The organism is Citrobacter sp. HN-141, assembly GCF_033341895.1.
GTDB lineage: Bacteria > Pseudomonadota > Gammaproteobacteria > Enterobacterales > Enterobacteriaceae > Citrobacter.
Genome location: NZ_JAWPBF010000006.1, coordinates 173,014 through 230,684, shown reverse-complemented (window position 1 = coordinate 230,684; position 57,671 = coordinate 173,014). Strand labels below are relative to the sequence as shown.

Below are 57,671 nucleotides of genomic sequence, written 5' to 3'. Positions count from 1 at the left end.
CAGAGCAACACGTTCTTCTTCGAACTGTGCTTTCAGAACTTCAACGTCAGTGATTTTGCCAGCAACGGCAGCGTCCAGTACTTTGTCAGCAAATGCCTGGAAACCAGCATCTTTAGCAACGAAGTCAGTCTGGCAGTTAACTTCCAGAATGAAAGCGATATTGCCGTCGATTTTGGTTTTGATTACGCCGTCAGCAGCAACGTTGCCTGCTTTTTTCGCTGCTTTGATAGCACCGGACTTACGCATGTTTTCGATTGCCAGCTCGATGTCGCCATTAGCTTCAGTCAGTGCTTTTTTGCAATCCATCATGCCTGCGCCAGTACGCTCACGCAGCTCTTTTACCAGGGATGCGGTAATTTCAGCCATTCTAAAATCCTCGGAAGATTTGATCTGCCCGGCATGAAACCGCACAGATTTAAAAGTGAAAAAGGGGCCTGAAGGGCCCCTAACCAAACATGATACTACCTGGTTTATAAGGGCTCTTCCCCTTTATATTCCGAGCCGCAGGTGCGTTATCTTTGCTCGCTCATCCCGGTCACTTACTTGTGTAAGCTCCCGGGAATTCTCGAGCTTGCCGCCTTCCTGCAACTCGAACTACCTCGGGGAAGTTATCAAGCCTTATTATTCAGCTTCTACGAAGCTTTCTTCCGCCTGGGAAGCCAGATCCTGAGAACGGCCTTCACGAACGGTAGTAGCTACAGCGCCCAGGTACAGGGTCACAGCACGGATTGCGTCGTCGTTACCCGGGATAACGAAGTCAACACCGTCCGGATCAGAGTTGGTATCAACGATAGCAAATACCGGGATACCCAGGTTGTTTGCTTCTTTGATAGCAATGTGCTCGTGGTCAGCATCGATTACGAACAGAGCGTCCGGCAGGCCGCCCATGTCTTTGATACCGCCCAGGCTGTTTTCCAGTTTCTCAAGCTCACGAGTACGCATCAGCGCTTCTTTCTTGGTCAGCTTTTCGAAAGTACCGTCCTGAGACTGAGTTTCCAGATCTTTCAGACGTTTGATGGACTGACGAACGGTTTTCCAGTTAGTCAGCATACCGCCCAACCAGCGATGGTTCACGAAGAACTGGTCGCAGTTGTTAGCAGCTTCTTTCACCGCTTCGCTTGCAGCGCGTTTAGTACCAACGAAAAGGATTTTACCTTTACGAGCAGAGATCTTGTTCAGTTCAGCCAGAGCTTCGTTGAACATCGGTACAGTTTTCTCAAGGTTGATGATGTGAACTTTGTTACGCGCACCGAAGATGAACGGCTTCATTTTCGGGTTCCAGTAACGGGTCTGGTGACCAAAGTGAACACCAGCCTTGAGCATGTCGCGCATGGAAACAGTTGCCATGATTAAAACCTCTATATATAAAAGTTGGGGTTAAGCCTCCACGCATCCCATATTACCGACCCCAAAGGGCACCCCGGAATATGTGCCGATACGTGTGTGTTGTTACACAAAGTGAGATTTGTCGCTCCCGTCCATCGTGTGTAGTCTTCGAATGGATCGGAAGTCCGGCGCGCTTTATACCACAAATACGCCAGCGACACCAATAATTGTTGGCGGTCTGTGCTGGATTGAACGATGAATTTCGTGTTACAGGCAGGCGGCAAATTTTTGAATCCCCGGGAGCTTACGGCCGGTAAGTGACTGGGGTGAAAAAATGTAGCCAACGCACCTGTGGCACGAAAGGCGAAGTTCAGAATGATTCTCAATTTGGCAGGGTACACCCCAGACTGATACCATTGACGACACTTACACAATTATTGTCGAAATAATCGACACTGATGGACAGAATTCATGGCTATCTCAATTAAGACTCCTGAAGAAATCGAAAAAATGCGCGTCGCCGGCCGTCTGGCAGCCGAAGTGCTGGAGATGATCGAACCGTTTATCAAACCGGGCGTCAGCACCGGCGAGCTGGATCGCATCTGTAATGACTATATCGTGAATGAGCAGCAGGCGATTTCCGCATGCCTGGGTTATCACGGTTATCCGAAATCCGTGTGCATCTCTATTAATGAAGTCGTGTGCCACGGGATCCCGGATGACGCTAAGCACCTGAAAGACGGCGACATCGTCAACATCGACGTCACCGTGATTAAAGACGAGTACCACGGCGATACGTCCAAAATGTTTATCGTCGGTAAACCAACCATTCTTGGCGAGCGTCTGTGCCGCGTAACGCAGGAAAGCCTGTATCTGGCGCTACGTATGGTAAAACCGGGTATTCGCCTGCGTACCCTGGGTGCTGCAATTCAGAAATACGCAGAAGGCGAAGGCTTTTCTGTGGTACGTGAATACTGCGGCCACGGTATCGGTCGCGGCTTCCATGAAGAGCCTCAGGTTCTGCACTACGATGCAGACGACGGCGGCGTAGTACTGCAGCCGGGCATGACCTTCACCGTAGAACCGATGCTGAATGCTGGTGATTACCGTATCCGTACCATGAAAGACGGCTGGACGGTGAAAACGAAAGATCGCAGCTTGTCTGCTCAGTACGAGCATACTATTGTGGTAACGGAAAACGGCTGTGAAATTCTGACGTTACGCAAGGATGACACCATCCCAGCGATTATTACGCACGACGAATAACTTATTGCCTGATGGCGCTGTCGCTTATCAGGCCTACAAATGGCACTCTCCCGTAGGCCGGATAAGCGTAAGCGTCATCCGGCTTTTTAATGGGTGGTAACAATGAATACTCTTCCTGAACAGCACGCAAATACTGCCCTCCCTACCCTGCCTGGCCAACCGCAAAACCCAGGAACATGGCCACAGCACGACCTCAACTGTACCGGCATTAAAGCCCATATTGATAATTTCCAGCACTGGCTGGGGGAGGCTTTTGACAGCGGAATTTCCGCTGAACAGTTAATCGAAGCCCGCACCGAATTTATTGACCAGTTGCTGCAGCGCCTGTGGATTGAAGCAGGTTTCGGTCAGATTGCCGATCTGGCGCTGGTTGCCGTTGGCGGCTACGGGCGTGGTGAACTGCATCCACTGTCCGATATTGATCTGCTGATCCTTAGCCGTAAAAAACTGCCTGACGCGCAGGCGGAAAAAGTCGGCGAGTTATTAACGCTATTGTGGGATGTGCGGCTGGAGGTAGGACACAGCGTGCGTACGCTGGAAGAGTGTCTGCTGGAAGGACTGTCAGATTTAACCGTCGCTACCAACCTGATTGAAACACGACTGCTGATTGGCGATGTTGCGCTGTTCCTTGAGCTGCAAAAGCATATTTTCAGCGAGGGTTTCTGGCCATCCGATAAATTTTACGCGGCCAAAGTAGAAGAGCAAAATCAACGCCACCAGCGCTATCACGGCACCAGCTACAATCTGGAGCCGGATATCAAAAGCAGTCCAGGTGGGCTGCGCGACATCCACACCTTGCAATGGGTCGCCCGCCGTCATTTTGGTGCCACGTCGCTGGATGAGATGGTCGGCTTCGGCTTCCTGACGCTGGCGGAACGCGCCGAACTGAATGAATGTTTGCATATTCTGTGGCGGATACGCTTCGCATTGCATCTGATCGTGAACCGTTACGACAACCGCCTGCTGTTTGACCGCCAGCTCAGCGTGGCTCAACGCCTCAATTATGGCGGTGAAGGCAACGAGCCTATAGAGCGGATGATGAAAGACTATTTCCGCGTCACCCGCCGGGTCAGCGAACTGAATCACATGCTGTTGCAGCTATTCGACGAGGCGATCCTCGCCATGCCGGCCGATGAAAAACCGCGCCCGATTGATGACGACTTTCAGCTGCGTGGCACATTGATTGACCTGCGCAATGACGACCTGTTTATCCGCGAGCCCGAGGCCATTTTGCGGATGTTTTACATCATGGTACGCAATAGCGCGATCACCGGAATTTACTCCACCACACTGCGTCATTTGCGTCATGCCCGCCGTCATTTAACTCAACCGCTGTGCTACATTCCGGAAGCGCGCTCGCTATTTCTCAGCATGTTGCGCCATCCGGGCGCAGTGAGTCGCGGTCTGCTGCCAATGCATCGCCACAGCGTGTTATGGGCCTATATGCCGCAGTGGTCACATATTGTCGGTCAAATGCAGTTTGACCTGTTTCATGCTTATACGGTGGATGAGCACACTATCCGCGTGATGTTGAAACTGGAAAGTTTTGCCAGGGAAGAGACCCGCCAGCGCCATCCGCTGTGTGTGGATCTGTGGCCGCGCTTGCGTCAACCGGAACTCATTCTGATTGCTGCGCTGTTCCACGATATCGCCAAAGGTCGTGGCGGCGATCACTCTATTCTGGGGGCTCAGGACGTACTCAAGTTCGCCGAATTACACGGACTCAACTCCCGCGAAACGAATCTGGTCATGTGGCTGGTGCGCCAGCATCTGTTGATGTCGGTGACCGCTCAGCGCCGTGATATTCAGGACCCGGAGGTAATTAAGCAATTCGCCGAAGAAGTACAAACGGAGCACCGTTTGCGCTTCCTGGTCTGCCTGACCGTTGCCGATATTTGCGCCACCAACGAAACGCTATGGAATAGCTGGAAGCAAAGCCTGCTGCGCGAATTATACTTCGCCACGGAAAAACAGCTGCGTCGTGGAATGCAAAATACCCCGGATATGCGCGAGCGTGTGCGCCATCATCAGCTTCAGGCGCTGGCGTTGCTGCGAATGGACAACATTGACGAAGAAGCGCTGCACCATATCTGGTCACGCTGTCGCGCCAACTATTTCGTGCGCCACAGCCCAAATCAGCTGGCCTGGCATGCGCGCCATTTGCTGCAGCACGATCTGAGCAAACCGCTCATTTTACTCAGCCCGCAGGCAACGCGAGGCGGAACGGAGATTTTCATCTGGAGCCCAGACCGCCCTTACCTGTTTGCCGCCGTCTGCGCCGAGCTGGACAGACGTAATCTTAGCGTTCACGATGCACAGATTTTCACCACCCGTGATGGCATGGCGATGGATACGTTCATCGTTCTGGAGCCGGACGGCAGTCCGCTGTCGTCAGACAGGCACGAAGCGATCCGTTTTGGGCTGGAACAAGCCATTACTCAACGCAGTTGGCAGCCGCCGCAGCCGCGTCGTCAACCGGCAAAATTACGCCACTTTACCGTCGATACCGAGGTTACTTTTTTGCCGACCCATACCGACCGTAAATCATTCCTCGAACTTATCGCACTCGATCAACCAGGCCTGCTGGCGCGAGTCGGGCAGATTTTTGCCGATCTGGGAATTTCGCTGCATGGCGCCCGAATTACAACTATTGGCGAGCGAGTAGAAGATTTATTCATAATCGCCACCGCCGACCGGCGTGCCCTTAATAATGAGCTGCAGCAGGAAGTACATCAACGGTTGACAGAGGCCCTCAATCCAAACGATAAAGGGTAATGTTTTTATTTATTATGGAAAGAGTTTAACAATGCAGCAGTTACAGAACGTTATTGAGTCCGCTTTTGAGCATCGTGCCGACATCACTCCGGCAAATGTGGATACCGTAACCCGTGAAGCGGTTAATCAGGTTATTTCTTTACTGGATTCCGGTGCACTGCGTGTCGCAGAAAAGATTGACGGCCAGTGGGTCACCCATCAGTGGCTGAAAAAAGCGGTCCTGCTCTCTTTCCGTATTAACGATAATCAGGTTATCGATGGTGCGGAAAGCCGCTACTTCGATAAAGTGCCGATGAAATTCGCCGACTACGATGAAGCACGCTTCCAGAAAGAAGGCTTCCGCGTGGTTCCGCCAGCTGCCGTGCGTCAGGGTGCGTTTATCGCCCGTAACACCGTGCTGATGCCGTCTTACGTTAACATTGGTGCGTATGTCGATGAAGGTACGATGGTTGATACCTGGGCCACCGTAGGTTCTTGTGCGCAAATCGGTAAGAATGTTCACCTGTCCGGCGGCGTTGGCATCGGTGGTGTGCTGGAGCCATTACAGGCAAACCCGACCATCATCGAAGATAACTGCTTTATCGGTGCGCGTTCTGAAGTCGTGGAAGGCGTGATTGTCGAAGAAGGTTCCGTTATTTCCATGGGCGTGTATATCGGTCAGAGCACCCGTATTTACGATCGCGAAACCGGCGAAGTGCATTATGGCCGCGTACCGGCGGGTTCTGTTGTCGTTTCCGGCAACCTGCCGTCGAAAGATGGCAAATACAGTCTGTACTGCGCGGTGATCGTGAAGAAAGTCGACGCCAAAACGCGTGGCAAAGTGGGTATCAACGAACTGTTGCGTACCATCGACTAACAGCAATTTGAAAAAGCGGGCTTAGCCCGCTTTTTTTACATCTGCGAGTGGCATAAACAAGGCTTTTCGTTAATTATTCAATGGTTATAGTGAGCTTAAGGGTACCGCTATGTATGACAATCTGAAAAGTCTGGGCATTACTAATCCTGAAGAGATCGATCGTTACAGCCTGCGGCAAGAAGCCAACAACGATATCCTGAAAATCTATTTCCAAAAGGATAAAGGCGAGTTTTTTGCCAAGAGCGTGAAGTTCAAATATCCCCGTCAACGTAAAACAGTGGTCGCTGATGGCATCGGTCAGGGCTACAAAGAGGTGCAGGAGATCAGTCCAAACCTGCGCTATGTGATCGACGAGCTGGATCAGATCTGCCAGCGCGATCGCAGTGAAGTCGATCTTAAACGCAAGATCCTCGATGATTTACGTCATCTGGAAAGTGTCGTGACCAATAAGATCAGCGAAATTGAAGCCGATCTGGAAAAACTGACGCGCAAATAACGGCGAGTGAATGTATTCGTAGGCCGGGTTAAGGCGAAGCCGCCACCCGGCATTTTGCTTGATGGCGCAACGCTTATCAGGCAATTAATCAATGCTGCTCATCCAGTTGCAACGCCACATACAGCAGCAGTCTGTCATCGAAATTCCCCAAATCCAGCCCGGTAAGTTCTGAAATACGATTCAGACGATATTCAAGCGTATTGCGGTGGATAAATAGCGCCTTTGAGGTCGCCAGCGGCTGTACGTTGTGGCGAAACCATGCCGCTAATGTCCTCCGCAGCAAGCCATTGTTATCCATCGCTTTCAGTCGTACCAGCGGACGAGCCAGCTCATTAGCCTGCCAGCCACCACGCAGGCTGTCTAACAGCACTGGCAACATTAAATCCTGGTAAAAATAGCTGCGGCTTTCCGGCATGCGCTGCTTACCGACCATCATGGTCGTACGTGCGGTACGATACGAGCGGGCAATGCTGCCCGGCCCGGTAAAATAGTTGCCCAGCGATACGCGAAAGCGTAGCTGTCCGTTCTCTTTCATACGGGCGATCAGCTGTTCAACACGCTTGCGATGATCTTCTGCATCCCAGCGACCAAACTGATTCAGTGCGGGTTTCAGAACCACCATCTCAGTCAGTGAAACTATCGCAATCAGGTTATTTCGTTCTGGTGTCGTCAACGCATTTTGTAATTGCTGTAGTTCAGCCATAGCGCTGTCTACACCGAGCTGACCGCTGTCGACCTCCACCACTGCTACCACGCGTGGCTGGTTCAGATCTATACCTAGCCGCTGCGCCCATTCCACCAGCGCCGGGGTGTTCTCTTCAGCCTGAATCAGGTTCATCACCAGTTCTTCACGCAGACGACTGTCCTGCGCGAGCAGATGCATCAAACGCGACTGCTCCAGCATCATTTCGGCGGTCATACACACCAGTTCACCGTACTTACGCAAATGCTCCGGCTCACCGGTTAAACCAATAACACCAACAATTTCGCCTTCAAGCCGCAGCGGCAGGTTTATTCCCTGTCGCACGCCGTGCAGATGTCGCGCTACCGCATCATCAATATCGACTACCCGGCCCTGTGAGAGCACCAGCAGCGCACCTTCGTGCAATTCACCAATACGTTCGCGATCGCCGCTGCCGATGATCCGCCCACGGGCATCCATTACGTTGATATTGGTATCAATGATGCGCATCGTGCGCGCCACGATATCCTGCGCCATTTTGGTATCGAGATGCCAGCCAGCCATAAAGCCCTCCTGTGAGCAGTGCTCAAGCATAGGGAAGAAAACAGGCTGCGACATTGTGCAAATGCACAAAGCAGAAGAGAGAAGTATGGAGTTGTGGTAGGTATCACAAAAAGAAACCCCTTCCCTGATATGGGAAGGGGTTCAGAAGGATTACTGCATCAACAGGTAGATAGAGCTGTCGCCGCGCTGAATGTTCAGCGCCAGAACAGCCGGTTTACTGTCGAGAATTTTGCGCAGTTCCGCGATGTTTTTCACCGGTTGCTGGTTAGCACCAATGATGACATCCCCTTTCTTCAGGCCAATCTGTGCCGCCGGTGAATTCGGTTTCACATCGCTTACCACGACACCTTTGTCCTGGCCTTTGTTGCTCATATCCGCACCTTCAATGCCTTTGAAGATAGAGCTGGAATCAACCTGAGTCTGGCTGCTCTGCTGTAGTTCCAGGTTCACCGTTACCGGCTTACCGTCGCGCAGCAGGCCAAGGTTAATTTTGCTACCCACTGGCATGGTACCAACCTGCGCACGCAGGGCAGCGAAGCTGCTGATGGGTTTACCATTCAGTGATGTAATCACGTCCCCAGCTTTGATGCCGGCTTTCGCTGCGGAAGAGTTCGGCATTACCTGGCTGACGAATGCGCCGCGCTGGGCGTCAACTTTCATCGCTTTCGCCAGCTCAGAGCTCAGTTCGGTCCCCATAATACCCAGCTCACCGCGTTTAACCTGGCCGAACTCAACCATCTGCGAAGTCAGGTTTTTCACCATGTTGCTTGGGATAGCAAAACCGATCCCGATGTTGCCGCCGTCCGGCGCGAGGATCGCAGTGTTAATCCCGATCAACTCACCATTCAGGTTAACCAGCGCACCACCTGAGTTACCGCGGTTGATCGCTGCATCCGTCTGGATAAAGTTCTCGTAGTTTTCGGCATTCAGGCCACTACGCCCCAGTGCAGAAACGATACCCGAAGTCACCGTTTCACCAAGGCCAAACGGGTTACCAATCGCTACAGTGTAATCCCCCACACGCAGCGCATCAGAATCTGCCAGCTTAATTGCCGTCAGGTTTTTCGGGTCCTGGATCTGGATCAGCGCGATATCAGAGCGCGGATCTTTTCCGACGATCTTCGCGTCAAACTTACGTCCATCGCTCAGTTGAACCTTGATCACCGTGGCGTTATCGACCACGTGGTTGTTGGTCACAACATACCCTTTCGCGGCATCAATGATGACGCCAGACCCCAGCGCCATAAATTTCTGCTGCTGTCCGCCGCCGTTGTCAGCGCCCGGAGCACCACCCTGGCAGAACGGTGAACTCTGGAACGGAGAACCGTCCTGGCAGAACGGAGAGTTATCACCGAAGAACTGCTGGAAATTACGCGGCATACGCGGCGTATTGACCGTCGTGCTCCCCTCGACATTAATGCTCACCACCGATGGCATCACTTTTTCGAGCATCGGGGCCAGGCTTGGCATCTGTTGGGCAGTTGTTGCTGAAGACGCTGTCTCAGCCGCCGTTGCAGACAGGGGGGACAACGCCAAACCTAAACTCAGAGCCAGTGCACTCATTGCTAATGTGGTTTTTTTCATGTGTTTCGTTCTCGATTAACAGGTCACGCAAAATTGCTGTATACCTCAGAGTCGTTTTATAGCGCTAAGTTCCAGAATGAAGTTTAAGGAAAAAGTAAAATTTTATTGTCCGTCTTTACAAATGATTATTTATTGTTCTACCGCCATCAACCGTCTATATTCATCCCAGGCATACAAGTCAGTCATCCCGCTGATATAATCCTGAATTAAACGGCAGCGGTAATAATATTCCATAACCGGGAACTCGGCACTACCCGGCAATATTTTACTGACCGCCTCAACATAAGCAAGACGATGGCGGGTAGACAACTTTTGAAATAATCGTGATTCGATAGGGAACTGTTTTAATCTTTCGTGTTCAACCAGCCCGCTAAAGTCAGATAATGACATTTTTAACAGTGGTTGGTAGATTTCCAGAAGCCCACTGATAACCCGATAGCCTTGCAATTCCAGTTGCTCCACATCTGGATGGCTAAACACATGTTTTACCGCTACATTTTTATAAACCCCAAGCAACTGACTGAAGCTACTGGCATCTTCTAATAAAGCGTGATTAAAACTCCCCTCAAAAATTTGCGGCAAATTATCAATAAAACGCTGAGCGGCGTACGGTACCAGCTTATTCAGCGTGTTAACGCGTAAATACATAAAGAACTGATCTTCGGTACTCCGGCTTAATGTATTTGAACGTGATTTTTCCCAGGCATTCTCAACAACCTGGCTAAACAGGGAACCTTTTTCATGTTGCCCCCACGCCTCATACAGATGGTGGTAAAGCTGCTCGACGCTGAAGATTCTTTTCTCAACGGCATCCTCCAGATCAGCCACACAATAAGAGATATCGTCCGCTGCTTCCATAATCCAGGTTAATGGAAAACGACTGTAAGGCGCTAAGGATAATTCTTTACGTAACCGCTCAATATACGGTTCCTCGGAAAGGTAATATCCCGGTTTCTTCATTAAATAGTTATGCGTCGCCGGCGTACCTCCACGCCACCATGCCGGGCGCGTATATTTTAAAATACCCCCCACCTGCGACCAGGTCAGGTTCATACGCATCAGGGTATGCACCAGCCGAATGCCCTGTGCATTGCCTTCAAAATGGCACAGGTCCTGACGTACCTTGCGGCGAATATCATTGAGCGACTCTTCACCTTCACGTAAACGTAACGCCGGCACCAGGCAGCGATCGTCGCTTAAGGGCTGGCTTTCAGCATCAGCCGGATAGAGTCGCTGGCGAAACCAGTCATTAATTGCTGCCTCGCCAAAATGACCAAACGGCGGATTGCCGATGTCATGCATCAGGCAGGACATTTCGACGATGCTTTCAAAGGGACCGGTCAACTCATCCAGGCCGTACTGCTCCAACAGCTTTTGCTCTTTCAGTCGGCTGAGGATCTCTTTGGCGATATAACGCCCTACCTGCTGAACTTCCATCGAGTGCGTCAGGCGCGTGCGCACCGCCGCATTACGTTCCAGCGGAAAGACCTGGGTTTTTTGCTGCAGTCGGCGAATAGCCGGAGAATTGATAATGCGTCCGCGGTCGCTTTCGAAAATGCGCAGGATCTCATGCTCAGATTTCACGCCCTGCGGCGAACGGTAACGACGATGCCAGTTTATTTTTTTTCGGAAATCGATCTGTGCCATGTCCTCTCCCGCCTGAGAAATGCGCTACCCCTTAAGCGCATGATAGACTATGCCCTCAAATCTGGCTTATCGCGAGTAAATCTATGAAAATCGGCATCATTGGTGCAATGGAAGAAGAAGTTACGCTGCTGCGTGACAAAATCGAAAACCGTCAGACAATCGCTCTTGGCGGTTGTGAAATTTACACCGGCCAACTGAACGGTACTGAGGTTGCGCTACTGAAATCAGGCATCGGTAAAGTGGCTGCGGCGCTGGGCGCTACGCTGCTGCTTGAACACTGCAAGCCAGATGCCATCATCAATACCGGTTCAGCGGGTGGCCTGGCTTCTACGCTGAAAGTGGGTGATATCGTGGTTTCTGACGAAGCGCGCTATCACGACGCTGACGTCACCGCATTCGGCTATGAATTTGGCCAGCTACCGGGCTGCCCGGCCGGTTTTAAAGCCGACCCGGCACTGATTGCTGCAGCGGAATCCTGCATTGCCGAACTCAATCTGAACGCCGTCCGTGGACTGATCGTCAGCGGCGATGCCTTCATTAACGGTTCCGTTGGCCTGGCAAAAATTAAGCATAACTTCCCGCAGGCGATTGCCGTTGAGATGGAAGCAACCGCAATTGCGCACGTGTGTCACAACTTTAACATGCCGTTTGTTGTCGTTCGCGCTATCTCTGACGTCGCCGATCAGCAGTCCCATCTCAGCTTTGACGAGTTCCTGGTCGTTGCCGCGAAACAGTCAAGCCTGATGGTTGAAACGCTGGTGCAGAAACTGGCACATGGCTAAATACATCTTCAGGGCGCTAGTCGCCCTGCTTTTCACTCTTCCGGCGTGGCTTTACGCCGCGCCGCGCGTTATTTCGCTTTCCCCAGCCAACACTGAACTGGCCTTTGCCGCCGGTATTACCCCCGTTGGCGTCAGCAGCTATTCAAACTACCCGCCCGAGGCCAAAAATATTGAAGAGGTCTCAACCTGGCAAGGCATGAATCTGGAACGTATTGTCGCGCTCAAACCCGATTTGGTTATTGCCTGGCGTGGAGGGAATGCCGAGCGGCAGGTTAATCAACTGACCGCCCTGGGCATTAAGGTCATCTGGGTCGATGCCGTCACCATCGAGCAGGTCGCTGATGCATTGCGTCAACTTGCGCCATGGAGTCCCAAGCCTGAACAGGCAAAACAGGCAGCGCAAACCTTGCTTGATGAGTATGCTTTACTAAAATCTCAGTATGCCAACAAACCGAAAAAACGTGTGTTTCTCCAGTTTGGCGCAAATCCTCTGTTTACCAGTGGAAAAGGTTCCATTCAAAACCAGGTTCTTGAGGTATGTGGTGGAGAAAACATCTTTTCCGGCAGCCGGGTTCCATGGCCGCAGGTCAGCCGCGAACAGGTCCTGGCAAGAGCCCCTCAGGCAATTGTTGCTACCGGCGGTTCAGGCGAAATTCTTAAAATTGAGCAATACTGGGGAAATCAGCTTAAAATCCCGATTATTACTCTTGATAGTGACTGGTTTGAACGCGCGAGCCCGCGTATTATCCTCGCCGCAAAACAACTCTGTAATGCGCTTTCACAAGTAAATTAGCGCCTGCCCCCACCAGGTTTGTTGTGAGGATTTAAAAATGCTCGTCTATTGGCTGGATATTGTCGGTACCGCGGTATTTGCTATCTCTGGCGTATTGCTTGCCGGAAAACTGCGTATGGACCCCTTTGGCGTTCTGGTCTTAGGCGTGGTAACCGCCGTCGGTGGCGGTACGATCCGCGATATGGCGCTGGATCACGGCCCCGTATTCTGGGTTAAAGATCCCACCGATCTGGTGGTGGCGATGATCACCAGTATGTTGACGATCGTGCTGGTGCGTCAGCCTAGACGCATACCGAAATGGATACTTCCGGTGCTGGATGCCGTTGGTCTGGCGGTGTTCGTGGGTATTGGCGTGAATAAAGCGTTTCTCGCAGGAACCGGACCACTGGTGGCAATTTGTATGGGGGTCATTACCGGTGTAGGCGGCGGAATTATTCGCGACGTGTTAGCACGTGAAGTGCCGATGATCTTGCGTACCGAAATCTATGCTACGGCATGCATCATTGGCGGGATCGTCCACGCCACCGCGTTTTATACCTTTAATGTGTCGCTGGAAAACGCCAGTATGATGGGGATGGTCGTTACTCTGCTAATTCGGCTTGCCGCTATTCGTTGGCATTTGAAATTGCCGACGTTTGCGCTGGATGATAACGGACGTTGATGTGACGATGCAGAACATGTAGGCCGGATAAGGCGTTTACGCCGCCATCCGGCACATTGCCCGGTGGCGCTACGCTTACCGGGCCTACACCATCAGACCGTCGGTATTACAGACAGCAATCAGATGCTGAAAGAGGAACCACACCCGCAGGTGCTTTTGGCGTTCGGGTTAGTCACAACAAAGCGAGAACCTTCCAGACCTTCGGTGTAATCAACCGCACCGCCTACCAGATACTGCAGGCTCATCGGATCAACCACCAGACCAACACCTTGCTTCTCAATGGTCATATCACCATCGTTTACCTGATCATCAAAGGTAAAACCGTACTGGAAACCACTGCAACCACCGCCGGTGATATACACGCGTAATTTCAGATTTGGGTTATCTTCATCTGCGATCAGGCTTTTTACTTTATTGGCTGCTGCTTCAGTAAATTGCAGTGGCAGCGCTACGTCATCACTCATATTTTGCTCCAAACGACATTGGCAATTGGGCAAATTATAACCCAATGGTTGAGGCCATTATCTAATACCCTGGTATTTCGTTCAAGTATTCTCGCCCGTGGCGGTACTCTGGCTTTTTGCCGCCTGCTCCGCTTCCTGTTTTGCCAGTGTGCGGGCAAGGATAGTCGAGTATAGCGGTTTTCCACCCATAAACTGGGCTAATAGTGTTGCGCCAAGACAGGTAATAATCATTGGCAAAATGAGCTGATAGTTATCCGTCATTTCCAGCACCAGCACAATGCCCGTTAACGGCGCACGCACTGAAGCGGCCAGCAATGCCCCCATCCCGGCAATAGCAAACGTCCCCGCCTCCAGATGATACTGCGGAAAAGAGGCCGCTGCAGCCATACCAAATGCCGTTCCCAGCAATGTGCCTAATGCCAGCATCGGGGCAAATATCCCACCAGGCGCGCCGGAAGAGAAACACAGCAGCGTGGTGATAACCCTGGCGATAAAGATGAACAGCAGCAGGCCCACGCTGAAATTGCCCGCAGCGGCAATCGGGATCAGATTAAATCCACCGCCTGCCGCTTCAGGTTGAATCAAACCGAGGATCCCGCACAGGCCGCCGATCGCGCCGCCCATCAGCACCCATTTTTTAATTTCACCACCGTGGAAGCGTTGAAACATATCCTGGGTACGCAACACCATGGTATTGAACAACGGTCCAACGCAACCAAAAATAATCCCAAGGATGAGGTACAACCACAGCGTATTAACCGGCGCATTGGAGAGTTTCCCAACCTCAATAATCGGGGCCTCGCCGTTGAAAATACGAAACACAATGCTCGACATAATCACGCCAGTAAATACGGCTTTGATCGACACGAGGTTATAACGAAACTGTGGTCGCATCTCTTCAATAATGAACAGAATGCCGGCTAAAGGCGCATTAAACGCGGCCGACAGCCCCGCAGCCGCACCGGTTGCCAGTAAGGTGTGCCGCGCTTCGGCACTACGCATGCGGAAAATATCCAGCACCATGCGCCCGATATTGCCACCAATTTGCACCGTTGGCCCTTCCCGGCCAAGCACCATCCCGGCACCCAGCGTCCCCATACCACCGATAAATTTTACCGGCAGCACACGCCACCAGCGCACAGGTCGCAATTCTTCCAATGCGCCTTCAATCTCCGGGATCCCCGAACCGCCCGCTTCCGGCGCAAATTTACGCACCAGAAAATAGCCGACCATCGCCAGCAATGCAGAGAGGATAAACGCCAGCGGCCACAGCAGAATGGCATGGTCAGCAACCTGAGCCAGCGCGCCAATACGCTGATTCTGCACCCAGGTAACGGCTTTCTCAAACGCCACACCCACCAACCCCGTCACTGTCCCCACCACGGCGGCCATCAAGAGGATCGCCAACGGCGTTTTGTCACGATCGAGGAGTCGACGGATCTGATCCCTGCGCCGTAAACGCACAATTTGTTGTGCTTCAAAAGAAGGGGTGTCTGTTTTCATCAGATAATCATTAATTGGTAATACAAATACGGAAACGGCATTCTACTCGCACGTTTCGTGAAAATCCCCTGCAAATCGTATTGTTTCAAATACGCAAAACTTTCATAACCTTCTCTGAATAACTAGAATAGCGGGCATTTACTTTTTCTACGAACCAGGACCCCATCCATGAGTAAGTCTGAAAACCTCTACAGCGCAGCACGCGAACTTATCCCCGGCGGCGTTAACTCCCCAGTTCGCGCCTTTACTGGCGTGGGTGGTACTCCGCTGTTTATTGAAAAAGCGGACGGCGCATACCTGTATGATGTCGATGGTAAAGCCTATATCGATTATGTCGGCTCCTGGGGGCCGATGGTGCTGGGTCATAACCACCCGGCAATTCGCAATGCCGTGATTGAAGCCGCAGAGCGTGGTTTAAGCTTCGGCGCGCCAACCGAGATGGAAGTAAAAATGGCGGCGCTGGTCACTGAGCTCGTGCCGACCATGGACATGGTACGTATGGTGAACTCCGGTACCGAAGCCACAATGAGCGCAATCCGTCTGGCGCGTGGTTTCACCGGGCGCGATAAAATCATCAAATTTGAAGGCTGCTACCACGGTCATGCTGACTGCCTGCTGGTCAAAGCCGGTTCCGGCGCGTTAACGCTCGGTCAGCCTAACTCTCCGGGAGTTCCGGCAGATTTCGCGAAACATACCCTGACCTGCACCTATAACGATCTTGCCTCAGTACGTGCGGCATTCGAACAGTATCCGCAGGAAATCGCCTGTATTATCGTTGAACCGGTTGCGGGCAACATGAACTGCATCCCGCCACTGCCGGAATTCCTGCCGGGCCTGCGTGCGCTGTGTGATGAGTTTGGCGCGCTGTTGATCATCGATGAAGTCATGACCGGTTTCCGCGTCGCACTGGCGGGGGCGCAGGATTATTACGGCGTAGTACCGGATCTAACCTGCCTGGGTAAAATCATCGGTGGCGGCATGCCCGTTGGCGCATTCGGTGGCCGCCGCGATGTGATGGACGCGCTGGCGCCGACCGGTCCGGTTTACCAGGCGGGGACGCTGTCCGGTAACCCAATCGCGATGGCGGCAGGATTCGCCTGTCTGAATGAAGTCGCACAGCCTGGGATTCATGAAACGCTGAACGAACTGACCACGCGTCTGGCGGAAGGTCTGCTGGAAGCCGCTCAGGAAGCAAATATTCCGCTGGTGGTTAACCATGTCGGTGGGATGTTCGGGATTTTCTTCACTGACGCAGAAACCGTAACCTGCTATCAGGATGTGATGGCATGTGACGTTGAACGCTTCAAGCGTTTCTTCCACATGATGCTGGATGAAGGAATTTATCTGGCGCCGTCCGCGTTTGAAGCAGGCTTTATGTCCGTGGCGCACAGTGAAGAAGATATCAATAACACCATCGACGCCGCACGTCGGGTGTTTGCGAAATTGTAAAAAAGAGAACGTGCAGAAATGTAGGCCGGGTAAGGCGAAGCCGCCACCCGGCTTTTTTATTGCCGGATGTCGACGCAAAGCGTCTTATCCGGCCTACATGAAAGGGGTCAGCCTCAGCGGCTCTGCTTTCTCAGCAGATAGATAAAGTACGGCGCACCAATAAACGTCGACAGCAGTCCCGCCGGGATCTGATACGGAAACAGCACCATACGCCCACACCAGTCGGCAAACACCAGCAGCACGCCCCCCGCCAGCGCCGAAATCAGCATATGCGGCATCGCCCGCCGAAAACCTAACATCCGTGCGATATGCGGCGCCATCAGCCCGACAAAGCTCAACGGTCCAATGGTCATGGTGGCTGTCGCCGTCAGCCCTGCCGCCAGCAGCAGTAACCCTACGCGCGATGGCGTGATAGCCATACCGACAGCCCGCGCCGTATCGCCGCCGAGCGGTAGAATCGTCAGCCAGCGGCGGCACAACGGCGTTATCGCCAGCAGAATGATCATCACAATGCCGGTACGTAAAACCTGTTCGTTGGAGGCGTTATAAGTCGAGCCGGACATCCAGGTCAGAATGCCCGCCATGCGCGGATCGCCGCTGGCCTGCAGCATCATCAGCAGCATAGTAAACGCTGTGCTGAGCGCCATCCCCGCCAACAGCATCCTGTGCGGAGAGAAACCACCGCGCCCGGCGGCAATCATAATAATAAGCAAGGTGACCGCCGCACCGATACTCCCGGCGGGCAACAGCCAGCCAAAGGCATTGCCGGGGACCAGAAACAGCATGAGCACCACGCCGAAGGCCGCGCCGGAGCTAATGCCCAACACTTCCGGGCTGGCCATCGGGTTACCGGTCAGGCGCTGAATAATGCAGCCCGCCACAGCCAGCATTACGCCAGCCACCAGAGCAGCCAGGATACGCGGCCAGCGCCAGGGCATCAGCTCATCCAGCATTGCACCGCTGGCCCAGCTCCAGCTGTGGGCATCGCGACCCAACGACAGCGCAACCACAACCGCCAGCAACAATATCGCGCCCCCTGCCAGCGCGAACATCAGCACGTGCTGGCGCTCAGCGGCGACACGGTTGTTGGCATTCATATCCGGCGCACTTATGCTCTTCAGACGCGGCAGCAACCACAGCAGCAGCGGTGCACCAATCAGCGCCGTCACCGAACCGGTGGAGACTTCCATCCAGACGCGAGTGAGCCACAGAATAATTTGATCGGAGAGCCAGAGGATCAGTGCGCCAATCAGCGGAGCCAACAGCAGACGCGCCAGCAAACGCCGCGCGCCAAGCATTTTCGCCAGCAGCGGTGCAAACAGGCCAACAAAGCCGATAATCCCCACCGCGTTAACCAGCAAAGCACTGAGCACAATCGCCAGCGTTAACGACGCCAGACGCGCCAGCGACAGCGCCAGTCCGAGATTGCGCGCCACGCCGTCATCCAGTCCCATCAGCGTCATTGGGCGTAATAGCAGCAGCGTCAACATCACGCCACCCAGCAGTTGCGGCCACAGTCTTTGCACCCCGCTCCAGTCGGTTTGCGTTAGCGTGCCGCTGCTCCACAAAAACATGCTTTGTAGCTGATCATGATGGAAAATCACCATCAATTGATTAATCGCCCCGCAGTACAGGCTGACCACCAGGCCCGCGAGGATCAGCGTCACCGGAGAAAGCCGTTTGCCCCAGGCAACGCCAAACACCAGTGCCCCAACAATACAAGCCCCTGCCAGCGCTGCAAATTGTGTCGTCAGTGCGCCAGGAATAGCCCACAGCGTAGTCACCGTGATGCCCAGTTGTGCCCCGGTGGCAACACCCAGCGTAGTCGGCTCCGCCAGCGGGTTACGCAGTACCTGCTGAAACAGCACACCAACCAGTCCCAGCCCGGCGCCGACCAGCAGAGAAATCGCCAGCCTCGGCAGCAGGCTAAAATGGAATACCATCTGCTCAATAACATCGATATCCGGTGACCAGATAGCCTGTTGCCACTGGCTACGCGGCAGAGCAGCGGAAAAGTTAAACCAGGTCAGCCAGCAGGCAGCAACAAACAGAACCGCTAGCAGAAGAGTTGGGAACAGCGCAATACGTTTACTCACGCTTTGCCCCCCAGCGCATTATCCAGAATGCGCGCAAAATGCATCGCCGATAGCGTTGCACCATAGAACCAGACGGCGGGAACGCGTTGAAAACGTCCGGCGCGAACAAATGGCATCGCCTGCCACAACGGTGTGGACATCAGTGCCTGCATATCCTTGTTGTTACCGTGATCGAAGCACAGCACATCAACATCTTTGTAGGCGGCAAGCCTGTCAATCCCTACCGCAGTGCTGCCCCAAAAGTTGGTTTCACCCTGCCAGGCGTTGCGGATCCCGTACTCATCCAGCACCTCCTGGAACAAGCAGTTAGGCCCAAACACCAGCATATGGCGAGGATCGAGCAGAGTCATCAGCAGTAATGGCCGGGAGCCACGCTGAACAAAGCGCGGTTTCAGACTGGCAATCAGGTGTTCGTACTGCGCCAGATGACGTTCGGCAGCGGTCTGCAGATTCAGCAACTGCGCCAGTTCTTGCAACGACTGACGCGCAATCGCCAGCGGCTTTTTGCCATCGCTGAAGTTAAAGCCGCGACCCGGCGCAATACGTGCAAGCTTCTCAGGTGCAGGACCGTAACCTGCCGACCAGACCATAAATGAGGGTTTCATTTCGGTCAGCAGTTCGAGGTTAGGTTCAGTACGTAATCCGACATCGATGACGGAGTCCGGCAACGCGGGCTCGTTGACCCACAGTTTGTAGTTTGGAACATCCGCAACGCCGTATGGTGCAACACCCAGCGCCAACAGCAGCTCAACCGGAAGCCATTCCAGCGCCACTATACGCTGTGGATCAACCGCCGCCGCGCGGGCTGTATTCATTTGCCACAGTAGCGGCGACAGCGCCATTGCCGTTAGCAGCCGTCGACGGGAAAGATGAGGTAATCCAATCATTAATAGACAAAACTCACGGGTGCGGCACCGGCCGGATGCGGCAAAATGCCCATCGGGATACCGTAAATCAGTTCCAGGGTTTCACTACGCATCAGTTCAGCAGGTGTTCCCTGTGCAATCATTTCACCGCCGCGCAGCGCGACCAGGTAATCACAGTAGCGGGCCGCCATGTTGATGTCATGCAGTACGGCAACCACCGTCAATCCACGCTGCTGGCTCAAGCGATGCACCAGCGCCAGCACGTCAACCTGATGCGCGATATCCAGCGCCGAGGTCGGTTCGTCCAGCAGCAGGCAACGGCTGTCCTGTGCCACCAGCATGGCGATCCACGCACGCTGACGCTCGCCGCCAGACAAGCTATCCACCAGGCGATGCGCCAGCGGTTTGAGCCCAACAAGCGTAATTGCCTCTTCCACTTTCTCTCTGTCGGCCACGCCAAAACGTCCCAGCGCGCCATGCCAGGGATAACGACCAATCGCTACCAGCTCACGTACCGTCATCCCTTCCGCCTGCGGTAACTGCTGGGGTAAATAGGCAACCTTACGGGCAAACGCTTTGCTGCTCCAGCTCTCCAGTGGCTGCTCATCAAGCAGGATTTCACCTTCTGACGGCGGCTGATGGCGTCCCAGCATTTTCAATAAGGTGGATTTACCGGAGCCGTTGTGGCCGATAAGCCCCGTCACTTTACCCACGGGAAAGGTTAACGAGAGAGGATGCAAAAGCGTGCGGCCAGGCACACGGAAGGAGACATTCTTCAACGCAAACGTCGTGTCGGGATGGGATCTGTTTTCCTGCATAGTGGCCAACTTGTAAAACGGGCACGCAAAGCGTGCCCAAAGAGAAATTAGAAACGGAAGGTTGCTGTTGCAACGACCTGACGTTCTGCGCCCCAGAAACAGCCATAAGTGTCGAAGCAGCTGGCAACGTACTCACGGTCAAACAGGTTAGTAACGTTAACCGCAACGCTAGAACCCGCCATCCCCAAGCGTGCGAGATCGTATTTAACGACAGCATCCATCACCGTTGAGCTACCCACTTTGAAGGTATTTCCCGGATCACCATAGCTAGAACCAACATAACGACCACCTGTTCCCAACGTTAATCCAGACAGTGGGCCTTCATAGAAGGTGTAATCCCCCCACAGAGAGGCCATATTTTTGGGTACCTGGACAGGTGTTTTACCTTTAAGCGTCGTGTCTTCTGTATATTCCGCATCGGTATACGTATAAGACGCTGTCAGATTAATGTTCGCATTCACTGCGGCTTTTGCTTCTAATTCAACGCCACGAGAACGGATTTCACCCGCCGGAACCTGCGCATACGGGTTAAGCGGGTCGGTAGTCAGGTTATTCGTTTTCGTCAGCTCATAAACCGCTGCAGTCACAACAACGGGCAGATCTTTTGGAACATATTTCACGCCAGCTTCATATTGCTTACCTTTTGACGGCGCGTAAGCAACGTTGTCAGCCGGTGTTGCTGCCCATGCTTTAGATGGGTTCGGTTCGAAAGATTCGCTGTAGCTGAAGTATGGCGTAATACCATTGTCAAAGAGATAGTTAATCCCACCGCGCCAGGTGAACTGCTCATCGTTACGTTCAACTTTTTGATTGCTGGAGCGAATAGTGGTTGCCTGCTGAGACCAGTCATAGCGTCCACCCAGCGTCGCAACCCATTTATTCCATTCCAGTTGGTCCTGTACATACACACCGGTTTGGTGCTGCGTGTTAAGCTGGAACGGCTTCGCATCCGGGAAATCTACATCCTCATATACCGGATTATTCATATCTAACGGAGGCGCACTTCCGTAGGCGTTATCAATATCATTTCGTAGACGTGAATAGTCGACACCGGTAAGCAGAGTGTGTCCAACATCTCCCGTCGCAAACTTGCTTTCCAACTGAGTATCTACGCCAAAATCATTATAGCGTTCATCGGCGACGATAATCTGACGGGTCAATTGATTACCCACTGCGCCGAAGCCGTACACACTCTGTTGAGATGTTTTGATTTGGCTATAACGTAAATTCTGGCGCACAGTGAAGGTGTCATCAAAACTGTGTTCAAAACTGTAGCCAACCATTCGCTCGTAACGCGAATAGGTATTGTTCGGCGCATAGTCCGTAAAGCTCACCGGCAAACGGGAACCATCAGGTAACGGATCAACCGTACCTTCTTTCGGCAGCCAGCCGTAATAACCTGTTGAAGGCTCATTCTGAATGTTTGCTCGCAGAGTCAGGTTGGTTCTGTCATCAGGCTTCCAGCTAAACACGGGAGCAATGGCATAACGCTTCTGCTTCGCGAAATCCTGTTGTTCGTCATTAGAACGTGCCAACCCTGTCAGACGGTAAGAATAGACACCATCATCATCCAGGGAATCACTGAAATCAAAACCGGTTTGGAACAGATTATCCGAACCCATTTTGAATTGAATTTCTTTTAACGGCTCTGATGTAGGGCTTTTGCTGACCATGGAGATCAAGCCCCCCGGATTACTTTTCCCGTAAAGTACAGACGTTGGCCCGCGCATCAGCTCGACGCGTTCAAGCATGTAAGGATCAACAACGGCAGAACTGTAGTAATCACCCTGCAACTTGACGCCATCAAGGTAATTGTTTGGTGTGGGGCCAGGTGTATAGAAGCCACGAATAATAACGAAATCATAAGTGCTGGAAGCACCACGCGTAGAAACGGCAGCACCAGGGGTATAGGCTAAAGCCTCTTTTACCGACCCAGGCTGATGCATATCCATCTCTTCACGCGTCACGACCGAAACAGACTGCGGGGTCTTTTCGATAGGCGTATCCGTTTTGGTGGCAGTGGCGGAACGCTTCGCGGCAATCGTCGGCGAAGGCCCCCATGCACTTTCTTGTGCGGCAGGTGCTGCGGTTACGGTGATTGTTTCTTCTTTCGGTTGAACCGCCGCCTGTGCATACACAGACATGCCGCTAACCGCTGTGGCTACCACGACTGCAATTTTGCGCAGTGAGGCGTTTGGCTGAGCAGTTTTAAGACGCGCCATTGGTATTTCTCTGATGAAAGTGAATGATAACGTAAACGAGAATTATTATTATAACGAGAGCATAATATTCGAAACGCCGTTGCGATCGCAAGCAATACGCGCCCCTACTAAAACTAAGGGGTTAAGAAATAACCAGATGAAAAGAAAGGGTTAATAAATTAGGCTGAAATGTTTTAACGGAAGACGTGCCGGATAGCGGCATGGCTGCTCAAACTCCGTAGGCCTGATAAGCGCAGCGCCATCAGGCAAAACAAAGCCGAATGGCGCCAAAAGAAAAACCCGCCGGAGCGGGTTTTTAGGTAGGTATTAGTTGCTGCCAAACATATCCTTGATCCAACCTGCGACGCCGTCGCTGTCTTTCTTCTCCTGCTGCGGCGGTTGTTGTTGCTGCTGCTGTTGAGGCTGCGGCTGCGTTGATTGATCGAACGGATTACCTGACTGCTGCTGCATCTCACCTTGCTGGCACAACGAGTCCGGATCGGTAGTCCACACTGGCAGCGTACGCATACCGCCACTGCACACGAAGTTACCGTCGTAATCGACACCCATATCAACAATATCTTCCGGCGGCGTCAGCACCAGCGGGGTTGGTGTCTGGTTCGCCAGATAACGCTGATAAATCGACATCGCACCGCTGGCACCGTACAACTTGGTTGGCTGGTTGTTATCGCGGCCTACCCAGGTAATCGTCACCTGGCTGCCATCGATACCGGCAAACCAGGTATCCACGTTGTTGTTGGTGGTCCCGGTTTTCCCTGCCAGGTGCAGCCCTGGGTACTTCGCGCCCAGTTGACGACCCGTACCGCGTTGAACCACCTGTTGCATGGTCCACAGCGTCATATAGGCCGCCTGCGCCGGAACGGCGCGCTCTGCCTGCGGGAAGCTTTGATACAGCACGGTCCCATCTTCAGCAATGACCGAACGCAGTGCTGATAATGGCGCACGGTTACCCCCGCTGGCGATGGTCTGGAACGCCTGTGCTACTTCGATTGGCGTCAGGTTCAACGCCCCCAGCAGCATCGCCGGAACCGGATTGAGCTGATCTTTCGGTGCGCCCAGCTTCGTCCAGGTGTCGGTTACTGCAGGCAGGCCCAGCGCCATCCCCAGATTGACCGTCGGGACGTTCATTGAACGCGTTAACGCATCCACCAGCATCACTTTACCGCTTTCGCTATAGCGACGGTCATCGTTCTGCGGTGACCACACCTGGCCGTTCGGCTGGCGCAGCGCAATCGGCGCATCGGCGATCCAGGTATTCAGGCGATACAGCTTCGGCTGGCTTAGCGCCGTCAGATAGGTTGCCGGTTTTGCCAGCGAGCCGATGGAACGACGGGCCTGCATCGCGCGGTTATAGCCCGCAAACTGCGGCTCTGCGCCGCCTACCATAGCACGAACCTCGCCGCTAAAGCGGTCAACGACCACAATCGCGGTTTCCAGATCGCTCAGCTTGCGCTGTTTCTTCAGCACCGGAATGCCTTCCACCGCCGCTTTTTCTGCCGCATCCTGCGCCACGGAATCAAAGGTGGTGAAAATTTTCACACCGGAGAGATCTTTGACTTTATCGCCCAGCTTCGCCTGAAGCTCCTGACGCACCATCTGCATAAACGCTGGCTGTGGCGAAATCACCCCACCACGCGGCTGCACGCCTAACGGGCGCGCGCTCAGCATGTCATACAGATCCTGGTCGATAATCTGCTGCTGTTGCAGCAAACGCAGCACCAGGTTACGACGCTCCAGCGCCAGCTTCGGGTTACGCCATGGGTTGTAGATTGACGCGCCTTTCACCATCCCCACCAGCAGCGCCTGCTGGTCAAGACTCAACTCCTCTACCGGGCGCCCAAAATAGTACAGACTCGCCAGCGGGAAGCCACGGATCTCGTTGTCGCCGCTCTGACCGAGGTACACCTCGTTCATATACAGCTCAAGAATGCGGTCTTTGCTGTAGCGCGCATCCATGATCAGCGCCATGTAGGCTTCGTTGGCCTTACGCCAGTAGGAACGTTCACTGGACAAGAACAGGTTTTTCACCAGTTGCTGAGTCAGCGTACTGGCCCCCTGAACTGTACGACCAGCCGTCAGGTTGGCAAGCACCGCACGTCCAATGGAATAGAGGCTGATACCGTCGTGCTCATAGAAATGGCGGTCTTCGGTCGCCAGCAGCGTATCGACCAACAAATCCGGGAAGCCGCTGCGCGGAACGAACAGACGCTGCTCGCCGTTAGGCGAAGAGAGCATGGTTATCAAACGCGGATCGAGACGGAAGAAACCGAACTGGCGGTTGTTATCCATATTCTCAATGGTATCCAGATGATCGCCATCAAATGTCAGACGCGCACGCACCTGCCCTTCTTTACTGTCCGGGAAGTCAAACGGACGGCGGATCATCTCAATGCTCTTCGCCTGCACGGTAAATTCGCCAGGGCGCGTCATTTTCGTCACCTGACGGTACTGTGTCGCCTCCAGCAGTTTCACCATCTCGTTCTTGCCGATGGGCATTTCTGGCTCAAGGTTAACCATCCGACCATAAACAGCCGCAGGCAATTGCCAGACTTTGCCATCAATACGGCTGCGAATTTTTTGGTCCAGGTACACGCCATATATCGCGATCAGCACCAAAAAGACGATCGACAGTTTTACCAGCAACCAGAACCAGCCACGCTTACCACGAGGCTTACGCCCTTTGCCCTTACCCTTACGCGGCATCGGTTCTTCATCCTCATAGTCATCATCATCATAATCGTCGTCATACTCGTCATCTTTAAGTTGACGACGGCTCACCTTTTGTTTCACTGGACGCGATGGTTTCCCTTTACGTCCAATTGGCTCGCGGTCATTCCCCGCCATGCTTTTTCTCCGCAACATTCAGGCGCAAAGGCCCGATTCTCTGTTCTTCCGTCAGGCGACAGAAGAAGAAATCTCTCAATTTTCTGCTGTATTTATGCCGGATGGCGCCTCCCGTAGGCCGGATAAGCGCAGCGCCATCAGGTAACCACGCATACAGCTACGAATACTTTTTGGTCCGCCGCGTTGGCGCGGTATTCGCCGGATCGTCCGGCCAGACGTGTTTGGGATAACGCCCTTTCATCTCTTTTTGTACCTCACGGTACGACCCTTTCCAGAACGCGCTCAGATCGCTGGTGACCTGCAGCGGCCGCTGGGCCGGAGAAAGCAGTTCCAGCACCAACGGCACACGCCCCTCGGCGATGGTTGGCGTATTCGCTTCGCCAAACATTTCCTGCATCCTGACCGCCAACACCGGGGGATTATCCTCGTGATAGCGAATGGCTATCCGGCTTCCCGTCGGCACAGTGTAATGCGCAGGCAGCGAACTCTCCAGACGTTGCAGCATTGACCAGTCCAGTAAACCGCGCAATGCCTGAGCCACATTTAATGCTTTCAGCGCACGTAAAGAGTGCACACCGCTCATATGCGGCAATAGCCAGCTCTCCAGCGTCGACAGCAGCGAAGCATCATCAACAGCAGGCCAACCGTACTCCGGCAGCCAGTTTGCCGCGCATTGCAGACGCAACCGAAACTGTTCAGCCTCAGACGTCCAGTTGAGCACACTTAGGCCTTTATCGCGAATTCCGTTCAACATGGCCTGATGCAACTCGTCTTCCGAAGGTTTAGCCAGCGGCTGTACTTTAACTGTCAGTTGACCAATTCGCATTCGGCGCAGCGCTTTCAGCGTCCCCTGGGTTTCATCCCATTCAATGGTATCTGACTGTTGCAGCAGCTCAGGACACGTCTGTATTAATCTGTCGATATCCAGCGGCAAAGACAGCAAAATACGGGCATCCGGCGAGGCACTACCCTGTAGCAACAGCGGCGCGATGAGCCACTCATGACGCGCTGAAGCATCATCAGCATCCAGCATCGCCCCCATCCCGTTCGCCAGTTGATAGCGCCCTTCCTGACCACGGCGCCGGGCAATACGATCGGCAAACGCCTGCGCCAGTAAAGGGGCTAACCGTTCGCTATCGGGCTGGCCTCCCCGCACATTCAGGCGCTTCAATAGCTGCTGGCTACGCAGTTGCCAGGCGGGCTGGTGGCGTAAAAACGCTGTTGCCAGATCGGTACTCCCACCGCGCGGTGGTTCTTCCAGAATTGCCGCCAGCTTTGCTGCCGTTGCCGCTTCGTCATCATTGTTAGCACTGACTAGCATTGCGGCTAAGCGGGGATCGTTGCCCAGGGCCGCCATTTTCCGTCCGGTGGCACTGAGTCTGTCGCCCTCCAGCGCGCCCAGCATCTGTAACAAACGCGTTGCCGCTTGCATATTCACGACTGGCGGCCTATCCAGCCAGCTCAACTGTGCGGGATCGGTGCATCCCCATTGCAACAGTTCCATCAGCAGACCGGACAGATCGCTCTGTACGATTTCCGGCTCGCCTTGCGCCGCCGCCCTTTCTGCCTGCTCTTTGGCCAGCAGGTGCAGACAAATACCGAGTTCCAGACGGCCTGCTCGTCCTGCACGTTGGGTCATTGAGGCCTGGCTAATGCGTTGGGTAATCAGTCGCGTTAATCCCGTACGTGCATCAAAACGCGCCACACGTTCCTGGGCGCAGTCCACCACCAGCCGGATGCCTTCAATGGTTAAGCTGGTTTCAGCAATATTGGTTGCCAGTACGACTTTACGTCGCCCCGGTGGCGCGGGCAAAATGGCCTGCCGCTGCTCGGCAAGCGATAATGCGCCGTACAGCGGGCACAACAGGATATCGCTGCCCACGCGGCCTGCCAGTTGCTCCTGCACGCGTAGGATCTCTCCCACGCCGGGTAAAAATAGCAGCAACGACCCACTCTCATTGCGCAGCAACTCCGTGGTAGCAATGGCAACCGCTTCGTCAAAACGTAAATGCGTCGCCAGCGGCTGGTAGCGCCGTTCAACAGGAAACGCACGTCCTTCGGAAACAAGGGTAGGCGCTTCAGGCAACAGCTGCTGCAAACGCCCATTGTCCAGTGTAGCTGACATAATCAGCAGCTTTAAATCGTCCCGCAGGCCTTCCTGCACGTCCAAAAGCAGCGCCAGTGCCAGATCCGCCTGCAGGCTGCGCTCGTGAAATTCATCAAGGATCACCAGACCAACACCCTGCAATTCTGGATCGCGTTGGATCATGCGCGTGAGCACACCTTCCGTGACCACTTCGAGCCGGGTTTGCGGCCCCACGCAGCTTTGCGCGCGCATGCGATAGCCCACGGTTTCGCCGGGCTTTTCGTTCAGCGACTCCGCCAGTCGTTGTGCCACATTGCGAGCCGCCAGGCGACGCGGTTCCAACAGGATAATGCGCCCCGTAATCCCCTGATGCGCCAGAAGCTGTAGCGGCAGCCAGGTCGATTTCCCGGCCCCCGTCGGCGCGGTCAGCAGGACCTGCGGTGAGGCATCAAGGGCAGTAAGCAGTTCAGGCACTATGGCGGCAACGGGCAACGACGTCACAAATGACTCCAGAGGGTTAACATTCTTCGCGCTGCATTGTAGCATCGCGTTAATTCATAACCGAGTATCCATCATGTCTGAGCCAAAACGGCTGTTCTTTGCCATTGAATTGCCTGCTGAGGTTCGGGAGCAGCTCATCCACTGGCGAGCCGCACAATTTCCACCGGAAGCGGGCCGCCCGGTCGCCGCAGACAATCTGCACCTGACGCTGGCTTTTTTAGGGGATGTGAGTGCCGAGAAACAGCAGGCGCTATCACAACTGGCTGGACGCATTCGCCAGCCGCCGTTCACGCTCAGGCTGGACGATGCCGGGCAATGGCTGCGCTCGCGAGTCGTATGGCTGGGAATGCGCCAGCCGCCACGCGGGTTATTGCAACTGGCGAATATGCTGCGAGCACAGGCCGCACGCAGCGGATGCTACCAAAGCCCACAGCCCTTTCACCCGCATATCACGCTCTTGCGCGATGCCAGCCATGCCGTCGCCATCCCGCCCCCCGGTTTTTGCTGGTCATTTCCGGTTACGGAGTTTGCGCTTTATGCCTCGTCATTTGAGCGAGGACGCACTCGCTATTCAACCTTACAGCGCTGGGTGCTGGGCAAATAATCAAAGGTATTATTCATGCAATTTTCTCCCCCTTTACAACGCGCTACGCTAATTCAGCGCTATAAACGTTTTTTAGCGGATGTGATCACACCTGATGGCACAACCTTGACGCTACACTGCCCAAATACCGGAGCAATGACCGGATGCGCAACCCCTGGTGATACCGTCTGGTATTCAACATCAGGAAATATTAAGCGGAAATATCCACATACCTGGGAATTAACGCAAACCGCATCTGATGCTTTTATTTGTGTTAACACGCTATGGGCCAATCGCTTAACGAAAGAGGCGATTCAGAATGAACTCATTGCGGAGCTTTCTGGCTACAGCGTGTTGAAAAGTGAAGTAAAATACGGCGCAGAAGGCAGCCGTATTGATTTTTTGTTACAGGCAGATTCCCGGACTGACTGCTATATTGAAGTAAAATCAGTCACGTTGGCGGAAAAAGAGTATGGTTATTTTCCCGATGCCATCACTGAACGAGGTCAGAAACATCTTCGGGAATTGATGAGCGTAGCGGCTGAAGGTAAACGTGCCGTCATATTTTTCGCGGTACTACATTCAGCCATTACACGGTTTTCACCCGCGCGCCATATCGATGCAAAATATGCGCAGTTATTAGCCGAAGCACAGCTAAAGGGGGTCGAAATTCTGGTTTATAAAGCGGAACTTTCTGCCCATGGTATGACTCTTAAAGAGCCGTTGCCCATTACCTTGTAATGGTGTAAACAACGGGTTAATTAGTATTCTGGCCGCGTGCGCAAATACGCTTTTCCTCACAGGGTTGTCAAGTGTTACGTATAGATAATTGCTATCCGGAAAAGCATCTGCTATTTATAGCGACCTGATTTTTCCCCCGAACATGGGGATCGATAGTGCGTGTTAAGGAGAAGCAACATGCAAGAAGGGCAAAACCGTAAAACATCGTCCCTGAGTATTCTCGCCATCGCTGGGGTGGAGCCGTACCAGGAGAAACCGGGCGAAGAGTATATGAACGAAGCCCAGCTGTCGCACTTCAGGCGTATTCTTGAAGCATGGCGTAATCAACTCAGGGATGAAGTCGATCGCACTGTGACTCATATGCAGGACGAAGCGGCTAACTTCCCTGATCCGGTTGACCGTGCCGCACAGGAAGAAGAATTCAGCCTTGAGCTGCGTAACCGTGACCGTGAGCGCAAACTGATCAAAAAGATCGAGAAGACGCTGAAGAAAGTAGAGGACGAAGATTTCGGCTACTGCGAATCATGCGGCGTAGAAATTGGTATTCGTCGTCTGGAAGCCCGTCCAACAGCCGATCTGTGCATCGACTGCAAAACGCTGGCAGAAATTCGCGAAAAACAGATGGCGGGTTAATCCCGTAGACTGTTGCATGCCGGGTAGCATTACGCTAATCCGACAGTACCTGGGCGGGAGTTTCTCCCGCCTTATTCTTTTATTTTATCCATCGACATGACAGACAAACCCTATATTGGCCGTTTTGCCCCTTCACCTTCCGGTGAACTGCATTTTGGTTCCCTAGTAGCCGCCCTCGGCAGTTATCTGCAGGCCCGCGCACAGCGCGGAATCTGGCGGGTACGCATTGAAGATATCGATCCCCCTCGTGAAGTTCCCGGTGCTGCAGAGACGATTCTGCGTCAGCTGGAACATTACGGGCTGCACTGGGATGGCGAAATTATGTGGCAGTCGCAACGCCATGACGCCTACCGTGAGGCTCTGGCCTGGTTACAACAACAAGATTTAAGTTACTACTGTACCTGTACACGCGCCCGTGTTCAGAGTATTGGCGGGATTTACGACGGTCATTGCCGCACGTTACGCCACGGGCCGGAAAATGCAGCGGTACGCATCAAGCAACAGCATCCTGTTTTACACTTTAACGACCTGCTGCGTGGCAATATTCACACCAACCCAGAGCTTGCACGGGAAGACTTTATTATCCACCGACGCGACGGACTGTTTGCTTATAACCTTGCGGTAGTGATTGATGACCACTTCCAGGGGGTAACTGAGATTGTACGCGGCGCGGATCTCATCGAACCGACGGTACGCCAAATCTCGTTGTATCAACTGTTCGGCTGGCAAGTACCAGACTATATTCATCTGCCGTTGGCGCTCAACGAGCAAGGCGCTAAACTTTCTAAGCAGAATCATGCGCCTGCCCTGCCGCAAGGCGATCCACGCCCGGTTCTCATCAACGCGTTGCGCTTCCTCGGCCAGAACACTGTAATACCGTGGCAAGCGCTCAGTGTGGAAGAATTACTGCAAACTGCGGTGCAAAATTGGACGCTTACGACTGTACCGGATTCAGTGAATGTAAATCCGGCATTCTCAAATGACTCATGCTGAGCTATGATTAGCCGCGATTTTTACACAGCAACACTTGTTCTGACTGAAGTTTGACACTACCGAGGTGCACTATTTTTACCCGAGTCGCTAATTTTTGCCGCAAGGTGCTAAGCCGCGAGGAGCGCGAGGCCGAGCTTGCCGTCGCCCGTCCGCATATGACGGTAATCCCGCGTGAGCAGCACTCTATCTCCCGCAAAGATATCAGTGAAAATGCCCTGAAGGTAATGTACAGGCTTAATAAAGCTGGATACGAGGCATGGCTGGTTGGCGGTGGCGTGCGCGACCTTTTGCTGGGCAAAAAACCGAAAGACTTTGATGTCACCACTAACGCGACACCGGATCAGGTACGGAAGTTGTTTCGCAACTGCCGTCTGGTTGGGCGTCGTTTCCGTCTGGCTCACGTCATGTTTGGCCCGGAAATTATCGAAGTCGCTACGTTTCGTGGCCACCATGAAGGCAGCGAAGCCGATCGTGCAACGTCACAGCGTGGGCAAAACGGGATGCTGTTGCGCGACAACATCTTCGGTTCCATCGAAGAAGATGCCCAGCGCCGCGATTTCACCATCAACAGCCTTTACTATAGTGTGGCCGATTTCACCGTTCGTGATTACGTGGGTGGAATGCAGGATCTGGAAGACGGCATCATCCGTCTGATTGGCAATCCTGAAACGCGCTATCGTGAAGATCCCGTGCGTATGCTGCGCGCGGTACGCTTTGCAGCCAAGCTTGATATGCGTATCAGCCCGGAAACCGCAGAGCCAATCCCACGCCTGGCAACACTGCTGAACGATATTCCTCCTGCACGCCTGTTTGAAGAAGCGCTCAAGCTGTTACAGGCGGGCTACGGTTATGAAACCTATAAAAAACTGCGTGAGTACAGCCTGTTCCAGCCGCTGTTCCCAACCATCACCCGCTATTTTACCGAAGACGGTGACAGCGCGATGGAACGCATCATTGCCCAGGTACTAAAGAATACCGACACCCGTATCCACAATGATATGCGCGTGAACCCGGCATTCTTGTTTGCGGCGATGTTCTGGTACCCGTTACTGGAAACCGCGCAGAAAATTGCCCAGGAAAGCGGTCTGGCCTATTACGACGCCTTCGCGCTGGCCATGAACGACGTGCTGGATGAAGCCTGTCGTTCACTGGCTATCCCGAAACGCCTGACGTCGCTCACCCGTGATATCTGGCAGCTTCAATTACGCATGTCCCGTCGTCAGGGTAAGCGCGCCTGGAAGCTGATGGAGCATCCAAAATTCCGCGCAGCCTACGACTTGTTGGCGCTGCGTGCCGAAGTGGAAAATAACGCCGAACTGCAGCGTCTGGCGCAGTGGTGGGGCGAATTCCAGGTGTCGGCTCCGCCTGAGCAAAAAGGCATGCTGAACGAGCTTGATGAAGAACCAGAACGTCGTCGTCATCGTCGTCCACGTAAGCGGGCGCCGCGCCGCGAAGGTTCCGCATGACCCATCACGTATACCCTACAAATTTCGAGTCGCATCAAGGCGGTGACACAGATGCAGCTTGAAAGACGACGGGTATATATCGCTCTCGGCAGTAATTTAGCCTCTCCTCTGGAGCAGGTGAATGCTGCCGTGCAAGCGATCGGCGAAATACCTGACAGCCGTATCGTCGCGATTTCTTCGTTTTATCGTACCCCACCATTAGGTCCACAGGATCAGCCCGACTATCTGAACGCCGCTGTGGCGCTGGATACCGCTCTCGCCCCAGAAGAATTGCTGGATCACACCCAACGCATTGAGCTACAGCAGGGTCGCGTACGTAAAGCTGAACGCTGGGGCCCGCGTACGCTGGACCTCGACATCATGCTGTTTGGCGATGAAGTGATTAATACCGAACGTCTGACCGTACCGCACTACGATATGAAAAACCGCGGCTTTATGCTGTGGCCACTTTTTGAAATCGCACCTGAACTGACCTTCCCGGACGGAACCCGCCTGCATCAACACCTCTCCCAACTCGGTGCAGTAAAACCTGCACACTGGTAAAGTAATCCTTCCCCTTTATCGTTTACTGCTTTCGCGCCAAACGATTGCTTAAATCAATTGCCCCCCTGAATGTGACTGCTAGAATGCCGTTAAATATGACTTTCACCATCAGGAAATGTTATGAAACCGACAACCATCTCATTGCTGCAAAAATACAAGCAAGAGAAGAAACGCTTCGCGACGATTACGGCCTACGACTACAGCTTCGCGAAACTCTTTGCCGACGAAGGTATCAATGTGATGCTGGTAGGCGATTCACTGGGGATGACGATTCAGGGTCATGACTCTACCCTGCCGGTCACTGTTGACGATATTGCCTACCATACTCGCACTGTACGTCGTGGGGCACCCAACTGCCTGCTGCTTTCCGATCTCCCGTTTATGGCCTACGCTACGCCAGAACAAACCTTTGCAAACGCGGCGGTTGTGATGCGCGCAGGGGCCAATATGGTCAAGATTGAAGGCGGCGCATGGCTGGTCGATACGGTGAGAATGCTGACCGAACGCGCGGTTCCGGTGTGCGGTCATCTGGGGCTGACCCCGCAGTCCGTCAACATTTTTGGCGGCTATAAGGTGCAAGGCCGTGGTGATGCCGGGCAAACGCTACTTGACGACGCACTGGCACTGGAAGCGGCTGGCGCTCAATTGCTGGTACTGGAATGCGTTCCCGTTGAACTGGCAAAACGCATCACCGAAGCGCTATCTATTCCGGTGATCGGTATTGGCGCAGGTAATGTGACTGATGGCCAGATTTTAGTGATGCACGATGCGTTTGGCATTACCGGCGGACATATCCCGAAATTTGCGAAGAATTTCCTTGCCGAAGCAGGCGACATGCGTGCTGCGGTGCGGCAGTATATTGCTGAGGTGGAATCCGGCGTTTACCCGGGCGAAGAACATAGCTTCCACTAATTTTTCTGACGAGATGTCGGCCTGATAAGCGTAGCGCCATCAGACGGTTCGGTGCACGTTGCCGGATGGTGGCGCAAACGGCTTCTCTGGCCTACAGACCCTCAGGCAACTAAAGGAGTCAAGGTGTGCTAATTATTGAAACCCTGCCGCTGCTGCGCCAGCATATTCGCCGTCTGCGTCAGGAAGGTAAACGTGTGGCGCTGGTTCCCACCATGGGCAATCTACACGACGGTCACATGAAGCTGGTCGATGAAGCAAAAGCCCAGGCCGATGTGGTCATCGTCAGTATTTTCGTCAACCCGATGCAGTTTGACCGACCGGACGATCTGGTGCGCTACCCGCGAACGCTGCAGGAAGATTGTGAGAAGCTGAACAAGCGCAAAGTGGATTATGTCTTTGCGCCGGCAGCGCTTGAGATCTATCCGCAAGGGACAGATTCACAAACCTATGTCGAGGTTCCGGGACTGTCTACTATGCTGGAAGGCGCCAGCCGTCCAGGGCACTTCCGTGGTGTCGCAACCATCGTCAGCAAACTGTTCAATCTGATCCAGCCGGATGTTGCTTGCTTTGGCGAAAAAGATTTCCAGCAGTTAGCATTGATCCGCAAAATGGTTGCGGATATGGGTTATGACATTGAGATCGTCGGTGTGCCTATTATTCGCGCCAAAGACGGCTTGGCCCTTAGTTCACGTAACGGATATCTGACGGCAGAGCAGCGTAAAATCGCCCCTGGCTTGTACAAAGTAATGAGCCGCATTGGCGAAAAATTACAGGCCGGCGAGCGCGAGCTGGAAGAGATTATTGCTATTGCCGCACAGGAGCTGAATGAAAAAGGTTTCCGCGCCGACGATATTCAGATCCGCGATGCCGACACACTGCTGGAACTGACTGAAAACAGTAAGCGTGCAGTGATTCTGGTCGCCGCATGGCTGGGCCAGGCACGGCTGATCGATAATCAAAGCGTTACATTAGCCCAGTAGACAGGGGTTAAAAATAGGGCAATACTGCCTGAGAAATTTCTCAAAGCAGGCCTGTTGCGCCTGCTTAGCCAAGGTAAACGACAGGGTATAGACGTTATGATTCGCACCATGCTGCAAGGCAAGCTCCACCGCGTAAAAGTCACGCAGGCGGACCTGCATTACGAAGGCTCCTGCGCCATCGACCAGGATTTCCTTGATGCCTCCGGTATTCTGGAAAATGAAGCTATTGATATCTGGAACGTGACGAATGGGAAACGTTTCTCAACCTATGCGATTGCGGCTGAACGCGGCTCTAAAATCATCTCGGTGAACGGTGCGGCTGCACACAGTGCTGATGTGGGTGACATTGTGATTATCGCCAGCTTCGTCACCATGTCTGATGAAGAAGCCCGTACATGGCGCCCGAAAGTGGCCTACTTTGAAGGCGACAACGAAATGAAGCGCACCGCAAAAGCCATTCCGGTACAGGTTGCCTGATAGCCCTACCCCTGCGGCTGATTGCTGATCAGCCGCGACATCGTTTCCAGCGAATCCGTTCTTAAAATATAAAGTCGTTTCAATAAGTACGGATTATCCCCCGGCTTCACCTTCCCTCTCACCGTGGTGACCGCCATGTGGAACCCTGCCTCTTTTGCCGCATTGACGGCTATTGCGTTATAGCCACCAAACGGATACGAAAGATAAATAACATGGGGATTAAACTGAGCAAGCGCCCGCCGCGAACGCGCAAAATCAAACAGAATATTGTGAAAACTGCGACTCAGCAGGATTGGCCGGTGGTTGGCATCTACCCGGTGCAAAAAATGGGTATGTGACTGGAAGTCAAAAACATCCCTGATACCGTTCAATTCAGAGAGACTCATAAACTGCAGCGATTTCGGGTCCCACTTCTGGGGATGGCGCTTAATACGCGACGAAATAATAAACGCTGTCGCTTTCATCCCGTACTGCCTGAGGACAGGATAAGCATAACGGCTGACCGACTTCAGGCCATCGTCGAACGTCAGCACAACAGCCCGTGCAGGCAGATTCATTTTATTCTGCACGTAGCCTTCCAGTTGATACATCGTCAACGTGGTGTAACCGCGATCCCGTAGCCAGGCCATCTGGTTACTGAACGCACGCACAGAGGTCGTCGTGGAGGTGTGGCGAAAACGGGTATTCTCTTCATCACGCAGAATATGATGGTAAGTCAACACGGGAATACCGTGGTCTTCCTGCGCATCCAGCGCGCTGATATAAGCCAGCCTGCCACCAATGCGGATCTGAAACCAGGTCTGATTAAGCCGGTCTTTGAGCTTACTAATGATGGGATAGCGCAGGTTGTCCGCCAGTACGCCAAACGGAGCACTGCCGACATCCGGAGCATTATAAACAGGCGTGTCTTTCCAGGTTAGCAGGCTTTGATTGCTGAGCGGCTTGTTGAGGTCGCCTAAACCATCGTCAACCTTCTGCCGGCCCTGAACGGGCTCCAGATGCCCCTTATCGATAAACCCGGTACCAAAGCCAAAAGGAAATTCATAATAGTCAGCGGCCATCGGTTCTACTGAGAGGATTTGACCGGCGCGAATATTCCCCACCGTCACCATTTTATTACCGATCTGCGCCCAAACGGCAGCCGCTTCGGTCGTTTGCATATAACGAGCAGGCAACGCCGCAGCAACGCTACCGGAGAACAGGAGTAACAGAACCAACAGAACGCGCATCACCATATACGATAACCGAGGCGAGAAAACCCGGCTATTGTAGCAAAAGCGCCATCAATACCAATGATTAACACGCATACAAATCATGCTTCAACACGAAGGGGGGATTTTTTTGTTGTTGATGCCAGAGGCTAGAAACTTCGGGCCCGCCAAGCGCCACGATATGGTCACGAAACGCAGAACTGCTCAAAGATTCCCGCGACAAGAGCATTTGCTCCAGCAATGGATAGCTGATACCGGAAATCACTTCACACTGGGGATGTTTATGGCTCATTAACGAAGCCACGCGGTAAGGCGCGGCTCCGGCCATATCCGTCAGAAAGATAACGCCCTCACCGGAGTCTGTGGCATGCAGGGCATGGCACATCATGCGGCTTAGCATATTTGAACTGAGGCCACGCCAGAAGCTCACCGCCCGGCACTGCACCTGTGGACCGTACTTTTTTTCCAGACGCTGCAGCATATCCTGTGCCTTATCGTCATGACAGGTAATTACCCAACCTAACATTGCCTACCTCCTTAGCAGGCAAGTAGTTTATCAGGGTGATAAATATGTAAGGGTGATAAACATCAAAAGTTTCCTCTCCCGTTCGGGGAGAGGAAAAGGGGTTAGCTGCGCAGCCCGCGCCCGCGCTGAATCAGACACCAGCACAGTAAATAAAACGCGGCGATGAACACCACCAGCACACCGAAGGTCGTCACCAGCGGCACATCGTGAATGCCGAGGAAGCCGTAGCGGAACCCGCTAATCATGTAGACAATTGGGTTCAGATGCGACAGTCCCTGCCAGAACGGCGGCAGCAGCGTTAACGAATAGAACACGCCGCCCAGATAGGTCAGCGGTGTCAGCACGAAAGTTGGGATCAGGCTGATATCGTCAAAGGTTTTGGCAAAAACTGCGTTAAGCAGGCCAGCCAGCGAAAACAGCACCGCCGTTAACACCAGCGTGAGCGCCACAAAGACCCAGGAATGCACCTGGAACGGTACGAAGAACAGTGAAATAGCCGTGACCAGAATGCCCACACACAGACCGCGTGCCACACCGCCGCCGACAAAACCGGCGATGATTACGTGCGTCGGTACCGGTGCAACCAACAGTTCTTCAATGTTGCGCTGAAACTTGGCGCTAAAGAACGACGACGCCACATTGGCGTACGAGTTGGTAATCACCGCCATCATGATAAGCCCCGGCACGATAAACTGCATGTAGCTAAAGCCGTGCATTTCACCGATCCGTGAGCCAATCAAATTACCAAAGATAATAAAATAGAGCGTCATGGTGATGACGGGCGGCACCAGGGTTTGCACCCAGATACGCATAAAGCGGTGGATCTCTTTCGCCCAGATGCTTTTCAGCGCAACCCAGTAAAGCTGCATCATGCGCGATCTCCTTGTTTTTCATGAACCAGAGAAACAAACAGCTCTTCCAGCCGGTTCGCCTTGTTCCGCATACTCAATACCTGAATACCCTGAGCGCTCAGCTGCGAGAACACGCTGTTCACCCCCTGCTCGCGCAGAACTTCAACTTCCAGCGTTGAGGTATCAACCAGACGGTATTGATAGCCTTCCAGCTTAGGTAGTGGGCTTTTCGCCGCCAGATCGAGAATAAACGTCTCAGATTTGAGCTTGGAGAGCAGATTCTTCATCGAGGTATTTTCTACCAGCTCACCGTGCTGAATAATGCCGATGTTCCGGCACAGCATTTCCGCTTCTTCGAGGTAGTGGGTGGTTAGAATAATCGTCGTACCTTTATCGTTTAAATCCTTCAAAAAGCCCCACATTGAGCGGCGTAATTCAATATCAACACCGGCAGTAGGTTCATCGAGGATAAGCAACTTTGGCTCATGCATCAGCGCGCGGGCAATCATCAGGCGACGCTTCATCCCGCCGGACAGCATACGCGCACGCTCGTTGCGTTTTTCCCACAGGTCGAGCTGCTTTAGATAAATTTCACTGCGTTTAACCGCCTCTTTATACTCAACGCCGTAATATCCCGCCTGATTCACCACGATCTGCTGCACGGTTTCAAACGGGTTAAAGTTGAACTCCTGTGGCACCAGCCCAAGCTGACGCTTGGCGTTAACCGTATCTTTATCAAGATCAAACCCGAAGACGCTCACCCGCCCGGAGGTTTTATTCACCAGCGAGCTGATTATCCCAATGGTGGTGGATTTTCCTGCGCCATTCGGTCCCAAAAGCGCATAAAAATCACCCGCTTCGACTTGCAAATCTATGCCCCGTAACGCCTGAACGCCACCGGGATAGGTTTTTTTAAGTTGTTGAAGTTCCAGAGCAATGGTCATGGTTTTTTACTTACCTTACGTTCTGACATTTTATATATAGTTTAATTAATGCTGGAGTTACCCTATATTAGCCCATCGAATTTATCTGGCTTCGGGTCGTACAACTCCATGAAAGACATAGATACACTCATCAGCAACAATGCACTATGGTCAAAGATGCTGGTAGAAGAGGATCCCGGATTTTTTGAAACGCTGACACATGCCCAGAACCCGCGTTTTCTATGGATTGGATGTTCCGATAGCCGCGTTCCCGCTGAACGTTTAACCGGTCTTGAACCCGGTGAACTGTTTGTTCACCGTAATGTGGCTAATCTGGTTATTCACACCGACCTGAACTGTCTCTCAGTGGTTCAGTATGCGGTGGATGTGCTGGAAGTGGAACACATTATTATTTGTGGCCACTATGGATGCGGCGGCGTCCAGGCAGCTATTGAAAATAAAGAACAGGGGCTGATTGATAACTGGTTGCTGCATATCCGCGATATCTGGTTTAAACACAGCTCACTGCTGGGCGAAATGCCGCAGGAACGTCGCATGGACACCCTGTGCGAACTGAATGTTATGGAGCAGGTCTATAACCTGGGCCATTCGACAATCATGCGTTCAGCCTGGAAACGCGGTCAGAAAGTGACGATTCACGGATGGGCTTACGGTATTCATGATGGTCTGCTGCGCGATCTGGACGTCACGGCCACCAGCCGCGAAACGCTGGAACAACGCTACCGACAGGGGTTGTCGAACCTCAGCCAGAAGCACAGCAACCATAAGTAAGGTGATATTGCCGGGTGGCGGTTACGCCTTACCCGGCCTGCAAATCAGCGCCATAGGCCTGATAAGCGAAGCGCCATCAGGCGCTCCAGCCTATTACTCGTCCAGCAACACCACTTTGCCAACATATGGCAGATGGCGATAACGTTGCGCATAGTCAATGCCGTAGCCCACAACGAACTCATCTGGAATGGAGAAACCGATAAACTCGACCGGTACGTTCACTTCACGGCGAGAAGGTTTATCCAGCAACGTACAAATCGCCAGAGATTTAGGTTCACGCAGGCTCAGGATTTCACGCACTTTTGACAGCGTGTTGCCGGAGTCGATGATGTCTTCAACAATCAGCACGTCTTTGCCACGAATGTCTTCATCCAGGTCTTTGAGGATTTTAACATCACGGGTGGTGGACATTCCGCTGCCGTAGCTGGAGGCGGTCATGAAATCGACTTCGTGGGAGACATGCACTTCACGGCACAGGTCAGCCATAAACATAAATGAACCGCGTAACAGGCCTACCAGCACCATATCACTGCCGCTGTCCTTGTAACGCTCGTTAATCTGACGTCCCAGTTCGGCAATACGCGCTTTGATCTCCGCTTCCGGGATCATGACTTCTACAGTATGTTTCATAAAAGAAATAACTCACTGATTTTTATCAGTTAACACATCATGCAAATCGAAAGAAAGCGCTTACCTTGATACACCGACAGAGAGACGGTGGCTCGCACTAACCACAAAACTTGCGACAGCATACAAACAATTCAGTGGGTGAAGTATACCAGCAAAGAGACCGCATTCCTCTGATAGTTACTCAGAGAACCTGCGCACACATTCTAACGCGCGCTGAATGCACAAAAGCCGGGCAACGACCCCGGCTTTTAGCGTGAGCAAAATCGGGCTTTTTCAGGTCAGAACGTTTCCCAATGTTGATCCTGGGTAGTAGAGACAACGCGATCCTGGCGCGGAGCGTCCTGCGGTGATTTTCGTGCCCCACTCACCGCCTTCTCGCGGGTAATACGAAATACCGCAACGGCCTGCCGCAACTGTTCGGCCTGTTGCTCCAGTGAGGCCGCCGCCGCCGCAGACTCCTCTACCAGCGCGGCGTTTTGCTGGGTAACGCTGTCCATCTGCGAAACCGCGAGGCTAACCTGTTCAATCCCCCGACTCTGCTCTTCAGAAGCAGACGCAATTTCGCCCATGATATCGGTCACACGGGTCACCGCCGCGACAATTTCTGCCATGGTTTTACCAGCATCCGAAACCTGCTGCGATCCCATGCCGACACAGTGGGTTGAATTATCAATCAGCGCTTTGATCTCTTTTGCTGCCTGGGCACTACGGCTTGCCAGAGTCCGGACTTCACCTGCCACAACCGCAAAACCGCGCCCCTGTTCTCCGGCTCTGGCCGCTTCTACCGCGGCGTTCAGCGCCAGAATGTTGGTCTGGAATGCAATACTGTCGATAACGTTCGTGATCTGCGCGATTTGCTGCGAACTGTCCGCTATTTCACTCATCGTATGAACAACGGTATCAACAACACGACCGCCGCGAGCGGCAGTATCAGAGGCGTTTTTCGCCAATTGGGTTGCCTGTTTCGCATTGTCCGTATTCTGCTTCACTGTCGCAGTCAACTGCTCCATGCTGGCGGCAGTTTCCTCAAGCGAGGCCGCCTGCTGCTCGGTGCGCGAAGAAAGGTCATTGTTGCCCGAGGATATTTCAGCGGCCCCGGTATGAATTGACTCCGAGCTATTGCGTACGGCAGTGACTGTCGAAATCAGCGACTGTTGCATCTCTTCCAACCCCATTGCCAGTCGGCCCATTTCGTTGCGACCTTCAACATCAAGCTTATGGGTTAAGTCGCCACCGGTAATGACGCGAATATGCTCCATTATCTGCGCCAGCGGCTTCAGCAGGATGTGTTGCAGCCCGCTCCAGATCATGCCCAGAACGATCAGCACAACCAGAACGATGCCTCCCAGCGTCCACTGCATACGGGAAAAACTGAGCTGATTCTCCGCAGCAGCGTGCTGCAGCAGCGCATTATTCTCGTTTCGCCAGTGGTCATAGCTCGCTTCCATCTCATCCTGCGCTTTCTGGGCATCAAGATCGCCATAAGCCTGATAGTTATTCGCTCGCAGATACTCAATCGATAATTTCATCACTTCGTGCATCTGGCGATACTGCTTTTCCATTTCACTGGCGATCTGCGGATCTTGCCCTGTAACCTGCGGTAATCCCTGATACTGGGCGAAATAGCCTTCGGCCTTCTTCATTGAATCACTGGCGGTATTGAGCAGCGTGTTGATCGCGGCCAACGAGGCGGGATCGCGCTGATTTTTTAAAAAGCGGATGGCGACGCGCGTCACCGTAACACGGGTTTTAATCAACGTATTGACGCTGTCACTCAGATTTTCTTGCTGAGCATTGAGGGTGCCTGAGTTCTGGAAATTATGCCTGTCATTGTTTACCGCAGAATAAAACAGGCTTCCCGTAACGGCCTGCAGTAAACAGAAAATGGCGAGAACCAGCAGGATACCGGTAATAACACGAATATTTTTAATCACGTTTTTTCATCCATTGAACTCACATTGGGTACATGATGATTATCGGCCCCAAAGGCGATTACTTTATGTTCAATGGCAGAATATGCAGGGGATGTGCCTTACCCGACCGACAAGAAATATCCTGCTGGCCGGGCAAGCGTAGAGATGTCGTTGTTTAAACCGTAAAACCGAGCATCATGCCGGTGTCTTCATGCTCCAGCAGATGGCAGTGCGCCATATAGGCATGTTCTTTCGGCGCATCGTGGTCAAACTTCACCAGCACCTCGCTGACGCCACCTTCGACACGCACGGTGTCCTTCCAGCCTGCGCGATGCGCGGCTGGCGCTTTGCCATTCTCAGACAAGATGCGGAACTGCGTGCCGTGAATATGGAACGGATGCAGCATCATGTCACCCTGACCGGAAATGACCCAGCGTTCATGCTGGCCTTTCGTCGCGGCAAACATCGGTTTATTCATATCAAAGGGCAGGCCGTTAATCCGATTGGCGTTATGGAAATCAAACGACCCGCCATGTTTCATATTGCTCATATCACCCTGCTTCATGCTGCCCATATTGCCGTGATTCATATTGCCGTGGCCCATGTTGCCGTGACTCATGTTGCTGCTGTTCATATGGCCCATCATTTGCCCGTGATCCATCCCGGCCATCGCCTGATCACCATACTTTTGCATCAGCATCTGCATGCCCATCATGTCGAGCATCGGGTCCATCGACAGTTGCAGTTTACGCACCGTCAGGCCATCCAGAGAAGGCAGCGCTGGCAGGGCGGTCAGCGTATCCGGCAGCGTCCCGGAAGCGGTAATAAGCAGCGGCTGAATGCTCATCACCGGATGCGGCTTATCAAATGGCGCGATCGCCATCCCCATCTGGCTCACCGGCAGAGTGACCAAATCAAAGGCTTTTCCGTCGCTCACATCCACCAATACTTCAAAACGCTCCCCCATCAGCATCGGCAGTTCGGTCACTTTAACCGGCTCGGCTAACAATCCACCATCACTGGCAATCACGTACAGGGGACGGTTATCGCTGGCCGCGATATTAAGCGAGCGTGCGTTACAGCCATTCAGCAGACGCAGGCGCAACCAGCCGCGTGGTGCGGCATGTTGCGGATAAATCGCCCCATTGGTTAGCAGTGTATCGCCAAACCAACCGACGGCGGCGGTCATCATATCCAACTGATAATTAATTTGTCCGTCAGCGGAAAACTGTTTGTCCTGCATAATCACCGGCACATCGTCGATACCCCACTGCTTCGGTAGCAATAGTTTGCGGATCTCATCATCTTCAATCAGCACCAGTCCGGCCAGGCCCATCGCAACCTGACGTCCGGTTTTCCCGTGTTGATGTGGATGGAACCAACAGGTTGCTGCCCGTTGCGCAGGGGTAAAGGTCACTGAGCGCTTCCCGCCCGCCGGAATAACGCCTTGCGGCCCGCCATCAACCTCTCCAGGGATTTCCAGCCCATGCCAGTGCAGCGTCGTCTCTTCGGCCAGCTGATTATGGATATCCACACTCACCGCCTGACCTTTATTCAGTTTTACCGCGGGTCCGAGCACGTTACCGTTATATCCCCAGGTGGTAGCGGTTTTCCCGGCAAACGTCGACTGCCCGGCTTTCACAATCAGTTGTATGCGATTAGAAGCATCCGCAGTTAGCAGGTCAGGAATGGGTAACGCAGGACGGTCAGCCGCAAAAACGGTGCGGCTCCACAAAGGTAAAGCTGACGCGACGCCCAGCGCCACGGAGTACTTTAAAAAGTCACGACGTTGCATATTCATTTCCTTATATTCAGCAGCTTAAGCAGGCTATCTTTTAAGCATAAGCCCTCCCCCTACGGGAAGGTCAAGTGAACGGCTGATAATAAAGGTCGTCGCTTCGCTCGCAGTATGCTAACGTTTAATTTCCGTGATGCAGTGGTAGAAGCAATGAAGACGTTTTTCAGAACAGTTTTGTTCGGCAGCCTGATGGCAGTATGCGCAAATAGCTACGCGCTTAGTGAATCCGAAGCCGAAGATATGGCCGATTTAACGGCAGTTTTTGTTTTTCTGAAAAATGACTGTGGCTACCAGAATTTGCCCAACGGGCAGATACGTCGCGCACTGGTCTTTTTTGCTCAACAGAACCAGTGGGACCTCAGTAATTACGATACCTTCGATATGAAAGCACTCGGTGAAGACAGCTATCGCGATTTGAGCGGTATTGGGATTCCGGTCGCGAAAAAATGCAAAGCGCTGGCGCGCGACTCCTTAAGCCTGTTGGCTTACGTCAAATAAGGCACCGTGCCCGATGGCGCTACGCTTGTCGGGCCTACGAACGGAGAATGACATCGTTGTGCCAGGCCGGGTAAGCACAGCGCCCCCGGAAGAGGCGAGTGCGAATCAACGCTGTTGCACAAATTCACGATACGCGGCAACCACCTGCAAGAAATCTTCAACGCCGCACAAAGATAAACTCTCTTCGTCGTAGTAATTCATTCCTTCTTCCATTTCATCGCCCGTGAACTCCAGTTGATTGGCGCGAACCATAACCTCTTCGCCATCCAGCCAGAGCGTGTATTCATGCCCTGCTCGCTGCCAGGAACGTTCACTGCCTTTTACCGCACGCGCCGCCTGTTCCACTTCATCAAGCAAGGCCAGGTTATCTTTCACTTCTTCATTAAACCAGTGCCCCACGACTTCATGGCCCATGGACATACGCACTAAAACCCGCCCGGTAACATCGCGCAGAAATTCGTAATCCATAATGTCTTCCTCTGCTCCCGGCAATGCGCCAATACCGCATTGCACCTTGCTGTAATTATCGCAGCAGCGCGGCAGAAAAAAAGTGTAGCGGGTATAAGGAATGGAAATAAAAATGCCCGGAGAAGTCAGCTTCTTCGGGCATTGATGCGTTTTTACGCTAAATGTGGTCGCGAATTAAACCGCAGTCTGGAAAATCACGCTGTCTGCTTTCTCGGTGTACTGAGAGAGCTGATCAAAGTTCAGATACCGGTAAGTATCCACGGCCGTTTTATCTACCTGCGCCACATAGGTCTGATACTCTTCCGCCGTCGGCAGTTTACCAATCAGCGCAGCAACCGCCGCCAGCTCTGCAGAAGCCAGGTAGACGTTCGCCCCCGTACCTAAACGGTTCGGGAAGTTACGGGTCGAGGTAGAAACGACTGTCGCACCGTCTGCCACACGCGCCTGGTTACCCATGCACAGTGAACAGCCCGGGATCTCAATACGCGCCCCGCTCTTACCAAAGACGCTGTAATAGCCTTCCTCGGTGAGCTGTGCCGCATCCATACGCGTTGGTGGAGCAACCCACAGACGCGTCGGCAACTGGCCTTTATGCGCATCCAGCAGTTTACCCGCGGCACGGAAGTGACCAATGTTTGTCATGCAGGAACCGATGAACACTTCGTCGATCTTCTCGCCCTGCACGTCAGACAGCAGACGCGCGTCGTCCGGATCGTTCGGTGCACACAGGATCGGCTCTTTGATATCCGCCAGATCGATGTCGATCACTGCCGCGTATTCGGCGTCAGCATCGGCTTCCAGCAGTTGCGGGTCCGCCAGCCATTTTTCCATACCCTGAATGCGACGCTCCAGCGTACGACGATCGCCGTAACCTTCTGCGATCATCCATTTCAGCAGAACGATGTTAGAGCTGAGGTATTCAACGATCGGCTCTTTGTTCAGCTTGATGGTACAACCGGCAGCGGAACGCTCAGCGGACGCATCGGTCAGTTCGAATGCCTGCTCAACTTTCAGATCCGGCAGACCTTCAATTTCCAGAATGCGGCCAGAGAAGATGTTTTTCTTACCTTTCTTCTCAACGGTCAGCAGACCTTGTTTGATCGCGTACAGCGGGATGGCATGAACCAGGTCACGCAGGGTGATACCCGGCTGCATTTTGCCTTTGAAACGCACCAGAACAGATTCCGGCATATCCAGCGGCATCACGCCAGTCGCAGCCGCAAACGCCACCAGACCAGAACCCGCCGGGAAGGAGATACCGATCGGGAAACGGGTATGGGAGTCACCACCGGTACCGACGGTATCCGGCAGCAGCATACGGTTCAGCCAGGAGTGGATTACGCCATCGCCCGGACGCAGCGACACGCCGCCACGGTTCATGATGAAGTCAGGCAGAGTATGGTGGGTGGTCACGTCAACAGGTTTCGGATACGCAGCGGTATGACAGAACGACTGCATCACCAGGTCAGAAGAGAAGCCCAGGCACGCCAGGTCTTTCAGTTCATCACGGGTCATTGGGCCAGTAGTATCCTGAGAGCCGACGGAAGTCATCTTCGGTTCGCAGTAGGCACCCGGACGGACGCCGGTTACGCCACAGGCGCGGCCAACCATTTTCTGTGCCAGAGAGAAACCACGGCTGCTTTCCGCCACATCTTTCGCCTGACGGAATACATCACTGTGCGGCAGACCCAGCGCTTCACGCGCTTTGGTGGTCAGGCCACGACCGATAATCAGCGGAATACGGCCACCGGCGCGCACTTCGTCAACCAGTACATCGGTTTTCAGTTCGAAGGTAGCCAGCAGTTCGTTGGTTTCGTGGTTACGCACTTCGCCCTTGAACGGGTAAACGTCAATCACGTCGCCCATGTTCAGGTTGCTTACGTCCACTTCAATTGGCAGCGCGCCCGCATCTTCCATGGTGTTGAAGAAGATCGGTGCAATTTTGCCACCCAGACACAAGCCACCACCGCGCTTGTTCGGTACATGAGGGATATCATCACCCATAAACCACAGTACGGAGTTGGTCGCAGATTTACGCGAAGAACCGGTACCAACAACGTCACCCACGTAGGCCAGCGGGTAACCTTTTTTCTGTAATGCTTCGATCTGTTTGATCGGGCCAACGACACCCGGCTGATCCGGCTCGATACCTTCACGGGCGTTTTTCAGCATCGCCAGGGCGTGCAGCGGAATATCAGGGCGAGACCACGCGTCCGGGGCCGGAGACAGGTCATCAGTGTTGGTTTCCCCCGTCACTTTGAAGACGGTAACGGTGATTTTATCAGCCAGGGCAGGACGGTTCAGGAACCATTCGGCATCAGCCCAGGACTGCATCACCTGCTTAGCATATTCATTGCCCGCTTTGGCTTTTTCTTCTACATCGTAGAAGTTATCAAACATCAGCAGCGTTGAAGAGAGCGCTTTGGCGGCAATCGGCGCCAGTTTTGCATCGTCCAGCGCATCAATCAGCGGATGAATGTTATAACCGCCCTGCATGGTACCCAGCAGTTCGATGGCTTTTTCTGGCGTGATCAGCGGAGAGGTAGTGTCACCTTTAGCGACAGCGGCGAGAAAACCGGCTTTAACGTAAGCGGCTTCATCTACACCAGGGGGAACGCGGTTAATCAACAGGTCTAACAGGAATTCTTCTTCGCCCACAGGCGGGGTCTTCAGCAGCTCGACAAGTGCAGCCATTTGGGTTGCGTCTAAGGGTTTCGGCACAATCCCCTGGGCAGCACGCTCAGCTACGTGCTTACGGTATTCTTCTAGCACGACGATATCTCCTCGCTCTCATTGTCATAATGCGGCGCTTTTGTAGATGGGCGATTCTCTTCACGCTCCTGTGAGACAGCAGTTAGTAGGGTAAATGCCCGGTACCGCAAAAGGCACAATAACAGGATTTTCGTTGGGTGTTAATCTGTTTACAAAAAAGCAACATAAAAAATTGGCTGAATCGTTAAGGATGGTCTAATGCTCTTCGCAATGGCAAAGGGGAATGACAATTTCGCCCGCAATGTTTAGTCACAATATTTAGCTTCCTGATAATAAACTTGCGTTAACGATCCCAAGATTCGTCAAAAATTAAACTATTGTCTCTTTATACTCACGGAACACTGCACCCACTGGCGGCAGGCATAATGACTATGACGATTCTTAATGAGTCGGGAGAGATAAAATGACGTTGCCCTTTAAGCCCCATATCATTGCTCTGGCGTGCAGTGCAGGGTTATTTGTCGGTGCGGGCGTGCTGTTTGTAAACAGCCGCACACCAGAAGCCCCCTCGCAGCCTGCCCCGGCAGTAGCGCCTCAACCGCCCGTTGCGGCGGCTCCCGCAGTCGCCCCGGTGGCGCCAACCACGTATACCACCGCTCAACTCGATCAGTGGGTTGCCCCTGTTGCGCTCTACCCTGACCCGTTACTGTCTCAGGTGCTGATGGCCTCAACGTATCCGTCAAACGTGGTGCAAGCGGTTCAGTGGTCGCGTGATAATCCGACACTGCAAGGTGACGCCGCTATTCAGGCAGTGTCCGGCCAGTCATGGGACCCCAGCGTGAAGTCGCTGGTGGCATTTCCGCAACTGATGGCCCTGATGGGCGAAAACCCTGACTGGGTACAAAACCTGGGGAATGCGTTTCTGGCACAGCCACAGGACGTGATGGATGCCGTACAGCGCCTGCGTTTGCTGGCTCAGCAAACAGGCTCGCTAAAATCCACACCGCAGCAAACGGTCACGAACACCCAGAAAACAACCGTGGTTCAGACGCCGTCATCATCAACGACGAAAGTGACCAGCAGCGCGCCCACCTCGACGGTTATCAAAATTGAGCCGACCGATCCACAGGTGGTATATGTGCCGAACTACAATCCAACCGTTGTTTACGGCAGTTGGCCTAATACCGCCTACCCACCGGTCTATCTGCCGCCCCCTCCGGGCGAGCAGTTTGCCGATAGCTTCGTCAAAGGTTTCGGCTATAGCCTGGGCGTTGCGACGACCTATGCGCTGTTCAGTAACATCGACTGGGATGACGACGACCATCACCATGATGATGACTATCATGACCATGACGGCCCTCACGGCGGTAATGGCTACCAGCACAACGGAGATAACATCAATATTGATGTTAACAATTTCAACCATATCTCCGGACAAAACCTGAAAGGGCAAAATATTGCCTGGCAGCACAACCCTGCGTACCGTAACGGCGTGCCTTACCAGAACGACGCGGTCGCACAACGTTTTCATCAGACCAACGTTAGCGGGGGTTTAAGCGCCACTCAACATACACCGACCACCGCAGCCACACGAGACAGCCAGCGTCAGGCCGCAATGACGCAGTTCCAGCAGCGTAGTCAGACCTCCCCGGCAAACCTGTCGGGTCAGACATCGCGGGATGCTCAACGCAAAGCCGCCTCTTCACAGCTAAATCAAATAGCCCAGCGCAATAACTATCGTGGCTATGACGAAACACAAAACAACAGCCGTCGTGAAGCAGCACAGAAGACGCTGAATAAATCAACGACGCAACAGCAGCACCGCTCTGAGCTGAAGTCAAAAGCTCAGCAGCATCCGGTTTCACAGCAGCAAAGGGAAACCGCTCGCCAACGCGTTGAATCATCCAACTCGCAACAACGTCTGGCCTCCCGCCAGAATACGCATTCAAACGTCTTCAGCGGGAATGACAGTCGCTCACCGTCGTGGCAGTCCCAGCAACTGCGTGGGCAGGAAAGCCGTCGCGCGGGCAACCTCAACAGCGGGCAGCGCGCTGCGGCACGTGAGAATTTTTCTGAGCACCACGAATTTCGCCGTCGTTAACCGGAGCCGATGATGAAAAAAATTATGTTAAGCGCCCTGTTGCTCACCTTGCCGCTGGTGAGCTATGCGCAACAGGCGTTCACCTCCCCCGAAGAAGCGGCCAGTGCATTTGCCGCTGCAGTGGCGCAGCAAAATGAAAAGCAGCTCACGGTGCTACTGGGTGAAAACTGGCGACATTTTTTGCCACCAGAAGGGGCCGATCCGGAAGCGGTGGCACGTTTTAATCGCGACTGGAAGGTGAGCCATCACATTGTGCAGCAGGACAATATGGCGCATCTCAACGTGGGGCAAGATGACTGGCAGTTACCCATACCGATGGTGAAAACCAGCAAAGGCTGGGCGTTCGATATGACCGAAGCCCAGGAGGAGATCCTCACTCGAACGATCGGTCGCAACGAGCTTTCAGCCATCGAAGCACTGCACGCCTACGTTGACGCGCAGCAAAGCTATTACGCGCTGAACAAATCGTATGCGCAAAAAATTGTCAGTAGCGAAGGTAAAAAAGATGGGCTTTACTGGCCCGTCGCACCAGGCGAAGCGCCAAGCCCTCTGGGACCCGCCTTCAGCCCACAAGAACCCGGTACGGGCTATCACGGTTATCGTTTCCGCATACTGCCGGACAAAGCCAGTGGTTTTGCCATGATTGCGTGGCCGATTAGCTACGGTCGCACTGGGGTGATGAGCTTTATGATTAGCGGCGATGACAATGTTTATCAGGCCAACCTTGGCGAAGCATCGCAACAGAAAGCGCAGGCGATGACTGAGTACAGCCCTGAAAAAACCTGGCAGCCTGTAGCACCGTAAAGCGAGGTTAAGCCGTAGGCCGGGTTAGCGCTAGCGCCACCCGGCATGTTGCCTGAAATAACGGGTAGCTTTAGGCAAAAAAAAACGCCTCCAAAGAGGCGTTTTCACAAAAGCGGGAAGATTACTTCTTCTTCGCTTTCGGGTTTGGCAGGTCAGTAATGCTACCTTCAAAGATTTCTGCCGCCAGACCCACTGACTCGTGCAGAGTCGGGTGCGCGTGGATAGTCAGCGCGATATCTTCAGCGTCACAACCCATTTCGATTGCCAGACCGATTTCGCCCAGCAGCTCGCCGCCGTTGGTACCGACAATCGCACCACCGATAACACGGTGAGATTCTTTGTCGAAAATCAGTTTGGTCATACCGTCTGCGCAATCGGAAGCGATAGCACGGCCAGAAGCAGCCCACGGGAAGGTGGCGGTTTCGTAGCTGATGCCTTTTTCTTTCGCTTCTTTCTCGGTCAGACCAACCCATGCAACTTCTGGTTCAGTGTATGCAATGGATGGGATAACTTTCGGATCGAAGTAGTGTTTCTTACCGGCGATAACTTCAGCGGCAACGTGACCTTCATGAACACCTTTGTGTGCCAGCATCGGCTGACCGACGATATCGCCGATAGCAAAGATGTGCGGCACGTTGGTGCGCAGCTGTTTGTCGACACGGATGAAGCCACGGTCGTCAACTTCCACGCCAGCTTTGCCCGCGTCGAGGTTTTTACCGTTCGGTACACGACCGATAGCGACCAGCACAGCATCGTAACGCTGAGCTTCGGCAGGGGCTTTTTTGCCTTCCATGGAAACGTAGATACCGTCTTCTTTCGCTTCAACGGCGGTCACTTTGGTTTCCAGCATCAGGTTGAATTTCTTGCTGATGCGCTTGGTGAAGACTTTAACCACGTCTTTATCGGCAGCCGGGATAACCTGGTCGAACATTTCAACCACGTCGATCTCTGAACCCAGCGCATGGTACACAGTACCCATTTCCAGACCGATGATACCGCCGCCCATTACCAGCAGGCGCTTAGGAACAGTTTTCAGTTCCAGTGCATCGGTGGAATCCCACACGCGCGGATCTTCATGCGGAATAAACGGCAGTTCGATCGGACGGGAACCCGCCGCGATGATTGCGTTGTCGAAGTTGATTACGGTTTTGCCGTTTTCGCCTTCAACTTCCAGGGTGTTTGCCCCGGTAAATTTACCCAGACCGTTAACCACTTTCACTTTACGGCCTTTGGCCATACCCGCCAGACCGCCGGTCAGCTGAGTGATAACTTTTTCTTTCCAGGTACGAATCTTGTCGATATCGGTTTTCGGCTCGCCAAAAACGATACCGTGTTCAGCCAGTGCTTTGGCTTCTTCGATAACTTTTGCTACGTGCAGCAGCGCTTTAGAAGGGATACAGCCGACGTTCAGACAAACACCGCCAAGGGTGCTGTAACGTTCTACGATGACGGTCTCCAGACCTAAATCTGCGCAACGGAAGGCAGCAGAGTAACCTGCAGGGCCTGCCCCAAGTACCACGACCTGAGTTTTGATTTCAGTGCTCATCATGACCTCTTAATTTATACCCGTCGTCCAGCGGGTCGTTCTATCCGCCCGTATTTTACAAAATTGTTAACAATTTTGAAACAACAAACGGCAACCGATTTGTCTTTCGCACAATAACCTCACTGACTTCATGAGATTACCAGAAAAAAGCCGGCCGTCGGGCCGGCTTTTTCGCTTACATCACCAGGCGGCGAATGTCAGACAGCATGTTGTTGATGATGGTGATAAAGCGCGCACCATCCGCACCGTCAATTACACGGTGGTCGAAGGAGAGCGAAATCGGCATCATCAGACGCGGCATAAACTCTTTACCGTTCCACACTGGCTCCATAGAGGACTTGGAGACACCGAGGATAGCCACTTCCGGCGCGTTCACAATCGGCGCGAAGTGGGTAGTACCCAGGCCACCGATGCTGGAGATGGTGAAGCAACCGCCCTGCATTTCGCCAGCGGTCAGCTTGCCATCACGCGCTTTCTTGGAGATCACGGTCAGTTCACGAGACAGCTCGGTAATGCTCTTCTTGTTCACGTCTTTGAAGACCGGAACAACCAGACCATTAGGAGTATCAACCGCTACACCGATGTTGATGTATTTCTTCAGGGTCAGGCGCTGACCGTCTTCAGACAGGGAGCTGTTGAAGCGCGGCATCTGTTCCAGAGCTGCGGCAACGGCTTTCATGATGAAGACTACTGGGGTGAATTTCACGTCCAGTTTACGTTTTTCAGCTTCGGCGTTCTGCTGTTTACGGAACGCTTCCAGATCGGTGATATCGGTCTTATCGAAGTGGGTAACGTGCGGGATCATCACCCAGTTACGGCTCAGGTTAGCACCAGAGATTTTCTGGATACGGCCCAGTTCCACTTCTTCGATTTCACCAAACTTGCTGAAGTCCACTTTCGGCCAAGGCAGCATGCCCGGGATACCGCCACCTGCTGCTGCAGCCGGAGCCGCTTCAGCACGCTTGATAGCGTCTTTCACGTAAGCCTGAACGTCTTCACGCAGGATACGACCTTTACGGCCAGAACCTTTCACTTTCGCCAGGTTCACACCGAATTCGCGCGCCAGGCGACGAATCAGCGGCGTTGCATGAACGTAAGCGTCGTTCTCAGCAAACTCAGATTTGCCTTCCGCTTTCGCTGCCGGAGCTGCGGCTTGCGCAGGTGCTGGTGCAGCGGCCGGAGTCGGAGCAACTGCTTGCGCAGGAGCGGCTGCAGGTGCTGCGCCTTCGACTTCGAAGACCATAATCAGAGAACCGGTTTTAACTTTGTCGCCGGTGCTGATTTTGATTTCTTTCACGGTACCCGCGAACGGTGCCGGAACTTCCATCGACGCTTTATCGCCTTCAACGGTGATCAGTGACTGTTCAGCGGCAATTTTATCGCCCACTTTAACCATCACTTCAGTGACTTCAACTTCGTCACCACCGATATCCGGTACGTTAACTTCTTTCGAGCCGGAAGCAGCCGGAGCCGCCGCTGCTGCTGGAGCCGCCGCCTGAGCCGGTGCTGCAGCAGGCGCTGCGCCCGCTACTTCGAAGACCATTATCAGGGAACCGGTAGACACTTTGTCACCCGTGTTGATTTTGATCTCTTTAACGGTACCCGCGAACGGTGCCGGAACTTCCATTGACGCTTTGTCACCTTCAACGGTGATCAGAGACTGTTCAGCGGCAATTTTATCGCCCACTTTAACCATCACTTCAGTGACTTCAACTTCGTCGCCGCCGATGTCCGGTACGTGTACGTCTTTCGCCGCAGAGGCAGCAGGTGCTGCTGCCGGAGCTGCTTCTTTCTTCTCTTCTGCCTGAGCAGGTGCAGCTGCTGCTGCACCGTCGGCGGAATCGAAAATCATGATCAGTTTGCCGGTCTCAGTTTTGTCGCCAACAGAGACTTTGATCTCTTTAACGATACCCGCCTGAGGGGACGGAACTTCCATAGAGGCTTTGTCGCCTTCTACGGTGATCAGCGACTGTTCAGCTTCAACTTTGTCGCCTACTTTGACCAGGATCTCGGTGATTTCAACTTCATCAGCCCCGATGTCCGGTACATTGATTTCGATAGCCATTATTCTTTTACCTCTTACGCCAGACGCGGGTTAACTTTATCTGCATCGATGTTGAATTTGATGATTGCGTCAGCAACCACTTTCTTATCGATTTCGCCACGTTTAGCCAGTTCGCCCAGGGCCGCTACAACCACGTAGGAAGCATCAACTTCGAAGTGGTGACGCAGGTTTTCACGGCTGTCAGAGCGACCGAAACCGTCAGTACCCAGTACGCGATAGTCATCAGCCGGTACATAAGTACGAACCTGTTCGGCAAACAGTTTCATATAGTCAGTAGATGCTACTGCCGGAGCGTCGTTCATCACCTGAGCGATGTACGGAACGCGCGGAGTTTCCATCGGGTGCAGCATGTTCCAGCGCTCACAATCCTGGCCATCACGCGCCAGTTCAGTGAAGGAGGTTACGCTGTAAACGTCAGAACCTACACCGTAGTCGTTCGCCAGGATCTGTGCTGCTTCACGCACGTGACGCAGGATAGAACCGGAGCCCAGCAGCTGAACTTTACCTTTCTTACCTTCGAGGGTTTCGAGTTTGTAGATACCTTTACGGATACCTTCCTCGGCACCTGCTGGCATTGCCGGCATGTGGTAGTTTTCGTTCAGCGTAGTGATGTAGTAGTAAACGTTCTCTTGTTTCTCACCGTACATACGCTCCAGACCATCGTGCATGATGACCGCAACTTCGTACGCGTAAGACGGATCGTAAGAGATACAGTTCGGGATAGTCAGAGACTGAATATGGCTGTGACCATCTTCGTGCTGCAGACCTTCACCGTTCAGCGTCGTACGACCGGAAGTACCACCAATCAGGAAGCCACGAGCCTGTTGGTCGCCTGCCTGCCAGCACAGGTCGCCGATACGCTGGAACCCGAACATGGAGTAGTAGATGTAGAACGGGATCATCGGCAGATCGTTGGTGCTGTAAGAGGTCGCAGCAGCCAGCCAGGATGCGCCAGCACCCAGTTCGTTGATACCTTCCTGCAGGATCTGACCTTTCTCGTCTTCTTTATAGTAAGCAACCTGCTCACGGTCCTGCGGGGTGTACTGCTGACCGTTCGGGCTGTAGATACCGATCTGACGGAACAGACCTTCCATACCGAAAGTACGCGCTTCGTCAGCGATGATCGGCACCAGACGATCTTTGATCGACTTGTTCTTCAGCATCACGTTCAGGGCACGAACGAAAGCAATAGTGGTGGAGATTTCTTTGTTCTGCTCTTCCAGCAGCGCACCGAAGTCTTCCAGAGCCGGCAGTTCCAACTTCTCGGTGAAGTTCGGTTGACGAGCTGGCAGGTAGCCATGCAGTTTCTGACGCTGAGCGTGCAGATAAGTGTGCTCTTCAGAACCTTCCGGGAAGGTGATGTAAGACAGGTTTTCAACCTGCTCATCGGTCACAGGAACGTTGAAACGGTCGCGGATATAACGCACGCCGTCCATGTTCATTTTCTTAACCTGGTGAGCGATGTTTTTACCTTCAGCGGTGTCACCCATGCCGTAACCTTTGATGGTATGGGCCAGGATTACAGTTGCTCTGCCTTTAGTTTCCTGCGCTTTTTTCAGTGCAGCGTAGACTTTCTTCGGATCGTGACCACCACGGTTCAGAGCCCAAATCTGCTCGTCAGTCCAGTCAGCAACCAGGGCTGCGGTTTCCGGGTATTTACCGAAGAAGTGCTCACGTACGTATGCGCCATCTTTGGATTTGAAGGTCTGGTAGTCGCCGTCAACGGTTTCGTTCATCAGCTGGATCAGTTTACCGCTGGTGTCTTTACGCAGCAGCTCATCCCAACGACCGCCCCACATGACTTTGATAACGTTCCAGCCAGCGCCCGCGAAGATGCCTTCCAGTTCGTTAACAATCTTGCCGTTACCGGTTACCGGACCGTCAAGACGCTGCAGGTTACAGTTGATAACAAAGACCAGGTTGTCCAGTTTTTCACGAGTCGCGATGGTGATCGCACCTTTTGATTCTGGCTCATCCATCTCGCCGTCGCCCAGGAAGGCGTAAACGGTTTGTTTAGAGGTATCTTTCAGGCCACGGTGTTCCAGATATTTCAGGAATTTAGCCTGGTAGATAGCACCGATTGGGCCCAGACCCATAGATACGGTCGGGAACTGCCAGAATTCCGGCATCAGTTTCGGGTGCGGGTAGGAAGACAGGCCTTTGCCATGGACTTCCTGACGGAAGTTGTTCATCTGCTCTTCAGTCAGACGACCTTCCAGGAATGCGCGTGCGTAGATGCCCGGAGAGATGTGGCCCTGGAAGTACACCAGATCGCCGCCATCTTGCTCATTGCGTGCACGGAAGAAGTGGTTGAAGCAAACATCATATACCGTTGCGGAGGACTGGAAGGATGCCATATGGCCACCCAGCTCAAGATCCTTTTTAGACGCACGCAGTACGGTCATGATGGCGTTCCAGCGGATAGCAGAACGAATACGACGTTCCAGCTCCAGATTGCCCGGGTATTCCGGTTCATCTTCAACGGCAATAGTGTTTACATAATTGCTGGCCCCTGCACCTGCCGCTACTTTCACGCCGCCTTTGCGGGCTTCTGAAAGCAGTTGGTCGATCAGATACTGAGCACGCTCAACACCTTCTTCACGGATGACCGATTCGATCGCCTGTAGCCAGTCGCGAGTTTCGATCGGATCCACGTCATTTGGGAAACGTTCTGACATGGGGGTATTCCTTATCTATCTAATACGTTGAGTTATCTGGAACCTGTCCCATTGTGTTCTCGCTCGCGAGAGCACAATAAGACAGGTTCTGCGTTTAGTTGCCGCGCACTTTATATGGCGCTTGATTTACAACATCTTCTGGTTAACGTTCTGCCAGAAAAATCACTAATTCTTTCGTTGCTCCAGACGGCGTAAGGCGCGTTCACGACGGCTTTCCTCACGGCTTCTGTCCAGCAGGATCTCTTCGATAAACGCCAGGTGGCGGTGGGACGCTTCACGCGCCTCTTCCGGCTTCCCGGCGATAATCGCTTCAAAAATACGCGTACGGTGACTGCTAACCAGTGGCAGCATTTCACGACGCGCATACAGCAATTCGAAGTTTTGCCGAACGTTCTGGGCCAGCATCGGCTCCATACACCTTAGCAAATGGAGCAGTACCACATTATGTGCCGCTTCGGTGACAGCAATTTGATACTGAAGTACGGCATCAGATTCACCGTCAAGATCGCCGGACTGTTGAGCAAGCTCGATCGCATGGTGGAGTTC

47 protein-coding genes and 1 pseudogene (2 of these 48 only partly in view) are annotated in these 57,671 nt (G+C 53.3%); 21 read left to right on the top strand and 27 right to left on the bottom strand.

Translation table 11 applies throughout. From position 1 onward, the window contains the following. Both tsf and rpsB read right to left on the bottom strand, forming a co-directional pair. Window positions 1–366, bottom strand: partial view of a translation elongation factor Ts gene (tsf, locus tag RYZ59_RS09915; RefSeq protein ID WP_005132116.1) — the start only. The gene continues 486 nt to the left of window position 1, outside the view; 366 of the gene's 852 nt are visible here — the first part of the coding sequence; it begins with the start codon at window positions 364–366; the stop codon falls past the left edge of the window. Window positions 367–621: 255 nt separating this feature from the next. Continuing rightward, window positions 622–1,347, bottom strand: a complete 726-nt coding sequence (rpsB, locus tag RYZ59_RS09910; protein WP_016151758.1) for a 30S ribosomal protein S2 — start codon at window positions 1,345–1,347, stop codon at window positions 622–624. Window positions 1,348–1,797: 450 nt separating this feature from the next. On the opposite strand from rpsB, the gene map reads away from it, so the two are divergent. From map to RYZ59_RS09890, 4 genes are all read left to right on the top strand, one after another. Beyond that, window positions 1,798–2,592, top strand: a complete 795-nt coding sequence (map, locus tag RYZ59_RS09905; protein WP_137383244.1) for a type I methionyl aminopeptidase — start codon at window positions 1,798–1,800, stop codon at window positions 2,590–2,592. A gap of 102 nt (window positions 2,593–2,694) precedes the next feature. Then, window positions 2,695–5,367: a bifunctional uridylyltransferase/uridylyl-removing protein GlnD gene (gene glnD / locus RYZ59_RS09900; RefSeq protein ID WP_318046226.1), complete on the top strand. Its 2,673-nt coding sequence runs from the start codon at window positions 2,695–2,697 to the stop codon at window positions 5,365–5,367. 31 nt (window positions 5,368–5,398) lie between these two features. Continuing rightward, on the top strand, window positions 5,399–6,223 hold the full coding sequence (gene dapD, locus RYZ59_RS09895) for a 2,3,4,5-tetrahydropyridine-2,6-dicarboxylate N-succinyltransferase (protein WP_318046228.1): 825 nt from the start codon (window positions 5,399–5,401) through the stop codon (window positions 6,221–6,223). Between the two features lie 109 nt (window positions 6,224–6,332). Further along, entirely contained in the window at window positions 6,333–6,719 is a 387-nt protein-coding gene (locus tag RYZ59_RS09890) for a DUF3461 family protein (protein WP_005132126.1), read from the top strand. Window positions 6,720–6,807: 88 nt separating this feature from the next. On the opposite strand, the gene cdaR is transcribed toward RYZ59_RS09890, so the two are convergent. From cdaR to dgt, 3 genes are all read right to left on the bottom strand, one after another. Then, window positions 6,808–7,965, bottom strand: coding sequence for a DNA-binding transcriptional regulator CdaR (gene cdaR, locus RYZ59_RS09885; RefSeq protein WP_005132128.1), 1,158 nt, complete (start codon window positions 7,963–7,965; stop codon window positions 6,808–6,810). 150 nt (window positions 7,966–8,115) lie between these two features. Continuing rightward, on the bottom strand, window positions 8,116–9,549 hold the full coding sequence (degP, locus tag RYZ59_RS09880; RefSeq protein ID WP_005132129.1) for a serine endoprotease DegP: 1,434 nt from the start codon (window positions 9,547–9,549) through the stop codon (window positions 8,116–8,118). Window positions 9,550–9,678: 129 nt separating this feature from the next. Then, on the bottom strand, window positions 9,679–11,196 hold the full coding sequence (dgt, locus tag RYZ59_RS09875) for a dGTPase (protein ID WP_318046231.1): 1,518 nt from the start codon (window positions 11,194–11,196) through the stop codon (window positions 9,679–9,681). Between the two features lie 83 nt (window positions 11,197–11,279). Here dgt and mtnN point away from each other — a divergent pair, with 83 nt between their 5' ends. From mtnN to RYZ59_RS09860, 3 genes are read left to right on the top strand one after another with little or no spacing between them, the layout of a single operon-like run. After that, window positions 11,280–11,978 (top strand): 5'-methylthioadenosine/S-adenosylhomocysteine nucleosidase, encoded by a 699-nt coding sequence (gene mtnN, locus RYZ59_RS09870; protein ID WP_318046233.1) that lies wholly within the window; start codon window positions 11,280–11,282, stop codon window positions 11,976–11,978. Beyond that, entirely contained in the window at window positions 11,971–12,771 is an 801-nt protein-coding gene (gene btuF, locus RYZ59_RS09865) for a vitamin B12 ABC transporter substrate-binding protein BtuF (RefSeq protein ID WP_318046235.1), read from the top strand. The genes mtnN and btuF overlap by 8 nt, the downstream gene beginning before the upstream one ends. A 37-nt stretch (window positions 12,772–12,808) precedes the next feature. Continuing rightward, a complete protein-coding gene (locus tag RYZ59_RS09860; RefSeq protein WP_202039461.1) occupies window positions 12,809–13,432 on the top strand; it encodes a TRIC cation channel family protein in 624 nt (207 codons plus the stop codon). Between the two features lie 119 nt (window positions 13,433–13,551). Here the strand turns inward: RYZ59_RS09860 and erpA are convergent, their stop codons facing one another. The 3 genes and pseudogenes from erpA to clcA form a co-directional block, all read right to left on the bottom strand. Beyond that, window positions 13,552–13,896 carry an iron-sulfur cluster insertion protein ErpA gene (gene erpA / locus RYZ59_RS09855; RefSeq protein WP_003018581.1) on the bottom strand — a complete coding sequence of 115 codons (345 nt, stop codon included), beginning with the start codon at window positions 13,894–13,896 and terminating at the stop codon, window positions 13,552–13,554. Beyond that, window positions 13,889–13,954, bottom strand: a pseudogene (gene yadW, locus RYZ59_RS09850) (small protein YadW). The gene erpA and the pseudogene yadW overlap by 8 nt, the downstream one beginning before the upstream one ends. 23 nt (window positions 13,955–13,977) lie before the next feature. Then, window positions 13,978–15,399 (bottom strand): H(+)/Cl(-) exchange transporter ClcA, encoded by a 1,422-nt coding sequence (gene clcA / locus RYZ59_RS09845; RefSeq protein WP_202039462.1) that lies wholly within the window; start codon window positions 15,397–15,399, stop codon window positions 13,978–13,980. A 168-nt stretch (window positions 15,400–15,567) separates the two neighbouring features. On the opposite strand from clcA, the gene hemL reads away from it, so the two are divergent. Next, window positions 15,568–16,848: a glutamate-1-semialdehyde 2,1-aminomutase gene (gene hemL / locus RYZ59_RS09840; RefSeq protein ID WP_318046237.1), complete on the top strand. Its 1,281-nt coding sequence runs from the start codon at window positions 15,568–15,570 to the stop codon at window positions 16,846–16,848. A gap of 113 nt (window positions 16,849–16,961) precedes the next feature. Here hemL and fhuB read toward each other — a convergent pair whose 3' ends face one another. The 6 genes from fhuB to hrpB form a co-directional block, all read right to left on the bottom strand. Next, window positions 16,962–18,944, bottom strand: coding sequence for a Fe(3+)-hydroxamate ABC transporter permease FhuB (gene fhuB / locus RYZ59_RS09835; RefSeq protein WP_318046238.1), 1,983 nt, complete (start codon window positions 18,942–18,944; stop codon window positions 16,962–16,964). Further along, window positions 18,941–19,831 (bottom strand): Fe(3+)-hydroxamate ABC transporter substrate-binding protein FhuD, encoded by an 891-nt coding sequence (fhuD, locus tag RYZ59_RS09830; RefSeq protein WP_318046240.1) that lies wholly within the window; start codon window positions 19,829–19,831, stop codon window positions 18,941–18,943. The genes fhuB and fhuD overlap by 4 nt, the downstream gene beginning before the upstream one ends. Further along, a complete protein-coding gene (fhuC, locus tag RYZ59_RS09825; RefSeq protein ID WP_271450066.1) occupies window positions 19,831–20,628 on the bottom strand; it encodes a Fe3+-hydroxamate ABC transporter ATP-binding protein FhuC in 798 nt (265 codons plus the stop codon). Before fhuC ends, fhuD begins: the two co-directional genes overlap by 1 nt. Window positions 20,629–20,675: 47 nt before the next feature. Further along, a complete protein-coding gene (gene fhuA, locus RYZ59_RS09820) occupies window positions 20,676–22,850 on the bottom strand; it encodes a ferrichrome porin FhuA (protein WP_318046243.1) in 2,175 nt (724 codons plus the stop codon). 306 nt (window positions 22,851–23,156) lie between these two features. Then, a complete protein-coding gene (gene mrcB / locus RYZ59_RS09815) occupies window positions 23,157–25,694 on the bottom strand; it encodes a bifunctional glycosyl transferase/transpeptidase (RefSeq protein ID WP_318046245.1) in 2,538 nt (845 codons plus the stop codon). Between the two features lie 157 nt (window positions 25,695–25,851). Continuing rightward, window positions 25,852–28,281, bottom strand: coding sequence for an ATP-dependent helicase HrpB (hrpB, locus tag RYZ59_RS09810; RefSeq protein WP_318046248.1), 2,430 nt, complete (start codon window positions 28,279–28,281; stop codon window positions 25,852–25,854). Between the two features lie 73 nt (window positions 28,282–28,354). Between hrpB and thpR the strand changes: the two genes are divergently transcribed. From thpR to panD, 9 genes are all read left to right on the top strand, one after another. Beyond that, complete coding sequence (thpR, locus tag RYZ59_RS09805) at window positions 28,355–28,885, top strand: RNA 2',3'-cyclic phosphodiesterase (protein WP_318046250.1); 531 nt, start codon at window positions 28,355–28,357, stop codon at window positions 28,883–28,885. 15 nt (window positions 28,886–28,900) lie between these two features. Beyond that, entirely contained in the window at window positions 28,901–29,605 is a 705-nt protein-coding gene (gene sfsA, locus RYZ59_RS09800; protein ID WP_318046252.1) for a DNA/RNA nuclease SfsA, read from the top strand. Between the two features lie 177 nt (window positions 29,606–29,782). Continuing rightward, entirely contained in the window at window positions 29,783–30,238 is a 456-nt protein-coding gene (gene dksA / locus RYZ59_RS09795) for an RNA polymerase-binding protein DksA (RefSeq protein ID WP_003829221.1), read from the top strand. A gap of 96 nt (window positions 30,239–30,334) precedes the next feature. Then, entirely contained in the window at window positions 30,335–31,231 is an 897-nt protein-coding gene (gluQRS, locus tag RYZ59_RS09790) for a tRNA glutamyl-Q(34) synthetase GluQRS (protein WP_318046254.1), read from the top strand. A gap of 71 nt (window positions 31,232–31,302) precedes the next feature. After that, entirely contained in the window at window positions 31,303–32,697 is a 1,395-nt protein-coding gene (gene pcnB, locus RYZ59_RS09785; RefSeq protein ID WP_212734722.1) for a polynucleotide adenylyltransferase PcnB, read from the top strand. A 51-nt stretch (window positions 32,698–32,748) separates the two neighbouring features. Continuing rightward, window positions 32,749–33,240 (top strand): 2-amino-4-hydroxy-6-hydroxymethyldihydropteridine diphosphokinase, encoded by a 492-nt coding sequence (gene folK / locus RYZ59_RS09780; protein WP_318046256.1) that lies wholly within the window; start codon window positions 32,749–32,751, stop codon window positions 33,238–33,240. A gap of 120 nt (window positions 33,241–33,360) precedes the next feature. Further along, a complete protein-coding gene (gene panB / locus RYZ59_RS09775; RefSeq protein WP_137383692.1) occupies window positions 33,361–34,152 on the top strand; it encodes a 3-methyl-2-oxobutanoate hydroxymethyltransferase in 792 nt (263 codons plus the stop codon). A gap of 125 nt (window positions 34,153–34,277) precedes the next feature. After that, on the top strand, window positions 34,278–35,132 hold the full coding sequence (gene panC / locus RYZ59_RS09770; RefSeq protein ID WP_137383693.1) for a pantoate--beta-alanine ligase: 855 nt from the start codon (window positions 34,278–34,280) through the stop codon (window positions 35,130–35,132). Between the two features lie 96 nt (window positions 35,133–35,228). Beyond that, window positions 35,229–35,609, top strand: a complete 381-nt coding sequence (gene panD, locus RYZ59_RS09765) for an aspartate 1-decarboxylase (RefSeq protein WP_318046260.1) — start codon at window positions 35,229–35,231, stop codon at window positions 35,607–35,609. Window positions 35,610–35,614: 5 nt separating this feature from the next. Here panD and RYZ59_RS09760 read toward each other — a convergent pair whose 3' ends face one another. The 4 genes from RYZ59_RS09760 to RYZ59_RS09745 form a co-directional block, all read right to left on the bottom strand. Beyond that, window positions 35,615–36,844: a polysaccharide deacetylase family protein gene (locus tag RYZ59_RS09760; protein WP_318046262.1), complete on the bottom strand. Its 1,230-nt coding sequence runs from the start codon at window positions 36,842–36,844 to the stop codon at window positions 35,615–35,617. 61 nt (window positions 36,845–36,905) lie between these two features. Then, entirely contained in the window at window positions 36,906–37,346 is a 441-nt protein-coding gene (locus RYZ59_RS09755) for a PTS sugar transporter subunit IIA (protein WP_318046264.1), read from the bottom strand. Window positions 37,347–37,447: 101 nt separating this feature from the next. Then, window positions 37,448–38,218, bottom strand: coding sequence for an ABC transporter permease (locus RYZ59_RS09750; protein WP_318046266.1), 771 nt, complete (start codon window positions 38,216–38,218; stop codon window positions 37,448–37,450). Beyond that, window positions 38,215–39,141: an ABC transporter ATP-binding protein gene (locus tag RYZ59_RS09745; protein WP_202039476.1), complete on the bottom strand. Its 927-nt coding sequence runs from the start codon at window positions 39,139–39,141 to the stop codon at window positions 38,215–38,217. The genes RYZ59_RS09750 and RYZ59_RS09745 overlap by 4 nt, the downstream gene beginning before the upstream one ends. 108 nt (window positions 39,142–39,249) lie before the next feature. Here RYZ59_RS09745 and can point away from each other — a divergent pair, with 108 nt between their 5' ends. After that, a complete protein-coding gene (gene can / locus RYZ59_RS09740) occupies window positions 39,250–39,912 on the top strand; it encodes a carbonate dehydratase (protein WP_003018654.1) in 663 nt (220 codons plus the stop codon). Between the two features lie 93 nt (window positions 39,913–40,005). On the opposite strand, the gene hpt is transcribed toward can, so the two are convergent. The 3 genes from hpt to cueO form a co-directional block, all read right to left on the bottom strand. After that, window positions 40,006–40,542 carry a hypoxanthine phosphoribosyltransferase gene (hpt, locus tag RYZ59_RS09735; RefSeq protein WP_003018658.1) on the bottom strand — a complete coding sequence of 179 codons (537 nt, stop codon included), beginning with the start codon at window positions 40,540–40,542 and terminating at the stop codon, window positions 40,006–40,008. Between the two features lie 278 nt (window positions 40,543–40,820). Further along, window positions 40,821–42,476, bottom strand: a complete 1,656-nt coding sequence (gene tcp, locus RYZ59_RS09730; RefSeq protein WP_318046268.1) for a methyl-accepting chemotaxis citrate transducer — start codon at window positions 42,474–42,476, stop codon at window positions 40,821–40,823. A 154-nt stretch (window positions 42,477–42,630) separates the two neighbouring features. After that, window positions 42,631–44,250, bottom strand: coding sequence for a multicopper oxidase CueO (cueO, locus tag RYZ59_RS09725; protein ID WP_318046269.1), 1,620 nt, complete (start codon window positions 44,248–44,250; stop codon window positions 42,631–42,633). Between the two features lie 153 nt (window positions 44,251–44,403). Between cueO and RYZ59_RS09720 the strand changes: the two genes are divergently transcribed. Next, window positions 44,404–44,751, top strand: coding sequence for a YacC family pilotin-like protein (locus RYZ59_RS09720; protein ID WP_001295568.1), 348 nt, complete (start codon window positions 44,404–44,406; stop codon window positions 44,749–44,751). A 105-nt stretch (window positions 44,752–44,856) separates the two neighbouring features. Here RYZ59_RS09720 and yacL read toward each other — a convergent pair whose 3' ends face one another. Both yacL and acnB read right to left on the bottom strand, forming a co-directional pair. Then, on the bottom strand, window positions 44,857–45,219 hold the full coding sequence (gene yacL, locus RYZ59_RS09715) for a protein YacL (protein ID WP_137383699.1): 363 nt from the start codon (window positions 45,217–45,219) through the stop codon (window positions 44,857–44,859). Window positions 45,220–45,393: 174 nt separating this feature from the next. Beyond that, the gene (gene acnB, locus RYZ59_RS09710; RefSeq protein ID WP_202039479.1) at window positions 45,394–47,991 is read right to left on the bottom strand and encodes a bifunctional aconitate hydratase 2/2-methylisocitrate dehydratase; all 2,598 of its coding nucleotides are present in this window, start codon (window positions 47,989–47,991) and stop codon (window positions 45,394–45,396) included. A gap of 403 nt (window positions 47,992–48,394) precedes the next feature. Between acnB and RYZ59_RS09705 the strand changes: the two genes are divergently transcribed. After that, complete coding sequence (locus RYZ59_RS09705) at window positions 48,395–50,032, top strand: DUF3300 domain-containing protein (RefSeq protein ID WP_137383701.1); 1,638 nt, start codon at window positions 48,395–48,397, stop codon at window positions 50,030–50,032. 9 nt (window positions 50,033–50,041) lie between these two features. Then, complete coding sequence (locus RYZ59_RS09700; protein WP_318047464.1) at window positions 50,042–50,836, top strand: DUF2950 family protein; 795 nt, start codon at window positions 50,042–50,044, stop codon at window positions 50,834–50,836. Between the two features lie 121 nt (window positions 50,837–50,957). Here the strand turns inward: RYZ59_RS09700 and lpdA are convergent, their stop codons facing one another. From lpdA to pdhR, 4 genes are all read right to left on the bottom strand, one after another. Continuing rightward, a complete protein-coding gene (gene lpdA / locus RYZ59_RS09695; protein ID WP_003829486.1) occupies window positions 50,958–52,382 on the bottom strand; it encodes a dihydrolipoyl dehydrogenase in 1,425 nt (474 codons plus the stop codon). 175 nt (window positions 52,383–52,557) lie between these two features. After that, entirely contained in the window at window positions 52,558–54,447 is a 1,890-nt protein-coding gene (gene aceF / locus RYZ59_RS09690) for a pyruvate dehydrogenase complex dihydrolipoyllysine-residue acetyltransferase (protein ID WP_318047466.1), read from the bottom strand. Window positions 54,448–54,461: 14 nt separating this feature from the next. After that, window positions 54,462–57,125 (bottom strand): pyruvate dehydrogenase (acetyl-transferring), homodimeric type, encoded by a 2,664-nt coding sequence (aceE, locus tag RYZ59_RS09685; protein WP_048214932.1) that lies wholly within the window; start codon window positions 57,123–57,125, stop codon window positions 54,462–54,464. A 165-nt stretch (window positions 57,126–57,290) separates the two neighbouring features. After that, on the bottom strand, window positions 57,291–57,671 hold the 3' portion of the coding sequence (gene pdhR / locus RYZ59_RS09680; RefSeq protein WP_003018699.1) for a pyruvate dehydrogenase complex transcriptional repressor PdhR. Its footprint extends 384 nt past the window's final position; the window shows 381 of its 765 coding nt (coding positions 385–765); the start codon falls outside the window, past its right edge — the gene reads right to left on this strand; the stop codon is at window positions 57,291–57,293.

Bases quoted from the DNA above. Each gene is read 5' to 3' on its own strand.
- rpsB (WP_016151758.1), bottom strand. From the start codon at position 1,347: ATGGCAACTGTTTCCATGCGCGACATGCTCAAGGCTGGTGTTCACTTT.
- map (WP_137383244.1), top strand. From the start codon at position 1,798: ATGGCTATCTCAATTAAGACTCCTGAAGAAATCGAAAAAATGCGCGTC.
- glnD (WP_318046226.1), top strand. From the start codon at position 2,695: ATGAATACTCTTCCTGAACAGCACGCAAATACTGCCCTCCCTACCCTG.
- dapD (WP_318046228.1), top strand. From the start codon at position 5,399: ATGCAGCAGTTACAGAACGTTATTGAGTCCGCTTTTGAGCATCGTGCC.
- RYZ59_RS09890 (WP_005132126.1), top strand. From the start codon at position 6,333: ATGTATGACAATCTGAAAAGTCTGGGCATTACTAATCCTGAAGAGATC.
- cdaR (WP_005132128.1), bottom strand. From the start codon at position 7,965: ATGGCTGGCTGGCATCTCGATACCAAAATGGCGCAGGATATCGTGGCG.
- degP (WP_005132129.1), bottom strand. From the start codon at position 9,549: ATGAAAAAAACCACATTAGCAATGAGTGCACTGGCTCTGAGTTTAGGT.
- dgt (WP_318046231.1), bottom strand. From the start codon at position 11,196: ATGGCACAGATCGATTTCCGAAAAAAAATAAACTGGCATCGTCGTTAC.
- mtnN (WP_318046233.1), top strand. From the start codon at position 11,280: ATGAAAATCGGCATCATTGGTGCAATGGAAGAAGAAGTTACGCTGCTG.
- btuF (WP_318046235.1), top strand. From the start codon at position 11,971: ATGGCTAAATACATCTTCAGGGCGCTAGTCGCCCTGCTTTTCACTCTT.
- RYZ59_RS09860 (WP_202039461.1), top strand. From the start codon at position 12,809: ATGCTCGTCTATTGGCTGGATATTGTCGGTACCGCGGTATTTGCTATC.
- erpA (WP_003018581.1), bottom strand. From the start codon at position 13,896: ATGAGTGATGACGTAGCGCTGCCACTGCAATTTACTGAAGCAGCAGCC.
- clcA (WP_202039462.1), bottom strand. From the start codon at position 15,399: ATGAAAACAGACACCCCTTCTTTTGAAGCACAACAAATTGTGCGTTTA.
- hemL (WP_318046237.1), top strand. From the start codon at position 15,568: ATGAGTAAGTCTGAAAACCTCTACAGCGCAGCACGCGAACTTATCCCC.
- fhuD (WP_318046240.1), bottom strand. From the start codon at position 19,831: ATGATTGGATTACCTCATCTTTCCCGTCGACGGCTGCTAACGGCAATG.
- fhuC (WP_271450066.1), bottom strand. From the start codon at position 20,628: ATGCAGGAAAACAGATCCCATCCCGACACGACGTTTGCGTTGAAGAAT.
- fhuA (WP_318046243.1), bottom strand. From the start codon at position 22,850: ATGGCGCGTCTTAAAACTGCTCAGCCAAACGCCTCACTGCGCAAAATT.
- mrcB (WP_318046245.1), bottom strand. From the start codon at position 25,694: ATGGCGGGGAATGACCGCGAGCCAATTGGACGTAAAGGGAAACCATCG.
- thpR (WP_318046250.1), top strand. From the start codon at position 28,355: ATGTCTGAGCCAAAACGGCTGTTCTTTGCCATTGAATTGCCTGCTGAG.
- sfsA (WP_318046252.1), top strand. From the start codon at position 28,901: ATGCAATTTTCTCCCCCTTTACAACGCGCTACGCTAATTCAGCGCTAT.
- dksA (WP_003829221.1), top strand. From the start codon at position 29,783: ATGCAAGAAGGGCAAAACCGTAAAACATCGTCCCTGAGTATTCTCGCC.
- gluQRS (WP_318046254.1), top strand. From the start codon at position 30,335: ATGACAGACAAACCCTATATTGGCCGTTTTGCCCCTTCACCTTCCGGT.
- folK (WP_318046256.1), top strand. From the start codon at position 32,749: ATGCAGCTTGAAAGACGACGGGTATATATCGCTCTCGGCAGTAATTTA.
- panB (WP_137383692.1), top strand. From the start codon at position 33,361: ATGAAACCGACAACCATCTCATTGCTGCAAAAATACAAGCAAGAGAAG.
- panD (WP_318046260.1), top strand. From the start codon at position 35,229: ATGATTCGCACCATGCTGCAAGGCAAGCTCCACCGCGTAAAAGTCACG.
- RYZ59_RS09760 (WP_318046262.1), bottom strand. From the start codon at position 36,844: ATGGTGATGCGCGTTCTGTTGGTTCTGTTACTCCTGTTCTCCGGTAGC.
- RYZ59_RS09755 (WP_318046264.1), bottom strand. From the start codon at position 37,346: ATGTTAGGTTGGGTAATTACCTGTCATGACGATAAGGCACAGGATATG.
- RYZ59_RS09750 (WP_318046266.1), bottom strand. From the start codon at position 38,218: ATGATGCAGCTTTACTGGGTTGCGCTGAAAAGCATCTGGGCGAAAGAG.
- RYZ59_RS09745 (WP_202039476.1), bottom strand. From the start codon at position 39,141: ATGACCATTGCTCTGGAACTTCAACAACTTAAAAAAACCTATCCCGGT.
- can (WP_003018654.1), top strand. From the start codon at position 39,250: ATGAAAGACATAGATACACTCATCAGCAACAATGCACTATGGTCAAAG.
- hpt (WP_003018658.1), bottom strand. From the start codon at position 40,542: ATGAAACATACTGTAGAAGTCATGATCCCGGAAGCGGAGATCAAAGCG.
- cueO (WP_318046269.1), bottom strand. From the start codon at position 44,250: ATGCAACGTCGTGACTTTTTAAAGTACTCCGTGGCGCTGGGCGTCGCG.
- RYZ59_RS09720 (WP_001295568.1), top strand. From the start codon at position 44,404: ATGAAGACGTTTTTCAGAACAGTTTTGTTCGGCAGCCTGATGGCAGTA.
- yacL (WP_137383699.1), bottom strand. From the start codon at position 45,219: ATGGATTACGAATTTCTGCGCGATGTTACCGGGCGGGTTTTAGTGCGT.
- RYZ59_RS09705 (WP_137383701.1), top strand. From the start codon at position 48,395: ATGACGTTGCCCTTTAAGCCCCATATCATTGCTCTGGCGTGCAGTGCA.
- RYZ59_RS09700 (WP_318047464.1), top strand. From the start codon at position 50,042: ATGATGAAAAAAATTATGTTAAGCGCCCTGTTGCTCACCTTGCCGCTG.
- lpdA (WP_003829486.1), bottom strand. From the start codon at position 52,382: ATGAGCACTGAAATCAAAACTCAGGTCGTGGTACTTGGGGCAGGCCCT.
- aceF (WP_318047466.1), bottom strand. From the start codon at position 54,447: ATGGCTATCGAAATCAATGTACCGGACATCGGGGCTGATGAAGTTGAA.
- aceE (WP_048214932.1), bottom strand. From the start codon at position 57,125: ATGTCAGAACGTTTCCCAAATGACGTGGATCCGATCGAAACTCGCGAC.